Annotated in this window: 45 protein-coding genes and 2 pseudogenes (1 of these 47 running past the window's edge); 21 read left to right on the top strand and 26 right to left on the bottom strand. The window is 39.5% G+C overall.

Features of this window, described 5'->3' with window-relative positions; translation table 11 throughout:
- Positions 1 to 83 precede the first annotated feature (83 nt).
- The 4 genes from ACT3RM_RS02915 to exaC form a co-directional block, all read right to left on the bottom strand.
- A complete protein-coding gene (locus ACT3RM_RS02915) occupies positions 84 to 281 on the bottom strand; it encodes a CPXCG motif-containing cysteine-rich protein (RefSeq protein WP_441835787.1) in 198 nt (65 codons plus the stop codon).
- Positions 282 to 385: 104 nt separating this feature from the next.
- Positions 386 to 1,888, bottom strand: a complete 1,503-nt coding sequence (locus ACT3RM_RS02920) for a S41 family peptidase (RefSeq protein WP_441835788.1) — start codon at positions 1,886 to 1,888, stop codon at positions 386 to 388.
- Between the two features lie 60 nt (positions 1,889 to 1,948).
- On the bottom strand, positions 1,949 to 2,272 hold the full coding sequence (locus ACT3RM_RS02925) for a hypothetical protein (RefSeq protein WP_441835789.1): 324 nt from the start codon (positions 2,270 to 2,272) through the stop codon (positions 1,949 to 1,951).
- Between the two features lie 307 nt (positions 2,273 to 2,579).
- Positions 2,580 to 4,100: an acetaldehyde dehydrogenase ExaC gene (exaC, locus tag ACT3RM_RS02930; protein ID WP_441835790.1), complete on the bottom strand. Its 1,521-nt coding sequence runs from the start codon at positions 4,098 to 4,100 to the stop codon at positions 2,580 to 2,582.
- 177 nt (positions 4,101 to 4,277) lie between these two features.
- Between exaC and ACT3RM_RS02935 the strand changes: the two genes are divergently transcribed.
- Together ACT3RM_RS02935 and ACT3RM_RS02940 are read left to right on the top strand one after the other, a co-directional pair.
- Positions 4,278 to 5,183: a helix-turn-helix domain-containing protein gene (locus ACT3RM_RS02935; protein WP_441835791.1), complete on the top strand. Its 906-nt coding sequence runs from the start codon at positions 4,278 to 4,280 to the stop codon at positions 5,181 to 5,183.
- A 309-nt stretch (positions 5,184 to 5,492) separates the two neighbouring features.
- On the top strand, positions 5,493 to 6,875 hold the full coding sequence (locus tag ACT3RM_RS02940; protein WP_441835792.1) for a Na+/H+ antiporter NhaC family protein: 1,383 nt from the start codon (positions 5,493 to 5,495) through the stop codon (positions 6,873 to 6,875).
- A gap of 129 nt (positions 6,876 to 7,004) precedes the next feature.
- Here the strand turns inward: ACT3RM_RS02940 and ACT3RM_RS02945 are convergent, their stop codons facing one another.
- The 3 genes from ACT3RM_RS02945 to ACT3RM_RS02955 all read right to left on the bottom strand — a co-directional run bounded on the left by ACT3RM_RS02945 (position 7,005) and on the right by ACT3RM_RS02955 (position 9,863).
- Positions 7,005 to 8,516, bottom strand: coding sequence for a Fic family protein (locus ACT3RM_RS02945; RefSeq protein ID WP_441835793.1), 1,512 nt, complete (start codon positions 8,514 to 8,516; stop codon positions 7,005 to 7,007).
- Positions 8,517 to 8,955: 439 nt separating this feature from the next.
- Positions 8,956 to 9,429, bottom strand: coding sequence for an RES family NAD+ phosphorylase (locus ACT3RM_RS02950; protein ID WP_441835794.1), 474 nt, complete (start codon positions 9,427 to 9,429; stop codon positions 8,956 to 8,958).
- Complete coding sequence (locus tag ACT3RM_RS02955; RefSeq protein ID WP_182717572.1) at positions 9,429 to 9,863, bottom strand: antitoxin Xre/MbcA/ParS toxin-binding domain-containing protein; 435 nt, start codon at positions 9,861 to 9,863, stop codon at positions 9,429 to 9,431. Before ACT3RM_RS02955 ends, ACT3RM_RS02950 begins: the two co-directional genes overlap by 1 nt.
- A gap of 382 nt (positions 9,864 to 10,245) precedes the next feature.
- Here ACT3RM_RS02955 and ACT3RM_RS02960 point away from each other — a divergent pair, with 382 nt between their 5' ends.
- Positions 10,246 to 12,426 carry an OsmC domain/YcaO domain-containing protein gene (locus ACT3RM_RS02960; RefSeq protein WP_441835795.1) on the top strand — a complete coding sequence of 727 codons (2,181 nt, stop codon included), beginning with the start codon at positions 10,246 to 10,248 and terminating at the stop codon, positions 12,424 to 12,426.
- Positions 12,427 to 12,460: 34 nt separating this feature from the next.
- Here the strand turns inward: ACT3RM_RS02960 and ACT3RM_RS02965 are convergent, their stop codons facing one another.
- From ACT3RM_RS02965 to ACT3RM_RS02980, 4 genes are all read right to left on the bottom strand, one after another.
- Positions 12,461 to 12,865, bottom strand: a complete 405-nt coding sequence (locus ACT3RM_RS02965) for a DUF1801 domain-containing protein (RefSeq protein WP_441835796.1) — start codon at positions 12,863 to 12,865, stop codon at positions 12,461 to 12,463.
- A gap of 17 nt (positions 12,866 to 12,882) precedes the next feature.
- The gene (locus tag ACT3RM_RS02970; RefSeq protein ID WP_441835797.1) at positions 12,883 to 13,473 is read right to left on the bottom strand and encodes a DUF1287 domain-containing protein; all 591 of its coding nucleotides are present in this window, start codon (positions 13,471 to 13,473) and stop codon (positions 12,883 to 12,885) included.
- Positions 13,474 to 13,523: 50 nt separating this feature from the next.
- Positions 13,524 to 14,366: an alpha/beta fold hydrolase gene (locus ACT3RM_RS02975; protein WP_441994706.1), complete on the bottom strand. Its 843-nt coding sequence runs from the start codon at positions 14,364 to 14,366 to the stop codon at positions 13,524 to 13,526.
- An 88-nt stretch (positions 14,367 to 14,454) separates the two neighbouring features.
- Entirely contained in the window at positions 14,455 to 17,331 is a 2,877-nt protein-coding gene (locus ACT3RM_RS02980; RefSeq protein WP_441994707.1) for an insulinase family protein, read from the bottom strand.
- A gap of 164 nt (positions 17,332 to 17,495) precedes the next feature.
- Here ACT3RM_RS02980 and ACT3RM_RS02985 point away from each other — a divergent pair, with 164 nt between their 5' ends.
- A complete protein-coding gene (locus tag ACT3RM_RS02985; protein WP_441835944.1) occupies positions 17,496 to 17,915 on the top strand; it encodes an MAPEG family protein in 420 nt (139 codons plus the stop codon).
- 33 nt (positions 17,916 to 17,948) lie between these two features.
- Here ACT3RM_RS02985 and ACT3RM_RS02990 read toward each other — a convergent pair whose 3' ends face one another.
- Positions 17,949 to 18,701, bottom strand: a complete 753-nt coding sequence (locus ACT3RM_RS02990; protein WP_441835943.1) for a peptidylprolyl isomerase — start codon at positions 18,699 to 18,701, stop codon at positions 17,949 to 17,951.
- Positions 18,702 to 18,979: 278 nt separating this feature from the next.
- On the opposite strand from ACT3RM_RS02990, the gene ACT3RM_RS02995 reads away from it, so the two are divergent.
- Positions 18,980 to 19,177 (top strand): hypothetical protein, encoded by a 198-nt coding sequence (locus tag ACT3RM_RS02995; protein ID WP_441994708.1) that lies wholly within the window; start codon positions 18,980 to 18,982, stop codon positions 19,175 to 19,177.
- Positions 19,178 to 19,262: 85 nt separating this feature from the next.
- Positions 19,263 to 20,897, top strand: coding sequence for a bifunctional UDP-sugar hydrolase/5'-nucleotidase UshA (gene ushA / locus ACT3RM_RS03000; RefSeq protein WP_441994718.1), 1,635 nt, complete (start codon positions 19,263 to 19,265; stop codon positions 20,895 to 20,897).
- Between the two features lie 57 nt (positions 20,898 to 20,954).
- Here the strand turns inward: ushA and ACT3RM_RS03005 are convergent, their stop codons facing one another.
- Together ACT3RM_RS03005 and ACT3RM_RS03010 are read right to left on the bottom strand one after the other, a co-directional pair.
- Entirely contained in the window at positions 20,955 to 21,902 is a 948-nt protein-coding gene (locus tag ACT3RM_RS03005) for a hypothetical protein (RefSeq protein ID WP_441994709.1), read from the bottom strand.
- The gene (locus ACT3RM_RS03010) at positions 21,895 to 22,743 is read right to left on the bottom strand and encodes a hypothetical protein (protein WP_441994710.1); all 849 of its coding nucleotides are present in this window, start codon (positions 22,741 to 22,743) and stop codon (positions 21,895 to 21,897) included. The genes ACT3RM_RS03005 and ACT3RM_RS03010 overlap by 8 nt, the downstream gene beginning before the upstream one ends.
- A 298-nt stretch (positions 22,744 to 23,041) precedes the next feature.
- Between ACT3RM_RS03010 and ACT3RM_RS03015 the strand changes: the two genes are divergently transcribed.
- The 3 genes from ACT3RM_RS03015 (at position 23,042) to ACT3RM_RS03025 (ending at position 30,506) form a co-directional block, all read left to right on the top strand.
- A complete protein-coding gene (locus ACT3RM_RS03015; protein WP_441994711.1) occupies positions 23,042 to 23,923 on the top strand; it encodes a S1/P1 nuclease in 882 nt (293 codons plus the stop codon).
- Positions 23,924 to 23,950: 27 nt separating this feature from the next.
- Positions 23,951 to 27,157, top strand: coding sequence for a TonB-dependent receptor (locus ACT3RM_RS03020; RefSeq protein WP_441994712.1), 3,207 nt, complete (start codon positions 23,951 to 23,953; stop codon positions 27,155 to 27,157).
- A 274-nt stretch (positions 27,158 to 27,431) separates the two neighbouring features.
- Positions 27,432 to 30,506, top strand: a complete 3,075-nt coding sequence (locus ACT3RM_RS03025) for a TonB-dependent receptor (RefSeq protein ID WP_441994713.1) — start codon at positions 27,432 to 27,434, stop codon at positions 30,504 to 30,506.
- 65 nt (positions 30,507 to 30,571) lie between these two features.
- Here ACT3RM_RS03025 and ACT3RM_RS03030 read toward each other — a convergent pair whose 3' ends face one another.
- Complete coding sequence (locus ACT3RM_RS03030; RefSeq protein ID WP_441994714.1) at positions 30,572 to 31,003, bottom strand: MarR family winged helix-turn-helix transcriptional regulator; 432 nt, start codon at positions 31,001 to 31,003, stop codon at positions 30,572 to 30,574.
- A gap of 130 nt (positions 31,004 to 31,133) precedes the next feature.
- Between ACT3RM_RS03030 and hmgA the strand changes: the two genes are divergently transcribed.
- Both hmgA and maiA read left to right on the top strand, forming a co-directional pair.
- Entirely contained in the window at positions 31,134 to 32,435 is a 1,302-nt protein-coding gene (gene hmgA / locus ACT3RM_RS03035) for a homogentisate 1,2-dioxygenase (protein WP_441994715.1), read from the top strand.
- Positions 32,432 to 33,061, top strand: a complete 630-nt coding sequence (gene maiA / locus ACT3RM_RS03040) for a maleylacetoacetate isomerase (protein ID WP_441994716.1) — start codon at positions 32,432 to 32,434, stop codon at positions 33,059 to 33,061. Before hmgA ends, maiA begins: the two co-directional genes overlap by 4 nt.
- Positions 33,062 to 33,065: 4 nt before the next feature.
- Here maiA and ACT3RM_RS03045 read toward each other — a convergent pair whose 3' ends face one another.
- A complete protein-coding gene (locus ACT3RM_RS03045) occupies positions 33,066 to 33,299 on the bottom strand; it encodes a TIGR02647 family protein (protein WP_441994717.1) in 234 nt (77 codons plus the stop codon).
- Between the two features lie 313 nt (positions 33,300 to 33,612).
- Here ACT3RM_RS03045 and ACT3RM_RS03050 point away from each other — a divergent pair.
- Positions 33,613 to 33,780 (top strand): annotated as a pseudogene (locus tag ACT3RM_RS03050) (DUF1496 domain-containing protein); the annotation flags it as partial.
- A 60-nt stretch (positions 33,781 to 33,840) separates the two neighbouring features.
- Positions 33,841 to 34,101 carry a VF530 family DNA-binding protein gene (locus ACT3RM_RS03055; protein WP_441834868.1) on the top strand — a complete coding sequence of 87 codons (261 nt, stop codon included), beginning with the start codon at positions 33,841 to 33,843 and terminating at the stop codon, positions 34,099 to 34,101.
- 25 nt (positions 34,102 to 34,126) lie between these two features.
- On the opposite strand, the gene ACT3RM_RS03060 is transcribed toward ACT3RM_RS03055, so the two are convergent.
- Entirely contained in the window at positions 34,127 to 35,749 is a 1,623-nt protein-coding gene (locus ACT3RM_RS03060; RefSeq protein WP_441834867.1) for a diacylglycerol kinase family protein, read from the bottom strand.
- A 394-nt stretch (positions 35,750 to 36,143) separates the two neighbouring features.
- On the opposite strand from ACT3RM_RS03060, the pseudogene ACT3RM_RS03065 reads away from it, so the two are divergent.
- From ACT3RM_RS03065 to ACT3RM_RS03090, 6 genes and pseudogenes are all read left to right on the top strand, one after another.
- Positions 36,144 to 36,685: pseudogene (locus ACT3RM_RS03065) on the top strand (sigma-70 family RNA polymerase sigma factor).
- Entirely contained in the window at positions 36,682 to 37,368 is a 687-nt protein-coding gene (locus tag ACT3RM_RS03070) for an anti-sigma factor (protein WP_441834865.1), read from the top strand. The pseudogene ACT3RM_RS03065 and the gene ACT3RM_RS03070 overlap by 4 nt, the downstream one beginning before the upstream one ends.
- Before the next feature lie 176 nt (positions 37,369 to 37,544).
- Positions 37,545 to 39,137 (top strand): DUF4331 domain-containing protein, encoded by a 1,593-nt coding sequence (locus tag ACT3RM_RS03075; protein WP_441992920.1) that lies wholly within the window; start codon positions 37,545 to 37,547, stop codon positions 39,135 to 39,137.
- 11 nt (positions 39,138 to 39,148) lie between these two features.
- A complete protein-coding gene (locus tag ACT3RM_RS03080) occupies positions 39,149 to 39,637 on the top strand; it encodes an Ig-like domain-containing protein (RefSeq protein WP_441834863.1) in 489 nt (162 codons plus the stop codon).
- A gap of 75 nt (positions 39,638 to 39,712) precedes the next feature.
- Positions 39,713 to 40,714 (top strand): tetratricopeptide repeat protein, encoded by a 1,002-nt coding sequence (locus tag ACT3RM_RS03085; RefSeq protein WP_441834862.1) that lies wholly within the window; start codon positions 39,713 to 39,715, stop codon positions 40,712 to 40,714.
- Positions 40,711 to 41,802, top strand: coding sequence for a HupE/UreJ family protein (locus ACT3RM_RS03090; protein WP_441834861.1), 1,092 nt, complete (start codon positions 40,711 to 40,713; stop codon positions 41,800 to 41,802). The genes ACT3RM_RS03085 and ACT3RM_RS03090 overlap by 4 nt, the downstream gene beginning before the upstream one ends.
- A gap of 14 nt (positions 41,803 to 41,816) precedes the next feature.
- Here ACT3RM_RS03090 and ACT3RM_RS03095 read toward each other — a convergent pair whose 3' ends face one another.
- The 6 genes from ACT3RM_RS03095 to ACT3RM_RS03120 form a co-directional block, all read right to left on the bottom strand.
- Positions 41,817 to 42,434 (bottom strand): TetR/AcrR family transcriptional regulator, encoded by a 618-nt coding sequence (locus ACT3RM_RS03095; protein WP_441834860.1) that lies wholly within the window; start codon positions 42,432 to 42,434, stop codon positions 41,817 to 41,819.
- A 112-nt stretch (positions 42,435 to 42,546) separates the two neighbouring features.
- The gene (locus tag ACT3RM_RS03100) at positions 42,547 to 43,953 is read right to left on the bottom strand and encodes an efflux transporter outer membrane subunit (protein ID WP_441834859.1); all 1,407 of its coding nucleotides are present in this window, start codon (positions 43,951 to 43,953) and stop codon (positions 42,547 to 42,549) included.
- Entirely contained in the window at positions 43,950 to 47,084 is a 3,135-nt protein-coding gene (locus ACT3RM_RS03105) for an efflux RND transporter permease subunit (protein ID WP_441834858.1), read from the bottom strand. Before ACT3RM_RS03105 ends, ACT3RM_RS03100 begins: the two co-directional genes overlap by 4 nt.
- A gap of 12 nt (positions 47,085 to 47,096) precedes the next feature.
- Positions 47,097 to 48,257: an efflux RND transporter periplasmic adaptor subunit gene (locus ACT3RM_RS03110; protein WP_441834857.1), complete on the bottom strand. Its 1,161-nt coding sequence runs from the start codon at positions 48,255 to 48,257 to the stop codon at positions 47,097 to 47,099.
- A 210-nt stretch (positions 48,258 to 48,467) separates the two neighbouring features.
- Positions 48,468 to 50,168, bottom strand: a complete 1,701-nt coding sequence (locus ACT3RM_RS03115) for a cyanophycinase (RefSeq protein WP_441994844.1) — start codon at positions 50,166 to 50,168, stop codon at positions 48,468 to 48,470.
- Between the two features lie 504 nt (positions 50,169 to 50,672).
- Positions 50,673 to 51,545 (bottom strand): LysR family transcriptional regulator, encoded by an 873-nt coding sequence (locus ACT3RM_RS03120; protein WP_441992919.1) that lies wholly within the window; start codon positions 51,543 to 51,545, stop codon positions 50,673 to 50,675.
- Positions 51,546 to 51,649: 104 nt separating this feature from the next.
- Here ACT3RM_RS03120 and ACT3RM_RS03125 point away from each other — a divergent pair, with 104 nt between their 5' ends.
- A complete protein-coding gene (locus tag ACT3RM_RS03125; protein ID WP_441994845.1) occupies positions 51,650 to 52,150 on the top strand; it encodes a lactoylglutathione lyase family protein in 501 nt (166 codons plus the stop codon).
- Between the two features lie 327 nt (positions 52,151 to 52,477).
- On the opposite strand, the gene ACT3RM_RS03130 is transcribed toward ACT3RM_RS03125, so the two are convergent.
- Complete coding sequence (locus tag ACT3RM_RS03130; protein ID WP_441834853.1) at positions 52,478 to 53,587, bottom strand: arginase family protein; 1,110 nt, start codon at positions 53,585 to 53,587, stop codon at positions 52,478 to 52,480.
- 395 nt (positions 53,588 to 53,982) lie between these two features.
- On the opposite strand from ACT3RM_RS03130, the gene udp reads away from it, so the two are divergent.
- The gene (gene udp / locus ACT3RM_RS03135; RefSeq protein WP_441836576.1) at positions 53,983 to 54,738 is read left to right on the top strand and encodes a uridine phosphorylase; all 756 of its coding nucleotides are present in this window, start codon (positions 53,983 to 53,985) and stop codon (positions 54,736 to 54,738) included.
- Here udp and cdd read toward each other — a convergent pair.
- Complete coding sequence (gene cdd, locus ACT3RM_RS03140) at positions 54,730 to 55,650, bottom strand: cytidine deaminase (protein ID WP_441836575.1); 921 nt, start codon at positions 55,648 to 55,650, stop codon at positions 54,730 to 54,732. The two genes, udp and cdd, sit on opposite strands and share 9 nt — an antisense overlap.
- 235 nt (positions 55,651 to 55,885) lie before the next feature.
- Positions 55,886 to 57,671, bottom strand: part of the annotated coding region (ppc, locus tag ACT3RM_RS03145) for a phosphoenolpyruvate carboxylase (protein ID WP_441993454.1) (this coding region is incomplete at its 5' end). The annotated region continues 449 nt past the right edge of the window; 1,786 of its 2,235 annotated nt are in view.

Below are 57,671 nucleotides of genomic sequence, written 5' to 3' on the forward strand. Positions count from 1 at the left end.
GCTGCAGGAAATAGTTTAATTGCACACAGTGTAGCTTCATTTAAAAACCGCATTAAGTTAATTTTTTATCAAACCTTATGTAGCTAGTAACTCTCGTCATCGCTAAAAACGGTGACAGAGAGTTCTTCATCCATCGTTTCAAATACCAAGAAATTAATCGGTTTACAGCACACTTGGCAGTCTTCAATGTATTGTTGGTCTACGTCCGCAGGGTCAAGTAATACCTCTATATGCTCACCACAATAAGGACACCCGATAGTTTTCTCTGTTAGTTGATTCATAAATGACGCTCCTGTCGGTTTTTTTATTTGTGAACTACGCTGTAAGTAATCTGAGCTTAAATTAACTAGCTTGTTTAATATGCCTACAAAACAAGCTAATACAGCTACTCTAAGGTGCTTTTAAGTTGCTTAAGCAAGGCCTCGGTTGTCCATTCAAGTCCATAATATGGAATATCAGGCTGATAATAGAACCCTTTATCACGGGGTCTATCAACATACACTTTATTAGGAATAATCACCTTGCTCAACCCAGAAGGTGTATCAACTAATCTTACTTCCATATACGTAGAATCAGAGCTACTTGGCGCGCCAAATAATACCGTATTTGAAAACAACTTAAAGGTATCAACCGCATCAAGACAAGCACTGCCACACTGCCCTGGTACTATCACCATCGCTTTGTTTTGAAAGTCACTGCTTGTTACTTTAGCTAAGCTTTGCTCAAGAGGCTGATTATGCTCTACGTAAAACGGAGCATCTTCATTTAGCGATAGCTGCATACCCGCAGATACTTCTTTTACCATTTTGTACATTTCAGGTTGGTCTTTCAATATTGCCATTAATGACTCTACATATTCGGTATTGTCTTTTGAGGCACGCCACCAAACTTGAGTTTTTGCGTTCGCTTTTTCTCTACGATAATTAACGATTTGTTGCCCCCATAACTGCTCTGCAATTTTTAGGCTCCAAAAAGATGAACCACCCTGGTTATGACGAAGATCAAGTATTACCGCTTTGGCCGTTAATAGCCGGGGGCGCTGTTTTGCTAAATCAATAAACAGCTGCTGGTAATCTGATTTTTGTTGCTCATTGGGCGAAAATGTTGGCATTGCAATCCATGCAATATCTTTGCTTGGCCAATGAAGACCTATTGGGAGTTCATCACCATTGTATGCATTAACCAAATGCTGCTTTACACTTTCGGGGCGCTCAGTCCACTGCAATTGCACGCTGTAAGTGGAGCCATTAGTTTTGGAAAAGTCGCATGTTTTAAGTTTGGGTAAAAAGGGGTTACCATCATCAATAAGTAAGCGCCGCCCGTTATGCCACCAATGTCCAGGCTGCCCAACTTGACCATGAAAACTAAAAATGGATTTACGCATTAATGGCACAATTGGCATGTTATTACAGCGTATTATTTTATCGCCCTTGGCAATTTGACTATGCTCAGAGTAATACACTTTCAAGCCATCACCTCGCCATACTGCCGAAAACCCAGGCCAGCGGCGTGGTTGCTTTAATTCTTTAGGTAAAACCGCCACAGCTCCAGCATGACCATCTTGCAAAACGGTATTAAAACGCGCAATTGCAGCTGCGTAACCTTGCGCATTAATGACCTGTTTTGCAAGTGCTAGACCTTGGTGCTTTGCACTCTCTAGTAGCTTAGGGAAGTCTGGGTTGTAGCTGTCATACATACCGGGGTGATTGGCAACTGATTGCTGATACGCTGCTTCAATATCTTGCTTAGCTGTTGCTTGCCACTGGGCAGCTGTGCTTGGTAAGCTTTGCAAAGCGCTATTTTTATCATCTTGTGCAAAAACATTTTGTGCCATTAAAGACATAACGACCACAAGTATCTTAGGGGCCGATTTAATCACCTTTGTCATATAAATCCTTTTTAATTATTATATTCTAACTTACAGATATCTAAGTAGATGGGAATGCTGTTATTTATTGCTGGCCCTATTTTTATACTCAGCTTTAAGGCTATTTATTTCTTTTTCACAGGATTGATAAGCAATTTTATATAAGTCTCTAAACTCTTTTTGTTCATTGTTATTAGTACCTAACTCAACCGTTATGTTCTCAATTACGCTAGTGAGCAAAGACAATTCATCGTACTTTGAATCTTTAATGTTATTACTAGGAATATTCCTTAAACACTCCGAGACTACCAGAAATAAATTAACTTCATTTTTCACTGCAAGATCGTTATTCGATTGTGCAAAAAAGGAAATGAGCGAAATAAAAAATAATATGCATACTTTCATGTGAACTCCCTGCGCTGCATACTAGTATGTTAAATTTTTGTTTGAATTTATTTTTATTAATCAACAAACCATAACTGAGTTACTATTTGCATTCAATCAGTTACTCCGAGTTCAGATCAAATAACGTATGCTAATATTGTTTCTACGTTAACCCTTATTGGTTGTCCACTCTCTACTCTTTGTAGAAATTTAAATTAATAATTCACAAATAGGGTATGAGGCACAGCGCTTAAAAGAAGTAAAAAAGCGCAGCCAGTAGCCACGCTTTACATTACTCAATTAAATTACAGCGTCGCTTAAGTCCTATTTAAAAAAAGCCGAGTGGGTCTTCGCTGTAACTAACCAGCAAGTTTTTAGTTTGCTGGTAATGATCAAGGGCGAGTTTATGGGTTTCGCGACCGATACCTGACTTTTTATAGCCGCCGAATGCAGCATGGGCTGGGTACATATGATAACAGTTGGTCCAAACGCGCCCTGCCTCTATTTTACGGCCAAAGTGGTAAGCACGGTTCATATTACGGCTCCATACGCCTGCACCTAAGCCAAACTCAGAACTATTAGCAAGTTCCAGCGCTTCGGCTTCATCTTTAAAAGTCGACATTGAAATGACCGGGCCAAAAATTTCTTCTTGGAACACTCGCATATCGTTAGTGCCTTTTAACAGCGTTGGCTGAATGTAATAACCGCCATTTAGCTCATCAGAGAGTTGCTCAACATTACCGCCAGTGAGCACTTGTGCGCCTTCTTTTTTACCAATCTCTATATAACTAAGAATCTTATCAAACTGTGCTTTTGACGCTTGCGCGCCCACCATGGTTTCACTATCAAGGGGATTGCCGCGCTTAATTTGTAAAGTGCGCGCTAAAATACGCTCAATAAACTGATCGTATATATCTTCTTGGATGAATAACCGTGACGGACACGTACATACTTCACCTTGGTTGAAGTAGGCAAGTACCGCACCTTCAATGGCTTTACTTAAAAATGAGTCGTCTTTATCCATGACATCGTTAAAGAATATATTGGGTGACTTACCGCCAAGCTCTACACTGGAGGGAATAATGTTATCTGCGGCGCATTTCAAAATATGCGAGCCAACTGGAGTTGAGCCAGTAAAGGCAATTTTAGCAATGCGAGTGCTGGTTGCCAGCGCTTCCCCTGCTTCTTTACCAAAGCCATTTACCACATTTAAAACCCCTGCAGGAAGTAAATCGCCGATGATTTCCATTAACACCAATATTGATGCAGGTGTTTGCTCAGCCGGCTTTAATATTACGCAGTTACCTGCTGCAAGCGCTGGGGCTAGCTTCCATGCCGCCATTAATATTGGGAAGTTCCAGGGAATTATTTGCCCGACTACACCAAGTGGCTCATGGAAATGATAAGCTACGGTGGTTTCATCTATCTCGCCAATACTCCCTTCTTGCGCGCGAATACAGCCTGCAAAATAACGAAAATGATCTGCTGCCAGCGGAATATCAGCAGCCAGTGTTTCACGAATTGCTTTACCGTTATCCCAGCTTTCCGCCACGGCAAGTAGTTCAAGGTTTTGTTCTATACGATCAGCAATTTTTAATAAAATATTGCTCCGCTCAGTCACTGAGGTTGTGCCCCATGCTGCTTTTGCTTCATGAGCTTGATCAAGCGCAAGTTCTATATCCGCTTTATCTGAGCGCGGTATTTTACAAAATACCTTTCCATTGACGGGGCTAATATTTTCAAAGTATTGGCCATTAACCGGCTCAAGCCATTGCCCACCGATATAATTACCATACTGAGGTTTAAAATTAATAAGTGAGCCATCACTACCTGGATTTGCATAGATCATTGTGTGTGTCCTTTATTCAAAATGTTGCTTTTTAATTTAATCGAATTGATTAAGTTTGACGGGAAATTGTTGTTTATTTATCCGCCATTTATTGACATTAGCTCATAACAGGCATACAAACTTGATTACCTGTCCAAAAAACGTGTCTGTGTGTCCAGACATCAAATAGGGAATAATATGACAGCATTATTAACCACTGAAAAAATCATTAAAAAGCGCCAAGCAGTTGATGTGCTTATCGAAAATAAAATAACCTTTGCCTCAGACAATGCTGAGCTGAGTATTTACGACACCTACCAAGATGCCCAAAAAGTGGCGCTGCATTCCAGCGAATTGCTATTTTGTGGCATGATCTGTGGTAAAAAAATCATGCATGTTGGCGACAGTGACTACCACAAAGAGTTCTTACCACAGCAATCATTTGTACTAGCGCCAGAGCAAGGTGTGTTGATTGATTTTCCAGAAGCGTCAATTAAGCAACCAACCACCTGTTTAGCGATTGAAATAAGCCGAGAGAAAATAAGCCAAGTCGCTGATGCACTGAATATGCAGCAACAAATAAGCAGTGATGATTTTTTTCAATACATCCCTAAACTTATCCATGCCGAGCATAATCAACAAACCCAGCAACTGCTGGATCGGATGATTGGCTTATTCAGTGAAAACGAGCAAGATCGTCATTATTTAATTGAGTTGGCTGTTAATGAATTAATCACTCGGCTGTTACAGCAACAAAGCCGCGATTTAATGCTCTCAAGCTGCCAGCAACCACTGATTAGTTGCAGCCTTAATCAGGCTCTTAATTTCATGGCTGAAAACCTAAACCAAACGCTCGATATTGATAAATTATGCAAAATAGCATGCATGAGTCGCAGTAAATTTTATCAACAATTTAAACTCGCCTTTGGGCTCAGCCCTGCTACATACCAACAACAACTACGATTGAAAAAAGCACGACAACTGCTGCAATCAGGCCAGCAAGTGAGTCAAATCTGTTATGAACTAGGTTTTACTAACCCGAGTCACTTTAGCCGTTTATTTAAACAAACGTTTGGCGTACCACCTAAGCACTACAAGCATTAATATGCAGACAACAAGAATTTTTAACTAAACTGAAAATTTTTGTTGACTCAAACGCAATTGCAGATTATTTTCCCGCTGATGTTTTTATCGGCATAAACAATAGCGGCATGCATCCCCTGCACCGTCTGGCGCCAAGCCAACGCACTTTACTGTGTCGCACTTGTGCTAACCCCACCGCGAAAGCCAACAGTCAATATTGCGTACAAAAGCAGTGACTTGGAATATCAGCTATGCAGCTAACATTCTTTGTTTTTGTTTAAGTAATTTGGGCCCTAACACTCAAATACTTTTTATTTTGTGAATACTTAAATGCTTGAACCTTCTGCGTTAAGTCTTGTGCCCCCCGTTGTGGTGGTTATTTTGGCGATCCTGTTACGTCGTCCTATTTTATCTTTGCTGATCGGTGCCTTAGTTGGCCTTGCGATGCTTGACCCTGCAGCCATACTGAGTAACTTTGCTGCGGCATCGTTAAAAGTGATGGTCGATGAAACCATCGGCTGGCTTATACTGGTATGTGGTGGCTTTGGTGCGTTAATCGCGTTATTAGTGCGCACCGGAGGTGCATCCGCTTTTGGCAGTTTTGCACTACGCTTTTGTAAAGGCCCACGTTCATCGTTGATTATGACCTTTTTACTTGGCATCGTGATTTTTATCGACGACTATCTTAATGCGCTCACTGTAGGTGAAACCATGAAGCGCATTACCGATAAATTTAAAATCAGCCGCGAAATGCTCGCCTACGTGGTCGACTCTACTGCCGCACCAATCTGTGTACTAGTGCCTCTTTCAACATGGGCCGTGTTCTTTGGTGGATTATTGGTTGATAATAACATTGCCAGTGAAGGCCAAGGTATTGCTGTGTACATTCAAGCTATACCGTATATGTTATACGCTTGGTTTGCGGTATTAATCGTGCCATTAGTGGTGTTTGGTGTGATCCCTTTATTTGGACCGATGAAAAAAGCACAATTACAAGCGATGCAACAGCAACCGCAAGTCGACCCTACGCAGTACAACGAAGTACAAACTGCTGATGAATACGCAGTAAAAGCCGTTGAAGAAAGCTTTGAAAGTGCAGATAGTCACGGCAAACTGTATAACTTTTTACTGCCAATCATTTTGCTCGTTGCATTTACAGTGTACTTTGAAATCGATGTATATAAAGGCTTATTGGCCACGTTTGCCGTGATCATTCCATTTTATATGCTGCAAAAATTAATGCCCTTTGCCGAAATGATTGAAAAAATGCTCGATGGCTTTAAAAGCATGTTACCTGCGATTGGTACTGTGATCACCGCGTTTATTTTTAAAGATGTTTGTGACCAATTGCTATTACCACAGTTTGTGATTGAATCACTGAGCCCATTTATGACCGCTGGCTATTTACCTGCTGTGGTGTTTTTAGCAATGGCCATTTTAGCCTTTGCAACTGGTTCAAGCTGGGGGATTTTTGCGGTAACTATTCCAATTGTAATGCCACTTGCCGTCGCGGTTGATGCAAATATACCGCTGGTAATTGGTGCGCTGTTATCAGCCTCATCATTTGGCAGCCAAGCATGTTTTTACTCAGACTCAACCGTACTTGCAGCGCAAGGCTCAGGCTGTAACTTAATGAGCCACGCAATTACCCAATTGCCGTATACACTCATTGCAGCTGCCTGTGCATTTGCTGGGTTTTTAGTAATTGCTTAAGCAATAAGATTTAAGAGGAAAGTTGGCAAGGTTAAAGCTTAAAAGCAAACCCATTTAACTACTATTTGAGCCTCTTCAAGCGCGCGCGGGAAATACATGCCCGCGCTAATTTTTTATCAAAAAACCGAATTATAATAACGAAGCTAAATATTTAGTAAAAGGAGCAATATTTTGCTCTACACTGGCCGTTTCTAAGGCTTCCATATAATCACTTCTTCGCTCAACTGGCACAACAGTCCATGAGTAACCACCTGCCGCCATCATTAAGTTCATGATGAACCGCCCCATTCGGCCATTACCATCAAAATAAGGGTGAATATAAACAAAAATAAAATGCCCTAATACCACTCGAACGGCAGGGTTTTCTTCTTCCATTAACAAATCGAAAAGTGCAGGCATCATATCCCTAACTGCCGCTTTGGTTGGTGGGGTATGTTTGGATTTTCTAATATAAACGGGCCCTGTTCGATAACCTGCTAAATCAGATTGCTTGATAATGCCAGCTGCAACACTCGGCCCGAATAAAGCTAAATACCAGTCAGCATGAGTTGCTTCGAATACTTCACCCGCGTTTTCACCATTAAGTACACGTTCAACAGCTAGCTTTACTTGTTGAAAGGCATCCCAATAACCTTTTGCCGCCATTGCATCTAAATGCTTTTTACTGCCATCAGATTGTTCAGGGTTCCAATTACCTGAACGTACATGTTCAATCAATTCATGTGTAACCCGGTAGCCTTCAATTGATAGTGAGTGATAAGCATCGGTAACAAACTTGTCTTCTACTTCAGCCAAGTAGTCCTGAACATTTATTTTAGCGACAGGCACATCAGGAAAATGGGCAATCACATCTGCTCGCATACTATGCCACAGTAAACGAAGTCGATTGGCATAGGGTGAAACTTCACGGCGGCCAAATGTAATGTGTGTTTCATCTTCAAATGGGTCTGTTTCTTTTACTTTAAAATCTACTGCATCCATGCCTTTAATGATGTTATTAGCAATTAAGTCTCTACCAATGTTACGAAATGCCCCAGCCAATCGGCCAGCACTAGCAACATGACCTCCTTCAAGTAATATACTTAATATTTCTGAAGCATCTGTCACCATTGAAAGTAGCGTTCTCATTTGAATGGGCTTTTGTGCAAAGGTAGCTTTAGCACAATGCACTAAGCTTGCTGCCAAGCTATATACCCTCAAACCATCAACGATTGTTAAATGCGCCTGATCTGGCAACACAGAGCGAATATCAAATACAGAAGTATCGTGAAGTAAAGCGGTTGGTTTATTTCGACCTTTAGGCGAGCGTACTAATAACTGAGGTGGAACTGTTTTATCACCAATATGAATTTGTATTGATTGCTCTGGTGATAAACACCAGTTTTGCTCAAGACGCTCATCCAAATACGCCCCACAAAATTCCCAAAAGGACGTATACCAAGCGGTACTATCGCCTTGTTGTTCATCTGGGCTTGAAGGAATATACCAACCTCGCATGACCTCTTTAATGAAGCCATGCTTAGTCAAGCGCTCTCTATCGGTGCGCTCAAGCATTTTCGATTGCACAGCAATAATGCCACTATCTTGCAATAGCTTTAATCGCTCTAGAGAATGAGCAAGCTTTTCTGACACTTGATTCATGTTAACACCATTAGCTTTTGATGAAGTTAAAAATTAGCTTTTAGTGTAACTTTCCATTAGCTTTTAATGCAACAATTAACTAGCTTTTAATGTATATGTGATAGCGTAGAAGAATAATGTTCAAGGAAAAAAGTTAGCGAGGTGAAAGTTAAAAACAAACCTATTTAACTATACAGCCACTCTAATTGAGCAAACAAAGCTGTGCCACTAAACTTAGGTTCGGTGTTTTCTTAAGTTCTTTTCATCAGCTTAGCATCACGCTTTTTTGCGGTTTGATAGTCGCTCAAGCTGTCGATGTTTGAGGGTGTAATACGTTGAAGATGCAGTGGGCAATTCCTTGCAAACTGACTGGACACTGTAATGTTTGAAACATAATATTTAATCTGGTGGACTTTTCAAGCTGATAGTAAGTAGTCCGAAACAGCCGCTTACTAAATTACTAAAGCTTTAAAGCTAACCTTTTAGGGTAACTAAATGGTTGGCATTCAACGCATTTTATTTCATGTGCATCAGTATGCGCGGGATTTATTATAAAATTATATTCATCTGAACAAACAGACGAAGGCACTTGCAGTACCGCTTCCCCCATACTCGTTAACCAGTCGCTACCCACTATTTGGGTTCTTAATATATAAGGGTGATCATCCCAGTCACTTGGTAGTTCAGATACAACCAAGCGTTTAATTTTCAGTTTATCAGGTATTAATATCGATGTGACTGATAGTTGCTTGTTAAGTATATCTGTAGAGTCATTCACTAACCTCTCAAGCATTGCAAGTGAACGGCTACTTGCTGTATAAACAACAGGCTTACCGACCATATGCCATCTACCTTCTGCATAAAGCCCACCTATGCCTGACAGTGCGTTATTTACATTGTTATGTTCAGTTGGAGCAATCCTGTAACAAATCATCAAGCAGTGAATCCATACTCTAGCCCATTAATAATTCGCTTAATTAACTCACGACCGCGAATGGTATGTAAAAATTCTTTTGGCGCTTTGCCATCGAACTGTGTATGAGCAGTATTCAACCACTCATTCCAACGTTTTACATCACCGAAGTATGAAATACCTATAGATGACAAACGTGCAACTTCCAATGCATTTTGACTTAAGTTAATACCTAAACGTTTGCGCTCTTTTACATGTCGTTCTAATGTCCTCGTTGTAGTACCAATAGTCTTAGCTATTAGTTTTTGTTCCCATCCAAGTGATTTACTAAGAAGGAAAATGGACGAAGCTTTCAAGCCTGTAGTAGCAACAGTAATTTCTTCTAGTGCATTAGAGTTATTAGTGATTAACCCACCACTCACTACTTTTATAAAATCAAACTTTAAAGTTTCCATAAACACCTCCACGACAATTGTCGCTAATTATAGTGCCAAGTGTCAAAACTAGCAAGGTAACATAGCGCTATTCGCTGATAGCTGATAGCTGATAGCTGAACGTGGTGGCCGCTGGGGTTCTTGCATCTCATACTACAAAGGCTTTTTCTAATTCTGTATCAGCCTAATGTAAAGTACTCTTTTTTGAGTATATTCAAACACACTAACAATTTTGACCTTTAACCTCGCGAACTTTACTGTTTTTCCAATTAACCTCGACTATTACTTGTATGTACTGCCCTAAAAAGCGGATAATTGCGGTTAAATAAAAATACACTGACAAAGTCTGGCGCAAATACTTAGTAGCCTTACTTATTAGTGCGCACGAAGGTGGACCAATTCAATGGAAATTAAAGTTAATTTTCTCGATAACCTTAGATTAGAAGCTAAGTTCGACGATTTCTCTGTTATTGCGGATCAACCAATCCGTTACAAAGGCGATGGCTCTGCACCAAGCCCATTTGACTACTTTTTAGCATCTTCAGCTTTATGCGCTGCTTACTTTATTAAAGTGTATTGCAATGCCCGAGATATCTCGACTGATGAAATTCGCGTGGCACAAAACAACATTGTTGATCCCGAAGATCGTTATAATCAAATATTCCAAATACAGGTTGAACTACCTGACAGTATTTCTGAAAAAGACCGCACGGGTATTTTACGCTCAGCTGAGCGCTGTACTGTTAAACGTGTTATTCAGACTGATCCTGAGTTTAAAATTGATGCTGTAGAAAGCTTAGATAATGACGCGCAAGCCATGCTGATGGCTAAACCTGATGACAGCGATAATACCTTTATTTTAGGTAAAGACTTACCGCTTGAACAAACCATTGCCGATATGACTGCTATATTGGCTGACTTAGGCATGAAGATTGAAATTTCATCATGGCGCAATATCGTACCAAACGTGTGGTCGTTACATGTACGTGATGCAGCTTCTCCTATGTGTTTTACCAACGGTAAAGGCGCAAGCAAAGAAAGTGCATTATGCTCAGCCCTTGGCGAATTTATTGAGCGTTTAAACTGTAACTTTTTCTATAATGATCAGTTTCTTGGTGAAGAGATTGCCAACAGCGAATTTGTGCATTATCCAAATGAAAAATGGTTTTCACTCACTGACGATGACACGCTTCCTGAAGGGATTTTAGACGACTACACACTAAGCATTTATAACCCTGAAGATGAACTATGCGGCACACACCTCATTGATACAAACTCAGGTAACGTTGAACGCGGTATTTGTTCAATTCCTTACGTGCGCGAATCTAACGGAAAAACCGTGTATTTTCCATCAAATTTAATTGAAAACTTATTTTTAAGTAATGGTATGAGCGCCGGAAATAACTTTGCCGAAGCCAAAGTACAATGCTTATCAGAGATTTTTGAACGCGCGGTTAAGCGCCAAATCATCGAGCAAGAAATTATATTACCCGACGTACCTGAATCGATACTTTCTAAATACCCTGGCATCGTTGCCGGTATTAAAGGGCTAGAAGAGCAAGGCTTTCCGGTGGTGGTTAAAGACGCCTCTCTTGGTGGGCAGTTTCCGGTAATGTGCGTGACGTTAATGAACCCAAAAACGGGTGGTGTATTTGCTTCATTTGGCGCGCACCCAAGTTTTGAAGTGGCCCTTGAACGTAGCTTAACTGAGTTATTACAAGGCCGTAGCTTTGAAGGGTTAAATGACGTGCCAAAACCGACCTTTAACAGCATGGCAGTATCTGAGCCTGAAAACTTCGTTGAACACTTTATTGATTCAACAGGTAAAGTTTCATGGCGTTTTTTCAGCGCGAAGCACGATTATAACTTTGTGGAATGGGACTTCTCAGGCACTAACGAAGAAGAAACAGCCAGCCTTTTCGGTATATTAAAAGACTTAGGCAAAGAAGCGTATATAGCTGAATTTTCAGATATTGGCACTGCGTGTCGTATTTTAGTACCTGACTATTCAGAAGTTTACCCAGTCGAGGACTTAATTTGGGATAACACCAATAAAGCCCTTAAATACCGTGAAGACATTTTAAATCTGCACAGCTTAGATGAAGATCAACTTGCTGATTTAGTTGAGCGCCTAGAAGACAGTCAACTAGATAACTACATTGATATAATCACCTTAATTGGCGTTGAGTTTGACGAAAATACAGTATGGGGTCAGCTAACAATTCTTGAGCTTAAATTACTGATTTATCTAGCCCTGGGTGATTTAGAAGCGACAATGGAGCTGGTTGAAACCTTCTTACAGTTTAACGATAACACCGTTGAACGCGGCTTATTTTATCAAGCAATGCACGCCTCTTTAGAAGTTGCTTTAAGTGAAGATTTAGAGATTGAAGACTATATTTATAACTTCACTCGCATGTTTGGACAAGAAGTAATGGATGCTGTGGTAGGCTCAATTAATGGTGATGTGGTGTTCTACGGTTTAACACCTACCAACATGCAACTTGAAGGGCTAGAGCGACATCAGCGTTTAATCGACAGCTATAAAAAGCTACATGCTGCCCGCGCTGCAAGAGCTAAATAAACAATTCAACTGCGCTTGAAACACAAAAATAAATTTAAGCACCTAGCATTGGCAGGTGCTTTATTTTTTTATAGCGCAAAGCCAACGAGATACAATGAGCAAGTTCCTTGCTCGGCAATGGTTGATTAAGCTCAAACACTAAAGCACGGTTACCTTGATAGCCGAAGGTATCACCATACACCTTTTTAAATGTGTCGATCAATTTGGTTTTACAATTAAAGTATATACAAAATTGCTGCGGTGATTTTGCTTTATAATCAAACCGAATTACGGAGCCTATTTTTGAAATATAGCTCGGCTCACCCCATTTGAGTGTTTCTTCAAGCTCGGTGATGCCATCCTCGCTGGCAACCTTAAAAATTAAACATCGTATATCATGTAGTAAAATAGCGATATTATCAGGATAAGTAGTAAATTTTTGCTGTACGCTTTCATCCATATTTTTAAAAATATCCTCTATAATTCAGCTGGTTTATACCTGTAATGCCCCGTAATTTTATAACGAAACAATACGTCTTCACGCTGCGGCCCTGCGCCGATGTTATGCACAATCAGTGGCGTTGTATTGTCTGGTGCAAGTTCTCCCATCACGATACCTATATGCGGTAAATTACCTGGTAACATCCAAGTGACAATATCACCCGCTTTGTAAGCATCTGCATCATTTGTTATAGGCAGCACAGTGCCGAAACGTTTAAAAAAAGTTTGTAAGTTGGGTACTCTGCGATGATCAATATTACTGTCAGGGTTAGTTAAGCCCCATATTCTTTTTGACGGATAAGAAGCGAAGTTATCGCGCATGTCTTCGTGTACTAATTGTTGTAAATCAATACCCAGGGCTCGGTAGCTTCGAATAATTACATCAGTGCAAACGCCAATATTGGCAGGTACGTCACCGTTTGGGTAAGCAATGCGCTGATAGGCGCCATCATATAGTACATTGTGTTGTGTTCGCTCATTAGCAGCATTCATCAAATCTTCAGTAAATGAATTGCTATGACTAAAAGCAGAAAACATTAACAGCAAAAACCAAAGTACATAATTCATAGTCATTCCTTGTAAATTCTAACGCTATATAAACTTCAATAGTTATATAATCATGACTGCTTATTCTCATCCAGTATCTTTATTAAACGCTTTAACTCTCGAAGCACCAGCATAGGCTCATCATTTTGAATGAAATGGCCGCTTCCTTCTGTTAATACGCTGCGACCTTGAGGAAATTCAGCTGCCCAACTCTGCCACAACTCCCCCCACATCATTCGGCCCTTGTCTGTAAAAAGTAGATTGCTCGGCTTTGCAACTTTACGCACAGAAGCAATAAGTGTGACAGGCATATCTTTAATCTGCGGGTAATCTGGTAGCGGTCGTTTACTCCAAAAATCCAAGTATTGATTCGACATTCCATTTGCCATATCACTTAGTTTTATTTTCGCGATTTCTTTATTCCCCTGCTCTAAATTTATGGCACGCAGTATATCTACATCGTGCTCCGAGGAAGGATCGAGCATGAGTAGCGCATTTAATTGTTGTGGATATTTTGCAGCAAAATCTCGCGCAACACTCCCGCCATAAGAATGCGCAACAAGTATTATGGGCTTTGAAATATTCAGCGCCAACAAAAACTCATTAAGATGATCTGCATAGTCCATTGAAGTAAAATGCTGCTTAATTACAGTTGAGTTGCCATTACCTACACGAGAGTAACGTACAACCTTAGCATGCTCTGCTATGGCGTTAAAAACTGGATCCCAGTCATTTAAACCCGCGCTCCCTCCAGCCTCAAGAACCACAATTTGTTTACCCGTACCGGCGATCTCATACTCCAGTGCAAAGTCTCCTACTTTCACAAATGCAGCATAAGCATTTACTGTAAACAATAAGGGCAAAGCTAAAAAGAGACAGCTTTTAAAGGTATGACATAAAAACTTAAACTGCATGGTAATTTTCCTTTATCACTATGAAGTCATTAAAAAAAACCCAAGCAATTGCTTGGGTTCGATACACCTTAACGCAAAATCATCTCACCTACTTTTGCAATTTAATGTCGTTAAAATGCGCTTCCAAATTGCTGACTAATGTTTGTTTAGGTAAATCGGCGAACGGTTTATCAGCAAATTTACTACCCCGCAGCTGAATGTTTAAACGTGCTGCATTTGGATTTAACATAGTTTGTTTGTAATAGTCTTTGAGATCAGCCAGTGTTACTTTTTCAACTTCTGCAATCAGCTTTTGTTTTGAGTCAAAATCAAAGTTTTCACGATACCAATCACTCACTAATGGCGCCATTTCATCATCTAAATTTTTTGGCTGTTCTTTAAGTGTAACTAAGCTGGCATTTTTAAGTTGTGCAAACGTTTCTTCACTCATATTATCAAGCTCAACGGCGTATTGACGTTTAAAGTCTTCAAATCTCGTTTGCATTTCTTTCGGTCCTTTAACCGGCGTTTGAATGAACAAACCAATAACGGAGTAATTTTCAATAGGACGCGCCAACGCTCCCACAGCATAGGCAAGCTGCTCTTCAGTGCGCAATTTATCAAAAGCGAAAGTTCTAAGGTGATCTTGCAGTACCTGTGCTTGCGCTTTTTGCTTATACCCAGCAACTGGATGAACGGTCATATCAATAATGGCTACATCGGCTACATCTATATCTTTTTGTAGCACGATGGTTTCACCCGACTGTGGTAACCATGCTTTGCTACGAGCAAAATCAGTTGATTGATGGTTGCTTGGTAGTACATCAGTTAACTCTTTCGCTATGACATCAATATCCTGTTGATTATAGTTACCAAACGTAAATACGCGCAATTCATTATTGCTAAATGTGCGTTGTTTAAGGTCAGTAAAATCAGCCATAGTTAGGCTATCAGCAGCATTTATTAATGCGTCTATATCAAAACTGCCGGTAAAGGTTAGCTTTGAGTATTCATCGAATGCCTGATAAAACGGAAATTTCTTTTGTTCATTTAATAAACGACGCTTATAACGATCTATTGCTTGAGCAAAACCTTGCGTTGTCGTTTGTACATCAATAGATTTAAGTGCGTGATCGAGTAATACGTTTTGTTTATCAGTAAAGCCGCCCATTGATAAAATAAGGCCGTTATTAGCTTGTAAATTAACACTCATCCCCGCCACAGCGGCTTCAGTACTTAACTCACTGAGTTGTAAATTGTATAAATCAGCCCACACTGAATACAATACTTTAGCTTTAATATCTTCAAGCGCATCGGGTGTATTTATATATACATCAACTAAGCCTTTAGGTTGTTCACTAAAACGCTGGCTTGCTTGACGCCAAATTTTCACACCATTTTTATCATAGGCTAATGTGGGATGCTGTTGCTTATTAAATTCTCCGGTTTTGATAGCAAAGCTTTCTGGCAATAGCTGATTAACGGTCGGCAACGCGAGTGTAAATTCACTGGGCTTGCTCCAAGAGTCAATTTCAGCATCGCTAATATCTTCAATACGGTATTTGCCATCATAAAAGTGTAGTTGTGAGTCGGTTTCTTCTTGTTGTGAAACATACCAAACACGTAATGTATCTGGATTTAACTGCTCAAGAACTCGATTAACTGCGCCTGCATCAAATTTTGCATAATAATAAGGCGCGTTAATGGCATGATTTAGCGGGTATTCTTGCATGCTACCTGTAAGCGCACTAACATAATTAAATTCATCACCCTTTTCTAAAAACTTAAACTGGTCATTAAGTGAAGTTTTAATTTCACTGAAGTATTTACTATCGACCCCTTTTTGTTTAATTAAATCGATATATCTCATGACCGTTGCGGTGATCTTTTCACGGTTTTTCATGCCTTCATCAGTAAGCTCAATATCTACCGTAAGCGCCCCATAATTACCATAATGGCTAGGTGCCGAACTAGCGCTAAGCTGCGATACCCAACCTTTATCACGTAGAATTTTCGCTGGGCTGCCCTGCATTTCATTACTCAATAAATAAGTCACAAAACGGTTTGGTTTAACAGCAAATGCATCGCTATTATCGGTAATAGTAAAATCAAGTTGTAGTTTTTTTACATCCTCATTTGGCACATAATGTACCCGTTTCCCACCAATATTATCAAAGTCTAATTTGTCAGTGACGGTTGGCTTTTCAATCTTTTTATTTTCAATATCAGAAAAGTATTTCTGCGCTTTAGCCTCCATTTCAGCAAGTGATAGGTTTGAAATCATTGCCACTTTCATGATGTTAGAAGAATAATATTTATTATAAAAATTAACTGTTTCTTTATGCAGCGAACTGCCTTTTTTGTCGCCTAAAGTTTCAAGGTTACCAATTAAAAAGCGATTCGCAGGATGATCGCTCAACATTTTGCGTGCAAGTTTAAATTGGCCAAAAAAGTCAACCTCGCGGCGCATTGACCACTCTGCGTTTACCGCGTTTTTTTCTTTATCTGCATATTCAGGGTACAACTTAGGAGATTTAAAAAAATCAGCAAAACGGTCAAGTGCTTCATCGTAAGCGTCATTATTTACTTTGAACATGTAATTAGTGATATCAAGCCACGTGTACGCGTTGTGCGCGCCGCCATTTTTGGTCATGAAATCTGAATAACCTTTGGTGTCTGGGTAACGCTCAGTCCCCAAAAATAGCATGTGCTCTAAATAATGCGCTATACCTTGCTGGTCCATTGGATCATGTAATAAGCCAACACCCACGCTCAATGCTGCGGCTGATTTTTCAGCACTTGGATCAGAGACCAAAATCATTTCAATCTCATTACTAAGCTTTAGGGTTTTATATTGACGAGTATCATTTGGGCTAACGACGAGGGTATCTGATAATAAATTTGTTTTTTCTTTTACTGGCGCCGTGGTAGTACAAGCACTTAAAACCACTAGGGCAATTGCACTAAAACCGATAGTTTTTTTCATAACAGGTTTTTGATCCATTTATTAATGCGTTATTAGTGCTTATCATGTGTAATCATCGCATCACATGCAATCGTTTTTTAAACGACTTTGTAACACATTGTGAAATCTAAAAACAAACTGCTAGTCTTAATCATCATCAATATAACTTTAGAGACAATAATAAAATGGAAAAATACATACTACTAGCCATGTTCTGCCAAGTATTGCTGACATTCACTGTTATGGTAGTTATGGGACGTCGTCGTTTTAGTGCTGCGCGCGATAAACAAATATCAATGCAAGACTTTGCCACCATGGAGCTTAATAACGCGGGAGATAATGTCAAAATTGCCGATCGTAACTTTATTAATCAGTTTGAAATTCCAGTACTGTTCTTTATAGCCTGCTTAACAGGGCTACAATTTAATAGTGCGGGTTATTTATTTGTTGGGTTGGCATTTGCTTTTGTCATATCACGCGTGATCCACACTTTAGTACATATTGGCGCTAACAATCTAAAAATACGTTATTACACTTTTTTAATTGGTTGCTTGATTGTCATTACCATGTGGGTATCGCTGTTAATGCGCGCCTTCGCACTTTAAGTAAAACAAAAAGGCGCTACATTTTTTTACTTTTTAATTACTTGTGCGGCGGCGTCTAAGCCCTACTAACAATAAAGGTAACAACCAACTAACACTACCACTTGAGTCAGTTTCAGTTTCAATTTCAGGGTCAGGTGATACTGGTTCATCTATTAAGGTATTCTCTGCTGGTGTTAGTAGAGCTGATGAGTTTGGATCATCATCTAATACGGTTACGCCATTAATAGTGACTAAATTTGCTGAGGTAATCACGGTATCTACGTCAGAGCATTGCTCATTGGTAATATTTACCACAGGTATTTGACCGCAATGCGTAAGTGATGTGATATCTTCAAGTACAGCAAAACTTTCATCATCTACTTGACCAAAGACAGTAAAGCCGCCGTTTTGAACGTCTAAATTTGCGCTATTATCTTTTAAGTTAAAAAACCATTGGCTAGTTGCACTATCTGGATCGCTACCAATTTTCGCCATGGCGACCGTGCCTTTAACATTAGAAAGAATAGGCTCATTCATAACTGGCTCTTGAGTTTCTATTGCTTCAAAATCATCAGTGTAAGTAAATCCACCTCCTTGCATTACAAAGTCATCAATTGAGCGATGAATAACCGTTTGGTTATAACTGCCCTGCTCGATATAACTTAAAAAATTAGCTACTGTTTTAGGTGTTTGTTGGTCAAACAAGTCAATTTTTACAGTACCTTGTGAAGTTTGGATTTCGACAACGCTAGCGTGGCTGGCAAAACTAGTTGCGACAATTAAGCCAGCGATGAGTTGGTTTTTCATATTCATTTCCTTTTATATCCAATCACCTCAAGGTGGTTTGAGTATGTAATTTTGTTGTTATATAAAATTTAATAAAATAATAATAAAACCTTGTCAGCAAAGCGATAGCAAACAGCACTTTGACACAAACCCCAGCAGTTTAATTACATTATATATACATCCATTTACATATTCGTTCGGGTTATAAATAAACTGCATTTAAAACGAAATCGTCTCAACAAACTTTTTCAATTTGTTAGTATCGGATTGGCAACAAAAACACACAACAGGATAAAACAATGGCACATACTGATGAACATATTTGTGACTTTGGTTTACACCAAGGGCAATCATACAAAGAGCTACCTGCTAGTTTTTTAAATTGGATGGTTGGCAATAAGCATGAAAAATCAGCATTAGCAGAACAAGAATTACAACGAAGGCAACTTGCGGCTACAAAGCAGTTAAATGCTAATAATCCACTAGAAACAGAATAATTTTTCTAACTTTCGTTATTTCATCATAAAACTAGTTTAAACTACGCGTATAATGAACAGCAAAACTGACAAAACGGGTCACATTATGCGCGTATTTATTACCTTACTTTTATTAATCGGCATTGCTGCCTGCAGCAACAGCCCTACCCTATCGCAAACGACTACAACTGAAAAAGCACAGTATTTAACCATTTTACATACCAACGATAACCATGGTCGCTTTTGGCATAATGAAAAAGGCGAATACGGTATGGCTGCACGTAAAACCTTAATTGATAAACTACGCAACAATGCGAAGCAACAAGGCCATGCTGTATTACTGCTTTCTGGTGGTGATATTAATACAGGGGTTCCAGAGTCTGACTTACAATTTGCGGAGCCTGATTTCAAAGGTATGTCATTAATTGGTTATGATGCTATGGCACTAGGTAACCACGAATTTGATAATCCTCTTTCCGTACTTATTAAACAACAAGACTGGGCTACTTTTCCTCTATTATCTGCTAATATATTTGATAAAAAAACCGGTGAAAATGCTTTTGAACAATACAAGATATTTAACAAAAATGGCCTAAAAATAGCTGTTATCGGTTTAACCACTACAGACACAGCAAAAATTGGCAACCCACAATACATTGGCGGACTTGAATTTAAAGAGCCGGTTGCAGTTACCAAAACCTTAACGCAAAAAATAAAACAGCAATACCAGCCAGATATAACCATTGCAGTAACACACATGGGCCATTACGTTGATGCGGCTTATGGGATTAATGCTCCTGGAGATGTCACTCTTGCGCGCTCATTACCAAAAAACACCCTTGATATGATTATTGGCGGACACTCACAAGAGCCCGTTTGTATGGCAAGCAATAACAAAGTAGATGATAACTTTGCACCGGGAAAGGCATGTAAGCCAGATCAACAAAATGGTACATGGATCATGCAAGCTCACGAGTGGGGTAAATACGTAGGTAAAGCTGAGTTCAAGTTAGAAGATGGTCAACTAACCTTGATTGACTATTCATTACTTCCAGTTAATTTATATGTCGATGAAAAACAAACCGACGGTACAACAAAGCCTGTTCTTGCTAACGAATACATAAAGCCAAACACTGAGTTAGAAGCCTTTTTAGCCTACTATCAAGCTAAAGGCGCAAAACAAATAGAAGGTAAAATTGGCTTTGTTGATAAAAAACTTGAAGGGGATCGCAGTAAAGCTCGCTTTGAACAAGTAAACCTTGCTCGCGTAATCGTTCAGGCACAAATGGATTCGGTCGGGGCTGATTTCGGCATAATTAGTGGTGGTGGTATTCGCGATAGCATTAACGCTGGGGAAGTCAGCTACAAAGATATTCTAAAAGTACACCCGTTTAAAAATCGTATCGCGTATATCGATTGGAACGGCAAAGCACTTTATGATTACCTAACTACGGTATCCGCTTTCCCACCCGATTCAGGCGCTTATTTACAATACCATAAGCTCAGCTTTGATTATGGTAACGGGAAACTTGAAAACGTAAAAATAAACGGCCAAGCGCTTGATTTAAATAAAACATATCGCATGAGTATTAATATCTACAATGCCTCTGGTGGTGATGGTTACCCTCAACTTACCAAACGAAACGGGTTTGTCAGCACCGATGACACCGATGCACAAGCACTGAAGCGCTTCTTTAAGAACAACAGCCCAATAAAAGCAGCAAACTTCGCGCCTAAATAACTAGTTCCAAATATACTCACACTATTTAGGTAAATAGTGTGAGTATAATGGCACCCACTATTTACCTATCACTTTAATATCGTTTAAAGTTATTTTCGCTAACCCATAACTGTGTAACCGAGATCGTGAACCTTCACCGTGAGCTTTTGGTGGATAATAACACTCTTTCAACTCAGGAAAGTCAATAAGTGTTTCATCCAGTGCGGCGCGAATCTCACTTAAGGTTTTTTCTAAACTGTTAGTGAAATTAGGGCGTTTACGGATGGTATGACCGAGCTCAATTAAACGATAAAAATACTTATTCGCAAGCTCAATTAACGGCTCTGGCACATCTTTGTTTTGATTCAAGACCACTTCAGGGTTTTCAATACAAAATTCAATTAACGCTAAATAAAAACACAGTGGCTTATTAGCTAACTTAACTTTTTTCTCAGGTATGACACTATTAGCTATTGATTTACTTTGCAAATCAATTAACAAAATAGGCGTAGTAGCAGGCTTAATTACTTCCCCAATTCCTTTATTTTCAAATTTTTTCGCTTGTTGTTCGCTATAACGCCACCAAATAACAATTATAAAAGCGATCAACATCGCGCCAATTACCACACCAACATCTGCCCTATGAAAGCTTCGGCTATTATTCACAAAAATAAGTTCTACACTGCGCTGTGGGGTCTCTAAAATTTGTTTAAAACTCAGTAAAGGTTTTGAGCCAGCCGATATATTTTCAATAGCATATAAATTAATTGCCGAACCTTTACCAAGTAAGCTATTCAGATCATTGATGTAATCGACCACCATCTCTTCACTACCCGCATGGCTAAAAAAAGAATCTGGTAAGTTTAGATAATTTAAATCTAATGCAATACGGTTTTTAACATCAGCGAGTAATAACGCCGATGATTGCTGGTACTGATAATAAGCAGATGAAAAATAAGCCCCTACAAGTACTATAAAAGTAAACAAAAATAACAATATAGACTTCAGCGCCTTGTATTTATTCATTATTGCTGCTCTTAGCTGTTTTATTCAGCGGCTCTGTAACCAAAGGTGATGCAGAGCTTGCTACTTTCATAGAGCCACACTGCCAATAGGCCTCTACCTCATTAAAATAAAGAGACTTTTGCTTTTTAGCTAATGCTTTAAGCTCACCCTGCACTGCACACAGTAGGTCTGTATTTTCGTCCTGCATTTTTAAATACCAACGACTTCCACTTATATTATCACTAATAGCTGTAATATAATTTTTTGAAAATTGTTGTTGATCAGACTCTTGCCAATAAGATGCGATAATATCGACCCTTCCCGCACTTAATAGTTCGCGTAACTCTTTATGCGAGCTTGCGTAAGTAACGGCTAAATTACCAACATTGATATCAAGATCTTTAAATAGCTGCTTAGGAAGGATATATCCAGAACGGCTAGTTGGGTAATCCAGTAAACCAATGCGCTTATCTAAAAAGTAAGACTTGGTCAGTTTTGGTTTTTCTTTAGCTGAGATAAAGAAAGCCGTATAAGTTGGGTAACCAACAACAGCTTGATAATTATAAGTGGATTCAGCCATAAAAACCGAAATCAAATTCTCTTTAGCTAAAATAAGATCAGCAATACCTTTACCTAAAAAATCAACTGTATCGGTTGTCTTATATCCCCAATAGGCAGCCACTTTGCCAAACTGCTTAGCAACCACGTCATTTTTGCACAAAGTATTGACGACATCATTGGCTATATTTTTTGATGGAGCATAAACCACTAACTGATTTTCATTTGTAATTGATACCGTACGACACTCGTGCGACGAAGTAATAAAGGCACGAGGAGTGGGTTGAGCCTCAATATTTAGCATTACACCTAAATAAGTAAACACCATTACAGATAGAAGCAAAAATGTAACAATTGAAAGTTTGTTTCTAAAAAAAACACTTAAATTCAAAATTAATACCCACTTAACCAGTCTAATAGCTATTTCAACAATTTTTATTACTTATTACAACTAGTAATTTTACCTATAACACTCAAGCTATTGTTTTTAAATAAATATGAATGAGAAATTATGAATCTTATTGACTCCTTCCTATTTGCCAAAAATATCAGGACAATTAGCAACTAAATAATACTAAGCATAAAATTAGGAATGATTCCAAATGTTGCAAAGACGTCTGAACTCACTAATCATTGTGGTGATGCTAACAATCAGTATTACCAGCAATAAAAGTTATGCATGGGGGCAGAATGGTCACCGCATCATTGCTAAAATTGCTGAGCAGCACTTAACACTAAAAACAAAAAAAGCCTTAATCCCCCTACTTGAAAGTGAATCTTTACCACAAATATCAACTTGGCCTGATGAAATGCGATCTGACCCTGCTAATTTTTGGCAAAAGAAATCATCCCGTTGGCATTATATAAACTTTGAGCCTAGCACTTCACCTAGTACCTTCCTTGATTCTTCAGATAACCAACATACTCACACTAAAGACACCGTAAGTAATATTTTACAAGGCATGCAATACGCAATTGCAACGCTAAAAAAAGTGGATAGCAGTGCTGATGAAAAGCGTTTCGCATTGCGATTTTTAGTGCATTTAGTCGGTGATAGTCATCAACCATTTCATGCCGGACGAGGCGAAGACCGCGGTGGTAATAGGATTGAGATCAATTACTTCGGTGAAAAATCCAATCTGCATAGCCTGTGGGACACTAAAATAATAGAAAGTAAAAACCTATCATATACAGAATTTGCAGATTTTATAAATACAGATAACGCCAGCTTAATAGCAGAGTACCTTAAAAGCACACCACAAGGCTGGCTGATCGAATCGCATCATATAGCTGAATCAATCTATAAAAAAAATGTAACAGACATAGATTACAATTATCTCTATACCAATTTACCAATAATAAAAACTCGCCTACAACAAGGTGGAATTAGACTCGCTGGTTTATTAAATATGTTATTTGATGAGTCAGCACAACCGTTAGTCAGTGCACTAAAGATGCAAACTAACAATCATATTAAATACTAAACAACCTTTAACACGGGAAACAACATAATGAATAAGCTTCGTCTTTCGAAATTAACTGGGGCAGTTATTCTAGCCTTAGGTGTTTCAACAAGCGTAATGGCTGCTGATACCTCGTCTGCAATGCGTGGTAAAATTACGACACCTTCTGGTGCAAACGCTGCCAACGTTAAAATTAAAGTAATCCACCAACCTACAGGCACAGTAAGTGAATTAACCACGAATGAAAGTGGTACTTTTATTGCCAACGGTTTACGTGTTGGTGGCCCTTATACTGTGTTAATTGATTCTGACACACATAATGATGCTATGGTTGAGAATATTTACCTAGAACTGGGTGACACTTACCGTTTACAAGAGCAACTCGGCTCGTTAGCGATGGAAAAAATTGAAGTTTCTGGTTATAAAATAGTACAACAGTCAGGTGGTTCTAGTAGTGTATTTGGTGAAGACACTATCAGCAATATGCCTAGCTTCAATCGCGATATTAAAGATATTGCGCGCTTAAATCCATTGGCGAGCATTAATGGTAGCGGCGAATTAACATTTGCAGGTAACAACCCGCGTACTAACAGCTTAACGGTTGATGGCATTGGCCAAAACGATGATTTTGGTCTTAACTATGGAGGCTACCCTACAGCCCAACCTCCTGTTGCTCTTGACGCAATTGAGCAAATCTCTGTTGATGTATCGCCTTTTTCGGCATCTAAAGGTAACTTTGGTGGTGGCACAATCAACGCCGTAACAAAATCTGGTACTAATGAGTTTAAGTTCTCAGGCTTTTACGAAATTTCAACACCTGATATGGCAGGCGACGTAGACAGTATTTCACAAGTTTATGCTGATGGTAGCCCAGTCCTTGATGAAGATGGCCACAGAACTTACAGTGTTTCGCAAGTTGAACCTATCCAATCTGAAGAGCGTTTTGGTTTTAATGTAGGCGGTCCACTCATCGAGGATAAGTTATTTTATTTTGTTAACTACAATAGCTGGAAAAGTGAGCTTGACTTAGACTATGGTTTTGAAGGCTCAGGTGCTGCCAACGAGTATAATGTATCACAAGAGCAATATAATGCCTTTTTATCAACGCTTGACTCAGTTTATGGCATGCAAGACTCGCTTGGTGGCGACCCTGAAGATACCAATGAGACTTTACTTGTAAAACTAAGCTGGAATGTAAATGACGATCATCGCTTAGATTTTACATACCAATGGCAAGACGACCAAGATGAGCATAACTTTGGTACTGGTGGCGACACAGTTTCTATGGCATCAAACCGTTATACTTACGCAACTAAGTTTAATAACTTTTCTACTAAGTTATATTCAGACTGGAATGAGAACTTTTCAAGTGAAATTGGTATTGCCTATAAAGACGTTACATCTAACAGCGTAACTAACTCTTCTATTGGTAGTGTAAAAGTTGAAGAGTACTATAGAGGTCCTGCTTATCAGTTTGGTACTGATCAATATCGCCATGCGAATGAATCATCAACTGAAAACCTAACGCTTACTTTCGATGGTACTTACTTATTAGAGGAACATGAACTTGAGTTTGGTATTAAGTATGAGTCACTAAATCTCTATAACTTATTTGCTGCTAACTCACTAGGTTCTTGGGAATTTGATAGCTTAGATGGGTTTGCAAATCGTGAAGTGGGTAACTACGACGGTGAATATGACTTTACTTACAGCAATGCTTACACCAATAACTCTGATGACACAGCATATGATGCAACACGTAGCCAGCTTGCAATCTACATTGAAGATACGTTCTACATTGGCGATGATTTAGAAGTTAATGCCGGCCTTCGTTATGAACGTCTAGCATCTGATGACAAACCAACTTTTAATGAAAACTTCTACAATACGTATGGTTTCAGTAATCAAGAAAACCTTGACGGATTAGATATCATTCTTCCACGTGTTGGCTTCAAATATTACGCAACTGAAGCATTGACTATTAGCGGTGGTATTGGTCGCTTCCAAGGTGGTATCCCAAATGTTTGGTATAATAACTCATACCAAAAAGACGGTATAACTTTAGTTGACGCACCTGCAAGTGTTATAGATGGTTATTATGCTAATAACCCAGCCGACATCACGCAAGTACCAGGTGTAATTCAAGACTCGTTAGTAAAAGGCGCTGGTAGTACAAACTACATTGATCCTAACTTTGAGTTACCATCAAGCATTCGTACCCAAGTTGGTTTTGAATATGATTTTGATTCAGAGCTTTTCGGTAATGGTTTTAAATGGCAAGCAGAGATTGCTTACCATAAAAAAGAAAATGAAGCGGTATGGCACAATACAGCTATTACCCCAGTTGGCACAACGGCTGATGGTGAGCGTGTAATTAACGAAAGTATTTACACTGGTGATTTGCAAGATAACTTTGATATTGCTATGACTAACTCATCTGAAGATGGTCGTTCAGTAATCTTCTCAACTGCGCTTGCTAAAGAATGGGATAACGGTCTGTATATATCTACAAGCTATGCACACCAAGACATCACAGAAGCTTCATCAGGTTCATCTTCACAAGCACAAAGTAACTACCTTTACAACGTGACTAAAAATCGTAATGAAGATTTAGCACAACGTGGGTCTTATGAAGTTGAACATAGCTTTAAAATAAACGTCAGTTACCACACTGAGTTCTTTGCGGGCTACAACACTAAATTTGATGTTTATTTTGAGCGTCGTTCAGGCCGTCCGTTTAGCTATACAATGGGTATGCATAACGATGGTGACCTAGGTGATACTCGTGACTTTCATTCAAGCTCTGCATACTTAGCGTACATCCCTACAGGTGCTGATGATCCAAATGTAAATTGGGCTGAATCAGATATGTCTTGGGCTGAACTTGAAACATTACTTAACCGCGCAGGAATCTCTGAGCGCGGTGAAATTCTCGATCGTAATACTGGGACTCAGCCTTGGGTTACCACCATGGATATTAGCGTTAAACAAGAAATTCCTGGGTTTGCTAAAGGTCACAGTGGTGAAGTTTATTTCATGATTGATAACTTTGCTAACTTACTTAATAGTGATTGGGGTGTTGAAAAGCGTCTTGGCTATACAGAGCAAGCCCTTTATGATTTCACAGGCTTAGATGATGAAGGTCGTTATTTAATCGAAGCTAAGTACAACGGCTCTGACGTTCGTAACTATAGCGAAATTGATACTGCAGCATCTGCTTGGCAAGCTAAAATTGGTGTTAGCTACAGATTCTAAAGCTAATATAATGCTACCTATACTAAAAACCCGTTTTTAAACGGGTTTTTTTATAGCTGTAATTCCATTTTTCATTATATTGTCACAATTAATTATTAAAATTTCGCATAGTTCAATTAAAACTCGATAAATAAGTATTTTGTTCTAAACTATTTTTATTACAAAATTATATACATTGTAATTTTTTTGTAATGAAAAGACAGGTATAATTAACTTGTTTGGATAATCCAAATTAATACTAAAAAAACATAATACCTTACACGGGAAAAACATAATGAAAATTCAATTGCGCAAAACAACCCTTTCACTTGCTATTGCAGCTTGTGTTGGCGCTAGTGGTGCTGCTTTTGCAAATGAAACTGCATCATCTGTAAAAGGTCAAATCACAGGTCCTAGTGGCAACCCTGCTACAGGCACCGAAATTACTATTATCCACTTACCATCAGGTTCAACGAAAACAACAACAGTAAATGAACAAGGTAACTTTTCTTCAAAAGGTTTACGCGTTGGTGGTCCTTATAAAATCATTGTAGACTCTGACCAGTACGAAGATACTCAGCTTAATGACGTTTACCTAACACTTGGTCAAACCTACCCTGTAACTGTTGCACTTAGCACACAGCAAATGGAGCAGATTGTAGTAAGTGGGGCTCCAATAAGTGCTCAATCAGGTAGCACAGGCCCTGCTTCTCACTTCACATTAGAAGATCTAGAAAGCAAGCCAGCTATAAATCGTGATCTTAAAGATATTATTCGTGCCGACCCACGTATTTATATCGATGAAACAAATGCAGGTGCAATTAACTGTGGTGGTGGTAACCCGCGCTTTAACAGCTTAACTGTTGACGGTATGCGTATGAACGATAACTTCGGTTTGAATTCAAGCGGTTACCCAACAGAAAGAATGCCATTCTCTTTCGATTCTATTGCGCAAGTAGCCGTTGAACTTGCCCCATTTGACGTGCAATACGGCGGCTTTACTTCTTGTAATATTAACGCTGTAACCAAATCTGGCACAAATGAAATCACCGGTGGATTTTTCTACGACTATACAAATGACTCAATGTCTGGTGATTCAATTGAAGGCACAAAACAAGACTTAGGTAATTACTCTGAAAAACGCTATGGCTTTAACGTAGGCCTACCGCTAATTGAAGATAAATTATTCTTATTCACTTCATATGAAAAGCTTGAAGGCGCAGAGATATTTAACTATACCCCTTTTGCGAATGGTCGTATTGATCAAGCAACTATTGACCAAGTAACGCAAATTGCGATTAATAATTACAACTATGACCCTGGTACTATGGTGCCAAGCATGCCAGTTGAAGATGAAAAAATCTTAGTGAAATTAGATTGGAACATCAATGAAGATCACCGTGCAAGTTTTGTTTATAATTATAATGATGGCTTTAGCCTATCTCAATCAGATGCCGACTCAAATGAGATTGCACTATCGAATCATTTTTATGAGCGTGGCGCTGAACTACAATCTTATGTGGCATCAGTTTATTCAGATTGGACAGATGACTTTTCAACTGAAGTACGAGTAGGTTATTCAAAATTAGATAACCGTCAAAACTCACTTGATACAGCCTCAGGTTTTGGTGAGTTCAGAGTAGACACAGGTGACATTGATATTTATATGGGTCCAGATGACTCTCGCCAAGCAAACGTTCTTAACTATGATAATTTATCGCTAAAACTAGCGGGTACTTACTATCTAGAGGACCACGAAATATCATTTGGATATGAACGTGAAGAACTCGATGTTTTCAATTTATTTGTACAACACACTGAAGGTGAATACCGCTTCAGCTCAATTGAAGACTTTGAAAACGGGATTGCCAAAGTTTACTATGGTAATGCTGCCAGCCAAAACCCTAATGACGCTGCGGGCGAGTTCTCTTATGCATTAAATACCTTATATGCTCAAGACAAATATGAGTTAATCGACTACGATATTACGATCACCGCAGGTCTTCGTTACGATTGGTATACAAGTGATGATACTCCTACCTATAATCAAAATTTTGAAGACCGTTATCTTTATTCAAATAGTCAAAACCTTGATGGTGTAGATTTACTACAACCACGTTTAGGCATTAACTGGATTTACAACGATCAACTAGAATTACGCGGTGGTATCGGCTTATATTCAGGCGGTAACCCAAATGTATGGATATCAAACAGCTATTCAAATGATGGTGTACGTAACATCCAAGTAGACCAAAGTGACCTGCAAATCCTTGGCCCTGATGCTGTAGCCTTTAATGGCACAGGTCAGCCTGGATATGATATTCCACAAGATTTATTTGATGCTGTTGGTCAAGGTGGTGCAGATGCCGACGTAAATGTAACTGATCCTGACTTTGAAATTCCATCAGAATGGAAATTTTCTTTAGGTGGTACTTACATCACCGAAACAGATTATGTGTTTAATATTGATTACCTTTACACTGATAAGCAAGATTCAGCGATATTTAAAAATATTTCATACGATCAAACAGGTACTGCACCGGATGGACGTCCTATTTATAATGGAGGATCGGACTTCTTATTAACCAATGTTGAAGGTGATGATGCTTACTCGCACGTACTTTCTCTAGCAATGAATAAATCTTTTGATAACGGCATAGATTTAGCTCTGTCATATGCATACACAGTGTCAAAAGATGTTAGCCCAATGACCAGCTCGGTGGCATTTTCTAACTATCATTACGTTGCAGTATCTGACTCAGAAAACCCAGGTGTTGCTACATCAAATTACGAAATTCCACACCGTTTCACTATGTCACTAGGGTATAGCCATGAACTATTTGATGGTTATGAAACTAAGTTCAATTTATTCGGCCAAGCACAACAAACATCACCTTATTCTTACGGGTTTGATAATAGCACCTATGATCTGGGTTATAATGACGCTGCTCGACAGCTACTATATGTACCAACATTAGATGACTCAAAAGTCGTATATGGTGCTGATTTTGATCAAGCAGCCTTTAATGAATGGGTTGAAAGTGAAGGTCTAACACGCGGTAAAATTAACAGCCGTAACAGTATTGATGGTGACTGGTGGGTTACGTTTGACTTTAAAGTTGAGCAAGAGTTTATGGGCTTTGGCGATGGCCAAAAAGGCTCAGCTTACTTTGTTATCAAAAACATCGGTAACATGTTGAATGACGACTGGGGCGTTCTTAAAAGCGGTAGTTCATTACAAAGTGCCGTAACGACAGAAATTGTTAATGGTCAATATGTTTATACCAACTTTAATGACCCTGTAGGCGCAAGCGTAGATGTTAAGCCATCACTTTGGGAGATGCGTGTTGGTGTTAAATACACATTCTAATTTGCTAATCTAATTTAACAAATTAAAGTAACTTTAAAGCCCATCATGTTGATGGGCTTTTTGTTTTACTCGTTTAATTTACCATTTAACTTATCTAAGCAACTAAGCAGTGTCTGATACTCATTTTGATTTAAAGCCGCTAGGATATGTTTCTCCCATGCTAAAGCCGCAGGCGCTAACTGCTGATACAAACTCATCCCTTGTTCACTTAACTTTAATAGACTTGCTCGCTTGTCATTAGGGTCAACTAAACTAACTATATAGTGCTTTTCAATTAGAGCTTTAATTGCTCGTGATACTGTAGATTTATCCATTGACGCTTGCTCACACAAGGCTTTAGCGTGGCTTTGGCCATACTGGGCTAAGTTAAATAATATCCGCCACTGCGCAGTGGTTAAATTACTCTTATGTTGATACACATGGGAAAAATCTTCGCTCATTTTAGTCGCTAAATTGACTAAGCGGTAAGGTAAAAAAGTTTCCAGATCCAATGCCATAGTTTTTTCTCTATTAAATTATTACATCCGTCTAATGCTGTACGAAAATATTTACACTAGTAAGATAGCTTACGTTTGAAGTTACTCTCACTTGAGAGTATCTTACAGTAAAACACAAAGGAGTCGAGTGATGACCAGTGAATTAAAATACATGACCGGGTTTGGCAATGAGTTTGAAACCGAAGCACTACCTGGTGCATTACCTATCGGCCAATTCAGTCCGCAAAAAGTGAAATACGAGTTATACACAGAACAATTTAGTACCACTGCTTTTACTGCGCCGCGCTCAGATAACCGTCGCTCGTGGATGTATCGTATTCGCCCGTCCGTTGTACAAGGAGATTATAGCCCTATTGATAACGGTTTAATTCGCACCGCACCAATCACTGAAATACCTACGCCACCAGCGATGCTTCGTTGGAACCCAATAGATATTCCTACCGCACCAACAGACTTTATTGATGGTTTAGTGACGATAGCTGCCAATGGTAATGCAAATGGTCAAACTGGTATTGGTATTCACGTATATGTAGCTAACAAATCAATGAGCGAGCGTTATTTTTATAACGCCGATGGCGAAATGTTATTCGTGCCACAACTAGGCGAGTTATTAATTAAAACCGAATGCGGCAATCTCACGATTAAAGCGGGTGAAATTGCGGTGATCCCACGCGGCCTTAAATTTCAGGTGATATTGCTTACCAAGAACACCAGAGGGTATATTTGTGAAAACTATGGCCATAATTTTGTACTGCCTGAACGCGGCCCTGTCGGTGCTAACGGCTACGCTAACGACCGTGACTTTCATTATCCGGTTGCTGCCTTTGAAGATAAACAAGGTAAGTTTGAACTAGTTGCTAAATTTAACGGTAATATGTTTCGTTGTGATATTAGCCACTCCCCGCTTGATGTAGTCGCTTGGACAGGCAATAGCGCGCCCTATAAGTATAACTTATCCCGCTTTAATGTAATAAATACGGTAAGCTTTGATCACCCTGATCCATCTATTTTTACCGTATTGACTTCCCCGTCGAGTACAGAAGGTGTCGCTAATATTGATTTTGCTATTTTCCCACCACGCTGGATGGTGGCAGAAAATACCTTCCGCCCGCCTTATTATCATCGCAATGTTATGAGTGAGTTTATGGGCTTAATTGAAGGGGTGTACGACGCCAAAGAAGACGGCTTTGTACCTGGCGGTATGAGCTTGCATAATTGTATGTCGCCACATGGACCTGAGGCTGATGTATTTGAAAAAGCCTCAAATGCAGAACTTGAGCCACAACGGTACGACAACACCTTAGCCTTTATGTTTGAGTCTCGCTATATTATTTCACCAACTAAATACGCCCTAGAAGGCAAGGAGCGCCAACCTAACTATACTGATTGCTGGCGCACTATTAAAAAACATTTTACTGAGGATTTAACATGAAGCTTTATACTTATTTTCGCTCATCAGCCGCTTACCGCGTTCGTATCGCACTTAATTTAAAAGCTATTGAGCATGAGTTAATCACAGTAAACTTATTAAAATCAGAGCATCAGAGTGAGCAGTACTTATCTAAGAATCTACATGGTTTATTGCCTACTATTGAAACAGAGCAAGGTATGCTAGCCCAATCAATGGCTATCTTAGAATATCTTGAAGAGGCGTACCCAGATACACCATTACTAGTTGGAAGCGCATGGCAAAAGGCACACATTCGTAGCTTTTGTCATGCCATAGCTTGTGATATCCACCCGGTTGATAACCTGCGAGTACTAAAGTATTTAAGTAATGAGCTCGCTGTTGGTGATGAAGCTAAGAATACGTGGTATCGCCATTGGGTTGAACTGGGATTCGAAAAGCTAGAACAACAAATTGATGCAAATAACACTTATTGTTTTGGTGATACAATAACCCTTGCTGATGTTTGTTTAGCGCCACAAGTATTTAACGCTTATCGTTTTAAGGTTGATATGACTGCTTACCCTAAAATAGCAGCCATCTATGAGCGTTGTAATAAATTAGCTGCATTTAGTGATGCCGCACCACAAAACCAGCCGGATGCGACATAATTTATTAACGACCCAGTGCGCTGTGCAGTACACTGATATGTTCAATTAAATCTAAGCCCAGATCAGTTAAATAGCCGCCATCTGGGCTATCTATAATGCCTTTATCAAATAACCTCTGTGCAGCATTTTTTAAACTTTCATCAGCATCTGCGTGCAACTTAATACCTTGCATTTTACTGCTACGAGGAAATTTAGCTAACAGTGTAAATTCGTCAATCATAGTTTGCTTAAATTGCATGTGTTCACCTTGTTTTTAGAAAAGCTTTAAAAAATTATTTATTTTGTTAATTTTTTACCAAATCAGTCTAAAGCCCAAAACAACTGATTTTAATACATTTAATTGCAATTGAGCCTAGTATTTTTTGGTTACTCGGGTATAAGCTTAGTGTAGTTATTTTTTAATGCAAAGGCTTAACATGCGGAATTTAATAATTTTAGGCGTTTGTTTTTCAGGCTTAATTTACTCATCTAATAGTTTTAGCAATAATCAAAGATCCACTCTCTATTCAGATGCCAGTAACAAGCTTACTAACTAGAACGTTTGTTGGTATGAAGATAAGCGTTACAGTCAAGACGCGATTATTTTAATGGCAGATGCACAAATTATTTGTAGTGCAAAAAATCTTAATCATAATAAAAGTGAGCTAAGTTGGCCTATGTTAAGCGAGCAAGGTGAGATTATTTACCCAAAGGCGGCCAAAACTATTCGGGTTAACTGATTGGTATCAATATCTAGTTAGGCTACAATAACGACGTCTTTTATAACGTTACAGTGAATTATGAACCAGCAACCAAACAACCCGTTACATGGGGTAAAACTTGAAACCATTTTAGTTGAACTTGAACATAAGCTTGGCTGGACAACAATGGGAAAAGAAGTCGACATTCGCTGTTTCACTCACGACCCGAGCGTAAAGTCGAGCCTTAAGTTTCTGCGTAAAACCCCCTGGGCTCGCGATAAAGTAGAGCAGCTTTACTTAAATACGTTTCATACCGACCCAGAACCAAATGGCTTTGTTTGGCCTAGTATAAAAAAGTAGTTAGCTGCAGTTTGCCTGCTAAAATTTAGATTACTTCAGCACTAACTACATTAAGCGATGCTGGTACGATTTCAATTATCAGCTTTTCAGTTTCTCTTGTCTCGCCATCAAGTACATATTTAATAGGCTCCTCGGCGGTTATCTCGACTTTTTTAGCGTTGGTGTGATGTGAGTTTATCGCTAAATGTGTTTGCGTCATGCTGCTAAAGACAAGCTCAGCAATACTTAATGGATTAGTTGAGGCGTCTTTCCCTGGCGTTAACCAATTTACATCAAGTAAACCATCATTATGATCTGGCTGTCCGCCGCCTTGCGCTAATAAGGTGGTAAACGGGGCTGCATTAGCAACGATCAGGCTATTTGTATGAATTTCTTGAGGCTCAGCATCATCAAGTTTGACCATAAAACTTCGCGCTTTTCTCTCACCTAATGCCTGCCAAAACCCTTGCAAATAAGCAAATTGACCAGAAGTATTTTTAGCCTCTCGATCAGCTTTTTCAATCATTTGTTGCTCAAAGCCTATGCCCGCTAATAATAACATCAAATCGTCATTACAATACGCAGTATCAATGCGATTAGATTGTCCATCAATAATTAATTCACAAGCTTGCTCAACTGGAATAATTTTAGAGCTAAGACCCATTAAAACATGTGCCAATGCATTGGCGGTACCAAATGGGATGATACCCAATTTGCAGTTGGTGTTTACCACTACACTTGCCACCTCAGCAACCGTGCCGTCACCACCACAAGCAATGATCATATCAGGGTTTTCTTTCATCGCTTCTTTAGCAAGCGCAATCCCACTGCGCTCAGGCGTTGTGAGCATCACTTTTAGATTATAATAAGCCGATAAGCGCGCGATAATTAAATGTTCTTTTTGTTCCCACATTCTAGTCCCAGACACTGGGTTGACAATTAAGTAAGCCTTATTTTTAATCAATAACTCGCCCTTTTTATGGCGTCTTAATAAGTGCCCTAATTGACGCTTATTTAAGTTTGCAGTTTCACGGGTTTCTTTTATTTGTGCTAATACTTGGTGTGCATCTGCATCTTTATTTTTGCTTAACAAATAAGCAGCCATTACAAACACCGAGCGACCTCGCCCAAGCGCACAATGCACAATAACCCGGCGATCTTTTTTTACATGATGATCAATCCAGTTAATTGCTTGATTTAACTGAGATCGAGTAGGTACGCTGTGATCTAATACCGGAATATTCAAGTAATTAATATTCTCTTGAGTAGATGTCCATTCAAGTCCATCAAACTCACAGGTTACATCTAGAATAGCGGTGATCCCTTCTTCTTTAATTGTTTCTATATCTGATGGGAATAATCGACAGGCTAAAAATAAATGTTCGTTAATTTGTTGCAATGGCGGCACTTTGTCATGCTTACGCGACCAAGCATTATAAAGTTGCGCCCCTAATAAAAAAGGCACAAATGCCCAGCGTATATAAAAAGGAATAACTCCATTTTCACGTTTGCGAAAAATTTTCGCGATATCAAAAATGTATGCACCGCCCACAAGAGTTAACGATAAAGCAGTCCAATAAAAAAATAAGGAAAAATGAATTGATTGCACCTGTAAACCCGCAATCAAAAGTAAAAAAGCAAAGCTTAAATAGCTTACCGCAGCCCACATAGCCACTCCTTGTTATAATTTATTCGATTCAAACACAGTTTTATTAGCTTTAAGTATAGCTATTGCAATAAATACACCAATCATTATAAGCGTAGAAAACAACTAAAAAACTGTTTTTTAATAAAAATTAAAATAAAAATACCCTCTATGAAATAAATTTTAAGTCGTTGGGAGTTATTTACACTTATATATAGCAATTTTACCTAGTTTATCAAAGTTACAACTAATTACTTTTTATAATAACTAAATTAGTCACTTGCTAAGTAGTATAAAACTGCTAATCTTTTCACGGAAAAGAATTATTTATGCAAAGGTTTTCCATAATTTACTTACTTTATTTGCATCCAAATTAAGCCCTCGCACGTTTATTAACTAAGAAGAAAAAAGGAACTCTATGGACACTGATGAATTATTGCCTTTGCTAAGCGCGACAGCACAAGGCGACAAACGCGCTTTTGCGAAGCTATATGAGACAACCAGAGCGGTAAGTTATTTGCCATTAGTTTGAAAATGCTTACCAACAGAGCTCACGCTGAAGAAGCTTTGCAGGACGCATTTGTTAAAATATGGCATAACGCATCGGAGTATCAAGTTAATAAAGGCACCGTTATTTCATGGATGATCAGTATTGTTCGCTATCGTAGTTTAGACTCCTTACGTTATCATAAAGTACGCAAAGAGCAGTCTTTAGATGACGACGATCATGCGTATTCAGATACTCACGAATCACCTTTAGATATTGATTACGAAGATAAAAGCAAACTCGTAGATTGCATAGAGCAACTAGATGAACAGCAAAAACAAGCGATCCACTTAGCTTATTATAAAGGACTTACCCATAATGAGTTAGTTGATCATATTGAAACCCCGCTTGGCACAGTAAAAAGCTGGATCAGACGAGGCCTTCAACAGTTGCAGAGGTGCTTAGCATTATGAATTATGATAATCAACAACTTATCGATATGCTGGCCGCAGAGTATGTATTGGGGACTCTTAAAGGCTCAGCTAGAAAACGTTTTCAGCGCTTAATGCTTTCATCTACCCGTGTTCGCGAAGCAACTTGGGTATGGGAACAGCATTTAAATAATCTTGCCCGTTCGATTAAATCGGTACCACCTGACAACCACGTTTGGGATACTATTTCTCGTCGTATAAGCCATCAAGCAATACATGAACCGAATGTTATTACACCTAAAGCAAGTATTTGGCGAGTGTGGTCATTAATTGCAACAGCAGCCAGCATTATATTGGCCTTAATTATTTGGCAACCACAAGCCCCTATACAAGAGGCCAGTGGTCCTATAGCCCTATTTAAAGACGAAACTGAACAATCCTTATGGTTTATTAATGTTGATGAAAAGCAACTAACGGTGCGTGCTACTCAACAGCTAGTTGCTCGTAACGATAAGGATTATCAGCTCTGGATGATTTTAAAGGGCCAAGAGACGCCTATATCATTAGGTATTTTACCTAAAGATGGAGTTATTGAACTTAATAAGCACAGTCGTTTTAACGCACAAAGTATCGCATTGCTTGCGGTTAGTTTAGAGCCATTAGGTGGTTCACCCAATGGGTTACCTACCGAAGTACTTTACACCACAGAGCTGGTTATTCTATAAACCTAATAAAAAAGCCAATAATAATTTTGGCTTTTTTTATTTAACAAAATCAAAGGGAAAAATTAATATAAGTAAGGGCTACAAATTAATTTACTTTTTTATTATTTTTTTTGCATCCAATTAACATGTTAAGGCGTATTTAATAGTGACTTCAATCAAAACTAAAGGACCAAGTCATGAAAGCTCTAACTCCGTCAATATTAGCAGTTATAGTATGCAGTACCTTTGTTAGTGTTCCTAGTGTGGCATCAAGCCATCGTGAAGCACCAAATATTAGCCGCTTTCCAACTCTAGACTCTACCGACTTTTATGCATTTAATAGTTACGAAGAAGGCCGTGGTGATTATGTCACACTAATAGCCAACTACATTCCACTTCAAGATGGTTATGGTGGACCTAATTACTTTGCAATGGACCCAGATGCAACTTATAGCATTCACATCGACAATGATGGGGACGCCGTTGAAGATATTACTTTTGCGTTTAACTTTAAAAGTATGCTGCCTAACGACAACGAAGGCGTAGCCTTAACCGTTGGACCTGAAGATAATCAACGTACTGTTGCTGTACCACTAAAAAATATCGGTGGCGTTGCTGCAGGTGATGACTCAGCGGTCAACTTTAGCGAATCATATACTATGAGTATGATCACCGGGCCTATGCGCACAGGTAATAAAGCCGCGCTTACAAATAGCACTACAAGTACTAACGACTTTGGTAAACCACTTGACTATATCGGTGATAAAACATTTAGTTCAATGCAAGGATACAAAAGCTACGCAGACCAATTTGTTTACAATGTTAGTATTCCAGGCTGTGAAGGAATGGCAAAAGTGTTTGTTGGTCAACGTAAAGACCCATTTGTAGTAAACCTTGGAAAAACCTTTGATTTAGTAAATTATGTACCTGTTGAAGGCGATAGTGCCCCAGGTGCTGGTGATGGAGGTGGTTTTCCAGGGGGCATTACACAAGACTCTGAAAATGATGATCTAGCTGATAAAAACGTAACTGCGATAGCAGTTGAAGTACCTAAAACCTGTGTAACAGGTGAAGGGAATGGCACTATTGGTACATGGACAACAGCAAGTCTTCCACAGGCTCGTATTTTAAACCCAAATGCTAAGTTTGCTAAAAATGCGGTTAATGGTGGAGCGCTTACCCAAGTATCGCGTTTAGGTAATCCACTAGTAAATGAATTAGTTATCGGCTTAAAAGATAAAGATACCTTTTCAAGCTCACACCCTAAAGATGATGGTCAATTTATTGATTACGTAACTCATCCTTCACTTCCTGAATTATTAAATATTTTATTTAAAGATGCAGTGAATTCGACACTAGGTGCAAACATTGAAACACTAGCGCCCACTAACTTCCCACGTAATGACTTAGTTACTGCGTTTTTAACGGGATTCGAAGGAGTAAACCAATTAGCGACAGTAACGGGTGCTGAAATGCTACGTTTAAACACTGGTATTGCCGCTAAATCGCAGTCTGAGCAATCAGCATTTGGTGTTGCTGGTGATGACTTAGCTGGTTTCCCAAATGGTCGTCGTCCTGGTGATGACGTAGTTGATATTGCCCTGCGTGTAGTGATGGGTCGTTTATGTTATCCAGTGCCAGTAAATGGAACTGATACAGACCTTGGTCTATGTACTACTGATGACGCAAGCGTTGGTAATGTACCATTTACAGATGGCGCCCCTATTGATGCAAGCATGATGGATGTTAGCTTTCCATATCTTGCAACACCACTTGCAGGGTCTAAATAAGGAGCATAACAATGCGTAATTTTAAATTATCACATTATGCCATTCTCCTTGCAGCATTAGCATTAACAGCTTGTAGCGATGATGACAAAAAAAATGCAACACCAACAGCAACTGATGCAATGGTAACCACCCAAACAGAAGTCGCTATTACTGACATGCTTGACGGCTCTGATCCCGATGGCGATGACCTTACTTACTCACTCGCAACTGAGCCAATGTTAGGTATGGTTGTTGTTAACACTGACGGTAGTTATACCTACACGCCTAATGCAGAAGCAACAGGCACAGACAGCTTTAAGTTTGCAGTAAGTGATGGTGTAAACCCCCAAGTAACCGCCATGGTTAATATCACAATCGAAGCACTTCAAGTTGACTTTGCTGAATTTGGGCGCGCTGCATTTAATCAGCAAGCAACCGATGAACCATTGAGTATCAATGGTCGAGCATTTACTAACACCGATAACACAGGTGACTTTGATGGTTTGCTGAACGGTAATTAGGACTTAACTAATTCTTATATTTTAGGATATTAGCTTAGTGGGCCATGGATGGCTTTTTAAAAAGGATCTCACTAAATGTATTATAAATGTCTTTATTTTAGCAGTTTATTACTTTGTCATTCAGTATTAGCTGCCCCTACGACCCCGAAAGATAACGATATTATCGCCACATCAATGAATATACAAACAGCCCAGTTATCTGTTTCAGAACTTCATCAACTCGTAATAGCAAGCCAATATGTAGGTCAAACAGAAGTTCGCCAAGGCTTATTAAAAAACCAACTAAAAAAACTTTTTTCGCAATCTCCTTCGCCTCAAACTGGCTATCTTTACGCGCGAGTACTACAACGTGAGCACCAATTTGATGAAGCGCTAAGAATTACTGAGTCTGTACTTAATATGGATGATAGCCATATTAATACCCGCCTTTTACGAGCCAATATCTTAATGGTTAAAGGTGAATTTAACAAAGCAAAAAAACAGTGCTTAACACTTTTAGGAATAGCCGCAACAGAAATCGTGACCATCTGCACAACAGATGTGCTCAGCCAAAATGGTCAACTTGCACAAAGCTATCAAAGCCTAAAAAACAGTATTCCAATCAGTAAGCAAACATTAAATAGCCAACACCTGCTGGCAGAAATGGCTTTTAGGCTTAACAAGCCAAGCCAAGCACTATCACATATAAATAACGTTGAGTTAAATCAAGCCCCTGTTAGTTTGGTTGTTTTATGGGCTGATATTCAATTAGCTTTAGGCGCTGAGCAACTTATTTTAAGCACCCTCCCCAAATTAACGAACGATCCACTGAATTTAGAAGATGCGTTATTACTACGTTTAGCCATAGCGGAGAAAAATATTACCGATAAAAACGAATGGCAACAACGTATGTCCAAGCGTGTTGAACTTAGAGAATTACGCCAAGATACTTTCCACGCCAGCGACTTAGCTTTATATTATTTAAGTATTGATAAACAAACAGAAAAAGCACTTTATTGGGCAAACATAAACTGGCAACAAGCTAAACTCGATGCCGACAAACAACTACTAAGCCAAGCTAAAGAGGCATCACTATGAAAATACTCAAAGCCCTTATTGGCTGCAGCTTATTTTTTTGCTCCTTTGCCCAAGCCCACCAGCTAAGCACTGCTTACCTTACTTTAAATAGTTCAGATCAACAGCAATTCAATGGGGCATGGCAAGTTCCCGTTACTGACTTAGAACAAACGATAGCATTTGATTTAAATCAAGATGGGCAAATAGCATGGTACGAAATCAAAGCCAAAGGCATTGCAATTAACGAATATATACAAAGCCATATTAGCGCAGATATAAGCGGTGAAAGCTGCCCTTTAAAAAGCAGTAAAGCTATACAACTTGATAGCCACTTCAACCAACCTTATTTAGTGCTACCCATAAGCATAGATTGCCCAAATGAAGGCGCGCTGAGTCTTAATTACACCGTACTTTTTGACGTTGATGCTAATCATAAAGTTATTGTTACAGTGGATGATCAAACCCGCGTAATAAGTGCCACAAAAACCCAGCAAGTTTTTGATTTTACAACCTCAAGCTACCTTGAAACCTTTAACCAATATGTTTATCAAGGAGTTCTGCACATTTGGCTAGGTCTTGATCATATTTTATTTTTAATTGCCTTATTACTAACGTGTGTATTAATGCGTAAAAACAAAAAGTGGCAGGGTATTGATTCTAAAGTAGCTATTTTCAAACACACAGCATGGATTATCACCGCTTTTACCCTTGCCCACTCCATCACCTTAACAGCAACTGCAATGGATTTAGTTTCACCTAATAGCCGTTGGGTAGAGTTGGGTATTGCTATCTCGGTGTTGTTTGCAGCGCTTAATAATATTTGGCCGCTGATTGTACGTCTAGGCTGGGTAACCTTTGCCTTTGGTTTATTGCATGGTATGGGTTTTGCGAGCGTACTCGGCGAACTGGGTTTATCAAGTGATTACCAATTACTCAGTGTATTAGCGTTTAATTTAGGAGTGGAAATAGGCCAGCTGGCTATTTTAGTTGCTGCTCTGCCAATACTTATCCTAGCAAGAAACCATAACTGGTATCAAAAATGGGTGATGCCAGCGGGTTCAATAGTTATCGCGCTTATAGCAATAAAGTGGTCTATAGAGCGCATTTGATAGTTAAATATAGGTTACTCAAACGGCGTTAGTAGCGCTTCCATTGCTGGACGAAGTGCTATTAACAATGTTTTTTTATCAATATTAGAGTTAAGTATTTTTCGTAATACCAACCCTCCCATTAATGCAAACATCACTTCTATACGGCTGTTAATTTCAGCCGTATTTGCAGCTTTTATTGAGCTGCGCTCACCGATGAGTAAACTGCGCATTTTTTCTCGTGCATGCGTATCAGATTCACGCAGTAAAATTGCTACCTTTTCATTGCGAGCAGCTTCAGCTAGCATTTCTAAGTCAAGTCTTCCTTGATTCATATCAGTATGGCGCTCAACACCATGATCTAAACCATCTAATAACACAGACACTAAATCACCGGGCTGACTTTCAAACTGCTGAAAGATTGAAAACATTTCTTCCATATCACGTTCAATGATCGATTCAATAATTGCTTCTTTACTGGCAAAGTAATTATAAATATGACCCGCGCTCATACCTGCCGTTTTTGATATTTCTGCCATACCAGCCCCATGATAGCCTTTGCGTTTAAAGCAATTAGCAGCAGCACAAAGCACTTGTTCTCGTCGTGCTTGTGCTAACGTGGGATCTGTTTGTCTTTTAGCTTTTTCTGTCATATTTTCTTCATGTTTTTTCAAGGTAATCTCGAAAAGCGTAGCGCTTAACTTAATGTTTTATAAACATTAAGTTATCACTAGTCTACACGCTGTAAACTAGTGATATAAACTGCTATTGCGCTTGTTGCTCTGGCCTTTGCCAGCCACCGCCAACAGCTTTATACAAATTAATTTGGCTAGCAATATAAGCTTGCTTACCATTAATTAATTGCTGCCCAGCACTGACCCAATTACGCTGTGCATCGAGTACTTGCAAGTAACTATCTGCGCCTTTTTCAAACCGAGCTTGAGAAAGCATAAACGATACATGGTTACTATTATAAAGCTCTTCAAGTGCTGCTAGCTGCTGCATATAACCTTCCCTATCAGCCAAAGCATCCGACACTTCTTTAAAAGCTTTTTGGATAGTTTGCTCATAGGTTGTCAGGGTTATTTCTTGCTGTGCTTGCGCAACATCTAAATTAGCTTGATTGCGCCCCATATTAAAAATAGGTAGGTTAATTGAAGGGATAAAACTCCATGTTCCTGTGCCACTTGAGAACAAATTATCTAGTTCAGACGATGCAGTCCCCGCATTAGCCGTTAAACTAATACTTGGGAAGAATGCCGCTTTGGCTACACCAATATTAGCGTTCGCTGCTAAAAGTTGATACTCAGCCGCTTTTATATCTGGTCTTTGCTCTAATAATTGCGACGGCATGCCAACAGGCACTGTTGGAAACTTGAGTGCATCATTTATACCTTTTTCAGGCAATAAGTCAGCTGTTACTGTTTGGCCAACCAATAAGTCTAACGCATTTTTATCACGTTTTAATAATCGCTGATAATTAGCTATATCGACTTTGGCTGTGGCAACAGTACTTTGTACTTGTGCTAATGTCAGCTTAGACGCGGCACCAAGTGCATAGGTTTTCTCCATCAACTCCAGTGACTCTTGCTGACTACTGAGCGTTTCATTGGCAAGTGAAAGCAGCTCTTTATCTGCAGCATAATTAAGCCATGCATTTACCACCTCTGAGATTAAACTAATTTTTACACTCGTTTGCGCTTGTTCAGTGGCATACAGGGTTTGTAAAGCTTGATCAGATTGGTTACGGACTTTACCCCATAGATCAAGTTCATAAGCTGTCATACCTACCGTTGCTGAGTAACTTTCGTTAATACCTGCCCTGCCAGTTGATGACAAATCAGCGGGTAGACGCTGGCGAGTACCCGATGCTGAGAAATCTATCGACGGATATAGAGCAGAGTCTTCAATTTGATACAAAGCACGTACTTGCTGCACGTTAAGTGCAGCCAGTTTAATGTCTTTATTATGCATCAGTGTTTGCTTTATTAAGCTTTGCAGTTTGTTGTTAACAAAAAACTGCTGCCACTTTAAATCAGTGGCATTACCCTGCTCACTTTTAACAGCATAGTTATCTGGCACAGGCAGTTGAATGTCTTCAAGCTCTGGCGCCATCTGACACGCACTAAGTACCAAGGTACTTAGTGCTAAGCTTAAGGCTTTTAACTTCATTGTAATTTCTCCTGTTTAGCCGCTGCGTGCTTACCAGGGAATATGCGTTTAATTAACACAAAAAACAGTGGCACAAAAATAACAACAATTAGTGACGATGCAAGCGTCCCGCCTATTACTGAAATACCGAGTGCATTTTGCGCCCCTGAACCTGCACTCGATGCAAGAGCAAGCGGTAATACGCCACAAATAAAGGCCATTGAAGTCATTAATACAGGACGTAAACGTAATTTCACAGCAGCAATCGCAGCATCAACTAACTCCATGCCTTCATCCATTTTATGTAGCGCGAATTCAACAACTAAAATAGCATTTTTGGAAGACAGCCCAATGGTCGTTAATAAACCAACTTGTAGATAAATATCGTTTGATAAGCCCCCCATAAATGCAGCCATCGAAGCACCAAATATACCCAGCGGTACAATCATCATAACCGCCGCAGGTACTGACCAGCTTTCATAAAGTGCCGCTAAACATAAAAATACGATTAATAGCGACAGTGCATATAACATTGGAGCTTGACCGCCACTTAAGCGCTCTTCGTACGAGATCCCCGTCCACTCAAAAGCAATACCAGCGGGTAGCTGTTTAATCAGCTTCTCCATTTCATCCATGGCTTGGCCGGTACTGTATCCTGGCGCAGCCGTACCTTGAATTTCCATTGCTGAAAAACCGTTGTAACGTTCAAGGCGTGGTGATCCATAAGCCCAGTAAGATTGCGCGAATGCAGTAAATGGCACCATATCGCCGCTACTATTACGCACGTACCATTTGTCTAAATCTTCAGGGGCCATACGAGACTCTGAGGCACCTTGTAAATAGACTTTTTTCACACGACCACGGTCAATGAAGTCATTCACATAACTACCACCCCAAGCCGTTGAGAGCGTGCTATTTATATCAGCCTGCTTTAGACCAAGCGCTTCAGCTTTTGCAAGATCAATATCTAGCTTAAGTTCTGGCTTATCTTCTTGGCCATTAGGACGAACTCCGGTAAGTATTGGGCTCTTTGATGCCATACCTAACAGCATATTACGTGCTTCTAGTAATTTTTCATGGCCAAGACCCGTCCTATCTTGTAAGAACATAGTGAAACCGTTAGCTGTACCAAGCTCCACTACGGCAGGTGGTGGGAAAGCAAATACAAATGCTTCTTTTATCGTTGAAAAATATCCCATCGCTTTACCTGCAATAGCACTTACAGATAAATCATCACGTTGGCGCTCATCCCAGTGTTTTAAGCCCACAAAACCAATTGCTGCATTTTGCCCAGAACCTGCAAAGCTAAAGCCTGTAACACTAAACACTGAACGCACGGCTTCAGATTGATCTTCTAAATAGTGCTTTTCCATTTTCTCAACCACTTTTAAAGTTTGCTCTGTGGTTGAACCTGCAGGCAGGCTTACTTGATTAAACAAAATCCCTTGGTCTTCATCTGGTAAAAAGCCTGACGGTAGCTGTGAAAAGATAAACACCATACCGCCAACAATCAAACCATAACAAAGTAAATAACGCTTACTGTTTTTTATCATTCGGCTCACAAGGCCTTGCGCACCACTATTGGTTTTCTCAAAGCCGCGATTAAAGCCCATAAAGAAACGCCCAAATAGCGATTTATCATTATGTACATGGCTTGGCTTTAACATCGTTGCACAAAGTGCAGGTGTTAAAATAAGTGCCACTAGTACTGATAAACTCATCGCCGTAACTAAGGTTATTGAGAACTGACGATAAATAACCCCGGTAGACCCTGCAAAAAACGCCATGGGTATAAATACCGCAGACAGTACCATCGCTATACCGACTAACGCGCCTTTAATTTCATCCATTGATTTACGCGTGGCTTCAAGTGGGGAGAGTTTTTCTTCGGTCATCACCCGTTCTACGTTTTCAACCACCACAATGGCATCATCAACGAGTAAGCCTATTGCTAATACCATCGCAAACATGGTCAAAGTATTAATTGAGTAGCCCAAAACTTGTAGCACTGCAAACGTACCAAGTAGTACAACAGGCACCGCGATGGTCGGAATTAATGTCGCACGGAAGTTCTGTAAAAACAAATACATAACTAAGAAAACCAAAACTACGGCTTCAATTAGTGTGCTAACTACTTTTTCAATTGATAAAGTTACAAACGGAGTCGTATCGTAAGGAACGACCGTCGCTAACCCTTCAGGGTAAAAAGGTTCTAACTCAGCTAGCGCCGCCTTTACACCTTCCGCGGTATCAAGAGCATTTGCACCACTGGCAAGTTTAACCCCAAGACCTGCAGCAGGCTTACCATTAAAGCGCGCAACTACACTATAGCTTTCACCGCCTAGCTCTACTTTTGCTACATCATCAAGGCGAACCACTGAGCCATCGTTATTGGTTTTAACAAAGATATCTCTAAACTGATCAGGTGTTTGTAAACGGCTTTGCGCCGTTACAGTCGCATTAAGCTGTTGGCCAGAAACAGCTGGTAATGCACCAAGCTGACCAGCTGAAACCTGTGCATTTTGAGCACTAATTGACGCGCTAATATCCGCAGGAGTCAGTTTATATTTTTGCAGCATGTCTGGCTTTAACCAAATACGCATAGCATATTGAGAACCAAACAACTGGACCTCACCCACGCCATCCACGCGCGATACAATATCTAATACATTTGAAGAAACATAATCACCGATATCGATGTTATTCATACTGCCATCTTCAGATGCAAAACCAACGACCATTAAAAAGTTAGGCGCTGATTTCGCAACAGCTACACCTTGGCGCTGAACTTCTTCTGGTAATAGTGGCGTTGCCAGTGCGAGCTTATTTTGTACTTGCACTTGGGCTATATCTGGATCTGTATCTGCATCAAAAGTCAAAGTGAGCGTTGCCGAACCATTTGATTCAGACGTTGACGACATGTACAACAAGCCATCTAAGCCTTTCATTTTTTGCTCAATAACTTGGGTAACCGTATCTTCTAATGTTTTAGCAGAAGCTCCCGGGTAGCTTGCTTGAATACTAATGGCCGGTGGTGCTATTGACGGGTACTGAGCAACAGGTAAACTTTTAATTGCAAGTATTCCCGCCAACATAACAATAATGGCCAATACCCATGCAAAAATGGGTCTGTCGATAAAAAATCGTGACATTAAATTGCTCCGTTATTGAGTTTTATCAGCTGATTCCGCAGGCACAGCTTTAACAGGTGCGCCCGGTGCTATTTTTTGTAAGCCTTCAACTATAAGCTGATCGCCATCATTTAAACCTTCGGTGATCAACCAATCTGAGCCCACTGTACGATCTGTTTTAAGTACACGTGCTTCAACTGTATTGTCTTTGCTAACGACCATAGCCGTTGGTTGGCCTTTAGTGTTGCGGCTCACTCCTCGCTGCGGCGCTAAAATAGCATTAGCTTTTACACCTTCCACAATTACCGCTCTTACATACATACCTGGCAGTAATAGTTTTTCAGGATTAGGGAACTCCGCACGTAACGTTACCGAACCAGTACTTGGATCAACGGTCACTTCAGAAAACTGCAACGTACCTTTATGAGAATAAACAGAGCCATCTTCCATTTTTAATTCAACAACTGAGTGAACCTCAAGGTCTTTATCAAGCTCACCACTAGCAATAGCTTTTTTCAATCGTGTAAGTTCATTGCTTGATTGTGTTAAATCAACGTAGATAGGATCAAGCTGAGTAACGGTCGCTAAAGTGGTTGCTTGATTTGCGCTCACTAACGCCCCAGCAGTAACATTTGACTTACCAATTTGACCACTAATAGGCGACGACACTTTGCTGTAATTAAGATTAATTTGCGCCGTTTTAAGTTGTGCTTGGGCAGTCAGTAAATCAGCTTGCGCACTTTTGTAGCTGGCATCTGCTTCATCAAAGTCTTGTTGGCTTACAGCTTTAATTTTTAATAATTCATCATAACGCTCTGATTTTGCTTTCGCGTTTGCAATACTTGCTTGCGCTTTAGTAATAGCCGCTTTGCTGGTTGCCTCTTGCGCTTCAAAAGTTGATGGGTCTATTTGATATAAAGGCTGGCCTTTCTTAACTTGTGCCCCTTGAGTAAATAAACGCGATTGAATAATACCATTTACCTGAGGGCGAATTTCAGCGACTTGTGATGCAGCGACTCGACCGGGTAACTCTTTGGTTAATGTTAGTGGTTGGCTTTTTAATGTGACCACTCCTACTGGAGCGGCTTGTTTTTCTTGCTGACTTGGTGATGGACTTTTTTGATCACAACCAGATAAGACAACAGCACTGGCTAAAGCGGACACTGCAAAAAGAACGACGCGAGAACGCTGCATGTAAACTACCCTTAATTTAGAATGAACGATCATTCTAAGTTAAGTTTCTACATTTTCCAATACTAATTAAGAATTATTTTCATAAATTAATATAACTGCAAAATACCCCGCGCGTCTCAAAGACCAAGCTTAAAAAATGAGGATAAATAAGACGGTTCAAAGCCGTAAGTTAAGTAACTAATTTACAAACTTACGGCTACCTGAAGTATCTTAATTAATCTTAGCTATTTCAATACTTAAATTATCAACTAAACAGCCATGTTGATTACTATTAACACGATAAAAATGAGTATCTTTATCGCCAGACAAGGTTACAGAAAACTCGTCTTGCTGCGCAGCGGCTTGCGTTTCATTAGCTAAGCACATCGCTTGGGTTAAAGAACGCAATTTTGTATCAGTTAAAATATCCATAAACCGCTGCATCGGTAAGCTGGGTATATCAATATTAGGCAATGCATTTTCAACAGTTCGGCTATTAACTTTATAACCCTTTGCAGTTACATCAATAATGGTGCCGACAGGCCAATACGAATAATTAAATGCCGCTTCACTGTTAGGTTTATTTAAATGCACCACACCACTTTTGCCTATCACTGTCATCAATTGTGTATCGGCTGAATTAATTACAACTAACGCTGTGGTTTCATCAACACCGAAACCATGTTGCTGCTTAGTGGCCTCTAACAATATTGCCAGGCGGGCTGTACGGTCACGCTCGCTAAAATGAGTATCTAAAATCCCCATATCAAAGCTACCTAAACCGCCATTTGCGTGATAAGTCAACGAGTCGGCCGTTAAATCTTTACTACACTTGTCGCCACAGCGCTCACTTGATGCAGGTAACGCATGTGCGCCATCACGTATGGCTGATAAACTGGTACCATTAGTGAGCATAGCCACATTACCGTATTCGTTTTTACCACCACTTTGAATTGCCGTGCCGGCACTTGTACCGACTAATAATGCACGAGTGCGGATAGCATGAGTCCAAGGGTATGGCTTACCAGCGTCATCAAACATAACTTTACGCGCTAAACTTTGATCGCCGCCATTAATCATAATACCGGTTGCTGACTCAATCGTTTTAACTAAGTTATCAACGCCTTGCTCACACAGTGCAAGTTCAGCGTTAATACGATCAGGGTAAATGACTTGTCGATTAAATACATTCATCGATTGCTCACGAAGACTGGTTAAATTATCACACTGCCCTGTAGTTATCGCCTTTGCTAGTGCAGGGGTTAATGCCAACCAATTTGTATCGACCCCTTCAAAATCAAGTAAGCTTTCATAAAAGTCCGCAGATTCATAAGGATCACGACTTGAGGCTGTAATGGCAAGCATTGAAGGTTTTTTGGTATTAACTTTAACGGTTGCAGAAACAAAATCTAGAATATCGTTAGTGACGCTTTCTTTATTAATTTGGGTATTAACGACTTCTTTTATACGTTTTTGCTTATCATTGACAACTGAGATTTCAAGCGTATCAATTATAAAATTATATTCTTGGTCAGTTAACTTATTTAATAAAGCATTATTCAAATCTCGCCACGCCCATAAAATAGTCGCCTCATTGGTTTGCTCAGGATGATCACGGGCTATTTTTGATAAAATTTGCAGGGTTTGATCACGGTGACTTGCATTATCGTTTGGCCACTTTAATTTTAGTTGTCGTAATGCATCACTAGTTAATTGATATTGATTCGCTTTTTTTCCTGCAATTTGCTTCGTATCTTGGCAATTTTTGGCGCTCATACTAGAGCACGTAGTTAGTGCCCCGCCTACTAAAACCAAAGTTTGCTGCTTATCACTTGCAGATACCGTGGCTGAGTAGCAGGTTATTACCGCTAAAAGCGTAGCTAAAATAGCCATAAATCCACTTTTAACCGATTGTTCCTGAAATTTTTTCATAATATTATGCTCATGTAAAATAATGATAAATAGCTGCAGTCAGCCTTTATTCTTGCTATAAAAATAAGGAACTTTAAATCGCGAATAAGCTAGCACCCAAGTATTAGCTTTGTCAAAAGCCTTTTGAATTGGAATAATATTTAAAAACGTAACACCTCTTGCACATACTCTTCTAAGTGGCTAACGAGTCGCTATTCACATTCTTGTAAGGTAATCAATCAAGACTGTAATACCTAAGGTAATGCCGATATAGTGCTACTGGATGAATGACACACCTTCTGCTTAAAACATCGCTAAAGTAGCGGTACTCTTTCACTGGAAGGGGTAAACCTCTAGAAAAAATGCATTTGAATAAACAAGCATCTTACCCATAGCGACTTAAATCGCTAGTATGTGAAACTTCTAGCTTAGGATATTATTTTACTCACGGTCAAAATTTTTAGGACTAATCACTGCTCAACTCTTACTCTATCAGTTTCATAATGCATTTTCTCTGTAAATCCTTTAACTCTCACCTGCTTTTATAGCCTCAATTACCGTATACATACGCTTTGCAAGCGGCCTATTTCGGTGATGACACACATAAATATTTTCATTTATTGGGTTGGCTAAGTAATGTGTTTGTATAAGATCAGGCTTATTAAACGCACCAACCGCATACGCAGGTAAAACCGTAAAGCCTAACCCTAAACTTACCGGCTCCAGTATTAAACTTATTTGGTTAGAAAACCCTGTTTGCTTTATTTGATCTATATGTTCAAATTCAGGATAGTTTTCACTGAGCAATAACTGCACATGGTGTTTAGCATCGGGATGACCTATAAAGCCAAGCTCACACAACACATCCCACGAAGGCATTTTAATATTCGCAGGTGTTACCAATAATAAAGCCTCTTTACCTATTTTATGGCTACTTACTTCGCTTAGTGTGGGTGCTTGGGTTAAAAAGCCAATGTCGGCGCTATGGTTTGCAACCGCTTGCTCTACACTCAAGTTTGGTGCAAACCGGTAATCAATATTGAGCTCTTTATGCTTTGTTTGCAGTGCTAATAGTTGACTATAAAACTGTAAACCACAACTGCCTGGGGACTGTATTTTTACCATACCACTATAAGGTGAGTCGTCTTTTAATTGCTGTTCTAAAAACTGCCATTCTTTGAGTAATAAACTACCTTGTTGATAAAGGTTTTGCCCCTGTACGGTAAGCGAAAATTGCTTACCGTGTCTTTCAAGTAAGGCACAATTAACATGCTGTTCTAGCTTTTTAATATGTTGGCTTACACCTGATTGAGTCATATATAGCCGCTCAGCTGTTTGGGTAAAGTGATTTACTTCAACTAAAGTGCAAAACGTTTTTAACCATGTGGGATTTATCATTACAAAATGTACTCAAAATTATGATTAATCATAATTTTACTTAATCTTGCCTGATTCGTAAACTAACTCCATCAACTAGTCACAAGATAAAGAGGAACATTATTATGAGTCACACCTATCCACGCAGTTTTTCGCACATTGGTATTTCAGTACCTGATGTTGAAAAAGCCGTTAATTTTTATACAAAAGTTATGGGTTGGTACACGATTATGGAACCAACTTTAATCACTGAAGACAAAAGCCCAATTGGCGAAATGTGCACAGAGGTATTTGGTGAAAAATGGGAGAAATTCAAAATAGCGCACTTATCTACAGGTGATCGTATTGGTGTTGAAATATTTGAATTTAAAAATCAAGAAGATCCAAAAGATAACTTCGAGTACTGGAAAACTGGTATCTTCCGTTTCTGTGTTCAAGACCCCGATGTAGAAGGTTTAGCTGAGCGTATTGTTGAAGCTGGCGGTAAAAAACGTATGGAAGCACCACGTTACTATTACCCAGGTGAAAAACCGTACCGTATGATCTACATGGAAGACCCGTTTGGCAATATCATCGAAATTTACAGCCACAGCTACGAGCTTATTTACAGCGCAGGCGCATACTAAGCTAAGGCTTGCTCGCTAGCGTAGTAAGTATAAAAAATAAAATTGTACCTAATCTGACAGCTCCACGATCACTTTTACACAAGCGGTGTCGAACGCTTGATTTTAAACATTTTTGCGCTCAAATTTAAGGCAATTAAACCTTTAATTATGACTTTAAAATTATGCTTGTGTGCATAGTGAGCTCTAGTATTATTTATAATATTTAAGAAACGCATTATACAAGGCATCAGGAGTGTGCTTATCAAGGTTTTTGATAAAATCATAATAGGTTTTAAAATTTAAATAAAAAAGCAGCTAAATTTAGCTGCTTTTAATAATACTCCAGTATTACTTGTTCATTGCATTAATTAAAAAAGCTGAAATTTTAGCTCCCTCTCTAAGAGTTGTTTCGGAGCTTGATTGACCGACTAATGAGCTGTCAGTAAATGGGGCTATTTCCATCATATCAGCACCGGTAATTGGAAATTCATCCGCAAGTGCCACTAATATATCTAAAGCGTGTTGCGGTGTTAAGCCATTGCCTTCTGGCGTACCAGTGGCTGATGCAAATTCTTCATCAAGCGCGTCAATATCAAAACTGACATACAGCTCGTCCACATTATCAGCTTTAAGCTGAGCAATAGCCTCTGCGGCAATCGCCGATGCGCCGCGCTCAATAATTTCATGAGCCCAATGCTGCTTCACACCAAAGTTCGACTCCCAGTGTTCTTTTGGCTTTCCGCTTGAACGAATACCAAATTGAATAAGGTGATGCGGCGCAGGTAAATACTCTAAAATATGAGTACACCATGAGCCAAAGCATAAATCGATACCTAAACGTTCGACCAATAAATCGGTGTGGGCATCAAAGTGAATAATTGCCGTACGTTTACCTTGTTCGCGCTTTGCTTTTAAATATGACTTTGTCAGTGGGTAACTAATAGAGTGATCGCCACCCATGCCAAAAATACCTTTATCTGTAAAAGTAGCATAAAAGCTGTCACACACATCTTCTGTAATCGATAATGGACTTACGTAATAATCACTACTTGGATTGTCATACAAAGCCTTTTGACAGTTGCTAATAGTTGCTTGGTTTAAATATTTGTCATGGAGTAAATGTGGGATAACACGTACATCACCTAAATCGAACGATTTTGCTTGTGGCTGTTGATCGATCAGAGTTGAGCGTAAAAATAACGGCCCCCAGTTAGCGCCACGTAAAATACCCCCACCGCAATCGGAGCTAATACCTAACATGACAGCTTTATGTTCACTTTGGTTTAATGTGCCTAACGAATCACGCCATAAACTGTCAACGTTATCTTCTTGTCCATATAGTTTATTGCGCAGTGCAGCTTTACGTTCTTTTGCAGTATTAACCGTAAAAACACCATCCCCTGGTGGGCATAAACAATGCTCTACTTTAGATTTAAATGCTTGCCATTGCGTGCTCATACTTATTCCTTACCTGTTATTTTTGCGTAGTTATGCAAAAACCTCGTTAACTAAAATATTTCGTATAAACTTGCTATGTTATTTTTTTAAGACCCTTTTTAAGGTTTAATAAAGTAACTAAGTTTCAAATAAAAAAATAAAAATTATTTTATAACAATGAATTACGAAAAAATAAAAACGAGATAAAAACTTAACTTTATTACATATTAAATAGATATAGAGTCTACTGGTGTAAGTCAACCATCCCAAAAAGAAGGCATTGTAATGGCTTGCTTGAATATTCATAGATGGTGAATAAAGTTTAAATGGGTTACGGACATCCGTCCTGTACAGGAAATTTGATAATAGTAATGATGTTAAACTAACATAATTATATGATCTAAAAAGGCAACACTATGGAAAAGGTATTTCACTTAGGGCTTACCCGTGACGACTTACAAGCTGCAACACTTGCTATTGTGCCAGGCGACCCCGACAGAGCTGAGCGCATTTCTACTTTCCTTGAAAACCCTATATGCCTTGCCAAGACTCGCGAATTCCATGTTTATTTAGGCAAACTTAATGGTGCAAGCGTAGTGGTATGTTCAACCGGTATTGGTGGCCCGTCAACGTCTATTGCCGTGGAAGAGCTCGCCCAGCTTGGAGTCACTACATTTTTGCGCATTGGCACAACGGGCGCGATTCAACCACATATAAATGAAGGTGATATTTTAATTAGCCAAGCCTCCGTTCGTTTAGATGGTGCCAGCCAACATTTTGCGCCACTTAATTATCCAGCAGTTTCTGACTTTTTTGCTACCCAAGCAATGGTTAATGCATGTGATAACTTAAATATTGATTTTCATATAGGTATCACCGCATCTAGTGATACTTTTTACCCAGGCCAAGAGCGCTACGATACCTATTCAGGTTATGTGCCAAAAGCATTCCAGGGTAGCTGTGATGAATGGCAAAAACTAGGCGTGATGAACTATGAAATGGAATCAGCCACATTATTTACTATGTGTGCAGCACTGGGGTTAAAAGCGGCGTGCGTTGCAGGCGTACTGGTTAACCGTACTCGTCAAGAGATACCTAATGTAGACCACGGCGAAATAGAAAGAAAGTCAGTTGCCGTGGTACTTGAAGCTGCAAAAACGCTGTTAGCTTAGCGCTAAACAGTAATAAGTTAAAGCTGGTAATGAAGCATAACTTGCCAGCACAGCTTGGGTTACATCGTATTGATTTTGCTTATCGCGTGTTTCTAAAAGCTCGATACTTTTAACGACTTCAGAATTAAAAACCAGACCTGATAAATAAAATTGACTCAAGGCACTTTGTAACGGTGATAGACTCGGGTTATAAGCTGCGTTTTCACTATAACGACCATAGTAATCACCTTGTTCGAATGTCGAAATTTTAACTGCACTATAGTTTCCGCTGTAGGGCACGTACGCTTTTAGTGCTGCTTCTTGCAAACCTTCACTGCATTGGTTTGATTCAAACGATAGTCTGTGGTGCACTTCATCTAGTAAGCTATATTTATTTCCTAGATCTTTTGGCCCAAATGAGTGAGGTAAAAGATCCGTCAGTTTAAAGGTGTTTTGAGGAAGTAATATCTGTAGGTTTTTAGCGCCAACTAGCTCATTCATAAACTGGCGACAATGGCCGCAAGGCGCATCACTAATGGCTATTTTAATAAACTTTTTAATACCATTAATCCACGCATTATTTATTGCTGATTGCTCAGCATGAACCACTAAGTTTAATGCTTGATTAGCAAATTCTAAATTAGCACCAAAGTAAAAGTTTAGATCACCCGCCTTATCTCTACCCATAACAATAGCGCCGACATAAAACTCAGATACAGGCGCAACAGCTAATTGACTAGCAAGAGGTAAACATGCACGCAATAACGTATCGATATCAATGTTATGCATCTTACACAGTGCCGCTATTTTTACGCAATCAAGTCGACCCTGCTGTGATTTAACTTCGTCTAGTAGTGCAGCTGCTTGCACCGAATCAAATGAAAAACCCCCATCTGAGGCTTTAGCAGTTGATGAACCAATAGATACTGACATAAAGTCACTGTGTTTATTTTAATGGCCAAACAGTGTAAAAGTTTAAAGCGACAAATACTAGGTTGAATACTCTATCAATTTATATATAAAAATTTCATCAGGTCTATTTTTATAGCAGATAGGTAAAGTTGAAGTTATTTACTAAATAAAAATAAGCGGTTAAGTAATACGCCGCACAATGTGCGGCGTATAAAATTGTTAAGTATTGTCTGAAAACATATTCAAACGAATAAGCTTAACCCGTGTTACGCATACCAGCTGCAATCCCAGTCATTGTGATCATCAATGCGTTATCAATATCACCTTCGCTAGCACCTTCCGTTTGACGTGAACGGCGTAATAGCTCGACCTGTAATAGGTTTAGTGGGTCAGTGTATGGATTGCGAAGAGCAATAGACTGTTTAATCCAAGGTTGATCCGCAAGTAAACTCTTTTGTGGGCTAAGTGATTGAACTAAGCTAATGGCCTTGTCCAGCTCTTCACGTAGTTTAACCCCTAAAGGTTGATACATAGGTTCAACGAGTGCATCGTCATAATGCTCACTTAGCCAACTATCGGCTTTACTGAAAACCATTTCAAGCATCTCTAGGCGAGCTCTGAAAAATGGCCACTGCTGGCTCATTTCATTGAGTGTATCAATACCATATTTATCAAGCGCCGCTTGTAAACCGTTTAATGCACCAAGCCATGCAGGAAGCATTAAGCGGTTTTGGCTCCAAGCAAAAATCCATGGAATAGCGCGCAGGCTTTCAACACCACCATGAGGATTACGCTTAGCAGGACGAGAGCCTAGTGGCAATTTGCCAAGCTCTTGTTCTGGTGTTGCCATTCTGAAATACGGTACAAAGTTTTCATCATGGCGAACGACGTTACGGTAATGATCACAAGATTGCTCACTAATAAGCGCCATAACATCGCGCCATTGTGCTTTGGGCTCTGGTGGTGGTAATAAGTTACTTTCAAGTACCGCACCAGCGTAGATGTTCAAGCTTTGTAAAGCTACATCTGGTAGGCCAAACTTAAAGCGGATCATCTCACCTTGCTCAGTCACGCGTAGGCCACCTTTTAAAGAGCCAGGAGGTTGTGAACGAAGCGCTTGTGCAGCAGGCGCACCACCACGACCCACAGTACCACCACGACCATGGAATAATACCAGTTCAATGCCACGCTGTTCTGCCAATTGTACTAATTTATCCATAGATTCATATTGTGCCCAGCCTGCAGCCATCATGCCTGCATCTTTAGCTGAGTCTGAATAACCAATCATGACATTTTGTGTATTTTGAATATGACCACGATACCAAGTGTTATCAAGCAGTTGCTCAATCACATCTTTACCTGCATTTAAGTCATCAAGCGTTTCAAATAAAGGCGCCACTGGCAGGTTAAATTTACAGCCGCTTTCTTTTAATAAAAGTTGTACAGCTAGTACATCAGAAGCAGTACGCGCCATTGAAATAATATACAAACCAAATGTTTGTGAGTCTTGCGCAGCTATTACATCAAAGGTATCGAGCACTTCTTGCACATCGCTCGATGGTTGCCAATGTTTAGGCAGTAAAGGCCTGCGCGAGTTTAACTCAGCCAGTAAAAAGGCTTGTTTATCTTCTTCTTGCCATTGATGATAATCACCCAGTCCTAAGTAACGCGTTAGTTCTGAGAATAAATCGCTGTGACGAGACGAGTCTTGGCGTACATCAAGTTTTGCTAATCGTAAACCAAAGCTATTAACGCGGCGAAGCACGTCAAGCAGTAAGCCATTCGCGACGACTTTCATATTGTTTTCTAATAATGAGCGATAACACGCTTCTATAGGCTGCTTAATTTGTGCAATATCGGTAATTAAATCTTGCGCTTCAGTGCCCTTATTTTTGATTTTAGCACTTAAGTGAGTGACCGTTTCGTTCACTTGACTCTTAAGTTTTTTCAAAACCGCGCGGTAAGGTTCAAACTCTTGCTCTGCTAGGTTGACAAGCTCATCACTTGCTTCAGACATAGACAGTTCAGTACTAAGTTTAGCA

Origin of the sequence: Pseudoalteromonas sp. AOP7-A1-14 (assembly GCF_052376275.1) — a bacterium.
Lineage (GTDB): Bacteria > Pseudomonadota > Gammaproteobacteria > Enterobacterales > Alteromonadaceae > Pseudoalteromonas.

Coding starts and splice junctions, on each gene's coding strand:
- ACT3RM_RS02915 (WP_441835787.1), bottom strand. CDS start 281: ATGAATCAACTAACAGAGAAAACTATCGGGTGTCCTTATTGTGGTGAG.
- ACT3RM_RS02920 (WP_441835788.1), bottom strand. CDS start 1,888: ATGACAAAGGTGATTAAATCGGCCCCTAAGATACTTGTGGTCGTTATG.
- ACT3RM_RS02925 (WP_441835789.1), bottom strand. CDS start 2,272: ATGAAAGTATGCATATTATTTTTTATTTCGCTCATTTCCTTTTTTGCA.
- exaC (WP_441835790.1), bottom strand. CDS start 4,100: ATGATCTATGCAAATCCAGGTAGTGATGGCTCACTTATTAATTTTAAA.
- ACT3RM_RS02935 (WP_441835791.1), top strand. CDS start 4,278: ATGACAGCATTATTAACCACTGAAAAAATCATTAAAAAGCGCCAAGCA.
- ACT3RM_RS02940 (WP_441835792.1), top strand. CDS start 5,493: ATGCTTGAACCTTCTGCGTTAAGTCTTGTGCCCCCCGTTGTGGTGGTT.
- ACT3RM_RS02945 (WP_441835793.1), bottom strand. CDS start 8,516: ATGAATCAAGTGTCAGAAAAGCTTGCTCATTCTCTAGAGCGATTAAAG.
- ACT3RM_RS02950 (WP_441835794.1), bottom strand. CDS start 9,429: ATGATTTGTTACAGGATTGCTCCAACTGAACATAACAATGTAAATAAC.
- ACT3RM_RS02955 (WP_182717572.1), bottom strand. CDS start 9,863: ATGGAAACTTTAAAGTTTGATTTTATAAAAGTAGTGAGTGGTGGGTTA.
- ACT3RM_RS02960 (WP_441835795.1), top strand. CDS start 10,246: ATGGAAATTAAAGTTAATTTTCTCGATAACCTTAGATTAGAAGCTAAG.
- ACT3RM_RS02965 (WP_441835796.1), bottom strand. CDS start 12,865: ATGGATGAAAGCGTACAGCAAAAATTTACTACTTATCCTGATAATATC.
- ACT3RM_RS02970 (WP_441835797.1), bottom strand. CDS start 13,473: ATGAATTATGTACTTTGGTTTTTGCTGTTAATGTTTTCTGCTTTTAGT.
- ACT3RM_RS02975 (WP_441994706.1), bottom strand. CDS start 14,366: ATGCAGTTTAAGTTTTTATGTCATACCTTTAAAAGCTGTCTCTTTTTA.
- ACT3RM_RS02980 (WP_441994707.1), bottom strand. CDS start 17,331: ATGAAAAAAACTATCGGTTTTAGTGCAATTGCCCTAGTGGTTTTAAGT.
- ACT3RM_RS02985 (WP_441835944.1), top strand. CDS start 17,496: ATGGAAAAATACATACTACTAGCCATGTTCTGCCAAGTATTGCTGACA.
- ACT3RM_RS02990 (WP_441835943.1), bottom strand. CDS start 18,701: ATGAAAAACCAACTCATCGCTGGCTTAATTGTCGCAACTAGTTTTGCC.
- ACT3RM_RS02995 (WP_441994708.1), top strand. CDS start 18,980: ATGGCACATACTGATGAACATATTTGTGACTTTGGTTTACACCAAGGG.
- ushA (WP_441994718.1), top strand. CDS start 19,263: ATGCGCGTATTTATTACCTTACTTTTATTAATCGGCATTGCTGCCTGC.
- ACT3RM_RS03005 (WP_441994709.1), bottom strand. CDS start 21,902: ATGAATAAATACAAGGCGCTGAAGTCTATATTGTTATTTTTGTTTACT.
- ACT3RM_RS03010 (WP_441994710.1), bottom strand. CDS start 22,743: ATGCTAAATATTGAGGCTCAACCCACTCCTCGTGCCTTTATTACTTCG.
- ACT3RM_RS03015 (WP_441994711.1), top strand. CDS start 23,042: ATGTTGCAAAGACGTCTGAACTCACTAATCATTGTGGTGATGCTAACA.
- ACT3RM_RS03020 (WP_441994712.1), top strand. CDS start 23,951: ATGAATAAGCTTCGTCTTTCGAAATTAACTGGGGCAGTTATTCTAGCC.
- ACT3RM_RS03025 (WP_441994713.1), top strand. CDS start 27,432: ATGAAAATTCAATTGCGCAAAACAACCCTTTCACTTGCTATTGCAGCT.
- ACT3RM_RS03030 (WP_441994714.1), bottom strand. CDS start 31,003: ATGGCATTGGATCTGGAAACTTTTTTACCTTACCGCTTAGTCAATTTA.
- hmgA (WP_441994715.1), top strand. CDS start 31,134: ATGACCAGTGAATTAAAATACATGACCGGGTTTGGCAATGAGTTTGAA.
- maiA (WP_441994716.1), top strand. CDS start 32,432: ATGAAGCTTTATACTTATTTTCGCTCATCAGCCGCTTACCGCGTTCGT.
- ACT3RM_RS03045 (WP_441994717.1), bottom strand. CDS start 33,299: ATGCAATTTAAGCAAACTATGATTGACGAATTTACACTGTTAGCTAAA.
- ACT3RM_RS03055 (WP_441834868.1), top strand. CDS start 33,841: ATGAACCAGCAACCAAACAACCCGTTACATGGGGTAAAACTTGAAACC.
- ACT3RM_RS03060 (WP_441834867.1), bottom strand. CDS start 35,749: ATGTGGGCTGCGGTAAGCTATTTAAGCTTTGCTTTTTTACTTTTGATT.
- ACT3RM_RS03070 (WP_441834865.1), top strand. CDS start 36,682: ATGAATTATGATAATCAACAACTTATCGATATGCTGGCCGCAGAGTAT.
- ACT3RM_RS03075 (WP_441992920.1), top strand. CDS start 37,545: ATGAAAGCTCTAACTCCGTCAATATTAGCAGTTATAGTATGCAGTACC.
- ACT3RM_RS03080 (WP_441834863.1), top strand. CDS start 39,149: ATGCGTAATTTTAAATTATCACATTATGCCATTCTCCTTGCAGCATTA.
- ACT3RM_RS03085 (WP_441834862.1), top strand. CDS start 39,713: ATGTATTATAAATGTCTTTATTTTAGCAGTTTATTACTTTGTCATTCA.
- ACT3RM_RS03090 (WP_441834861.1), top strand. CDS start 40,711: ATGAAAATACTCAAAGCCCTTATTGGCTGCAGCTTATTTTTTTGCTCC.
- ACT3RM_RS03095 (WP_441834860.1), bottom strand. CDS start 42,434: ATGACAGAAAAAGCTAAAAGACAAACAGATCCCACGTTAGCACAAGCA.
- ACT3RM_RS03100 (WP_441834859.1), bottom strand. CDS start 43,953: ATGAAGTTAAAAGCCTTAAGCTTAGCACTAAGTACCTTGGTACTTAGT.
- ACT3RM_RS03105 (WP_441834858.1), bottom strand. CDS start 47,084: ATGTCACGATTTTTTATCGACAGACCCATTTTTGCATGGGTATTGGCC.
- ACT3RM_RS03110 (WP_441834857.1), bottom strand. CDS start 48,257: ATGCAGCGTTCTCGCGTCGTTCTTTTTGCAGTGTCCGCTTTAGCCAGT.
- ACT3RM_RS03115 (WP_441994844.1), bottom strand. CDS start 50,168: ATGAAAAAATTTCAGGAACAATCGGTTAAAAGTGGATTTATGGCTATT.
- ACT3RM_RS03120 (WP_441992919.1), bottom strand. CDS start 51,545: ATGATAAATCCCACATGGTTAAAAACGTTTTGCACTTTAGTTGAAGTA.
- ACT3RM_RS03125 (WP_441994845.1), top strand. CDS start 51,650: ATGAGTCACACCTATCCACGCAGTTTTTCGCACATTGGTATTTCAGTA.
- ACT3RM_RS03130 (WP_441834853.1), bottom strand. CDS start 53,587: ATGAGCACGCAATGGCAAGCATTTAAATCTAAAGTAGAGCATTGTTTA.
- udp (WP_441836576.1), top strand. CDS start 53,983: ATGGAAAAGGTATTTCACTTAGGGCTTACCCGTGACGACTTACAAGCT.
- cdd (WP_441836575.1), bottom strand. CDS start 55,650: ATGTCAGTATCTATTGGTTCATCAACTGCTAAAGCCTCAGATGGGGGT.